The sequence below is a fragment of the Bacillus sp. FJAT-27245 genome (assembly GCF_001273955.1).
Classification (GTDB): Bacteria; Bacillota; Bacilli; order Bacillales; family Cytobacillaceae; genus Bacillus_D.
The window spans coordinates 652984-710267 of record NZ_LIGI01000001.1 but is presented as its reverse complement, the minus strand read 5'-3'; the positions used below and the strand labels follow the sequence as shown (position 1 = coordinate 710267).

Annotated in this window: 60 protein-coding genes, 1 pseudogene and 1 riboswitch (2 of these 62 only partly in view); of the genes and pseudogenes, 13 read left to right on the top strand and 48 right to left on the bottom strand. The window is 47.1% G+C overall.

Going from position 1 to position 57284, the window contains the following annotated elements; all coding sequences use genetic code 11:
- The 13 genes and pseudogenes from ADU24_RS03395 to ADU24_RS03335 all read right to left on the bottom strand — a co-directional run.
- Positions 1-712, bottom strand: the 5' portion of a protein-coding gene (locus ADU24_RS03395) for a FliH/SctL family protein (protein ID WP_053365312.1). Its footprint begins 41 nt before the window's first position; 712 of the gene's 753 nt are visible here — the first part of the coding sequence; the start codon lies at positions 710-712; the stop codon falls past the left edge of the window.
- On the bottom strand, positions 702-1703 hold the full coding sequence (gene fliG / locus ADU24_RS03390) for a flagellar motor switch protein FliG (RefSeq protein WP_053365311.1): 1002 nt from the start codon (positions 1701-1703) through the stop codon (positions 702-704). The genes ADU24_RS03395 and fliG overlap by 11 nt, the downstream gene beginning before the upstream one ends.
- Positions 1704-1714: 11 nt before the next feature.
- Entirely contained in the window at positions 1715-3301 is a 1587-nt protein-coding gene (gene fliF / locus ADU24_RS03385) for a flagellar basal-body MS-ring/collar protein FliF (protein WP_053365310.1), read from the bottom strand.
- Positions 3302-3332: 31 nt separating this feature from the next.
- On the bottom strand, positions 3333-3626 hold the full coding sequence (fliE, locus tag ADU24_RS03380; RefSeq protein ID WP_053365309.1) for a flagellar hook-basal body complex protein FliE: 294 nt from the start codon (positions 3624-3626) through the stop codon (positions 3333-3335).
- A gap of 15 nt (positions 3627-3641) precedes the next feature.
- Positions 3642-4076 (bottom strand): flagellar basal body rod protein FlgC, encoded by a 435-nt coding sequence (flgC, locus tag ADU24_RS03375; RefSeq protein ID WP_053365308.1) that lies wholly within the window; start codon positions 4074-4076, stop codon positions 3642-3644.
- Between the two features lie 7 nt (positions 4077-4083).
- On the bottom strand, positions 4084-4476 hold the full coding sequence (gene flgB / locus ADU24_RS03370; protein WP_231689555.1) for a flagellar basal body rod protein FlgB: 393 nt from the start codon (positions 4474-4476) through the stop codon (positions 4084-4086).
- 33 nt (positions 4477-4509) lie between these two features.
- Positions 4510-4881 (bottom strand): flagellar export chaperone FliS, encoded by a 372-nt coding sequence (fliS, locus tag ADU24_RS03365; protein ID WP_053365307.1) that lies wholly within the window; start codon positions 4879-4881, stop codon positions 4510-4512.
- A 12-nt stretch (positions 4882-4893) separates the two neighbouring features.
- Positions 4894-5262: a flagellar protein FlgN gene (locus ADU24_RS03360; RefSeq protein ID WP_053365306.1), complete on the bottom strand. Its 369-nt coding sequence runs from the start codon at positions 5260-5262 to the stop codon at positions 4894-4896.
- A pseudogene (gene fliN, locus ADU24_RS03355) lies at positions 5259-5513 on the bottom strand (flagellar motor switch protein FliN); the annotation flags it as partial. The gene ADU24_RS03360 and the pseudogene fliN, both read right to left, overlap by 4 nt.
- A 94-nt stretch (positions 5514-5607) precedes the next feature.
- On the bottom strand, positions 5608-6576 hold the full coding sequence (gene fliM / locus ADU24_RS03350; RefSeq protein WP_053365304.1) for a flagellar motor switch protein FliM: 969 nt from the start codon (positions 6574-6576) through the stop codon (positions 5608-5610).
- Positions 6577-6682: 106 nt separating this feature from the next.
- A riboswitch (cyclic di-GMP riboswitch) is annotated at positions 6683-6772 on the bottom strand.
- Positions 6773-7011: 239 nt separating this feature from the next.
- Positions 7012-7824 carry a flagellar hook-basal body complex protein gene (locus ADU24_RS03345; RefSeq protein WP_053365303.1) on the bottom strand — a complete coding sequence of 271 codons (813 nt, stop codon included), beginning with the start codon at positions 7822-7824 and terminating at the stop codon, positions 7012-7014.
- Positions 7825-7839: 15 nt separating this feature from the next.
- Positions 7840-8253, bottom strand: a complete 414-nt coding sequence (locus tag ADU24_RS03340) for a flagellar hook capping FlgD N-terminal domain-containing protein (RefSeq protein WP_053365302.1) — start codon at positions 8251-8253, stop codon at positions 7840-7842.
- A gap of 13 nt (positions 8254-8266) precedes the next feature.
- Positions 8267-9541, bottom strand: a complete 1275-nt coding sequence (locus ADU24_RS03335; RefSeq protein ID WP_053365301.1) for a flagellar hook-length control protein FliK — start codon at positions 9539-9541, stop codon at positions 8267-8269.
- A gap of 164 nt (positions 9542-9705) precedes the next feature.
- Here ADU24_RS03335 and ADU24_RS03330 point away from each other — a divergent pair, with 164 nt between their 5' ends.
- Positions 9706-10407 (top strand): glucosaminidase domain-containing protein, encoded by a 702-nt coding sequence (locus tag ADU24_RS03330; protein ID WP_053365300.1) that lies wholly within the window; start codon positions 9706-9708, stop codon positions 10405-10407.
- 20 nt (positions 10408-10427) lie between these two features.
- Here the strand turns inward: ADU24_RS03330 and fliD are convergent, their stop codons facing one another.
- The 11 genes from fliD to ADU24_RS03275 form a co-directional block, all read right to left on the bottom strand.
- On the bottom strand, positions 10428-11951 hold the full coding sequence (gene fliD, locus ADU24_RS03325) for a flagellar filament capping protein FliD (RefSeq protein ID WP_053365299.1): 1524 nt from the start codon (positions 11949-11951) through the stop codon (positions 10428-10430).
- Between the two features lie 142 nt (positions 11952-12093).
- The gene (locus ADU24_RS03320) at positions 12094-16923 is read right to left on the bottom strand and encodes an OmpL47-type beta-barrel domain-containing protein (RefSeq protein WP_053365298.1); all 4830 of its coding nucleotides are present in this window, start codon (positions 16921-16923) and stop codon (positions 12094-12096) included.
- A 131-nt stretch (positions 16924-17054) separates the two neighbouring features.
- Positions 17055-17882, bottom strand: a complete 828-nt coding sequence (locus tag ADU24_RS03315; RefSeq protein ID WP_053365297.1) for a flagellin N-terminal helical domain-containing protein — start codon at positions 17880-17882, stop codon at positions 17055-17057.
- Between the two features lie 96 nt (positions 17883-17978).
- The gene (locus ADU24_RS03310) at positions 17979-18476 is read right to left on the bottom strand and encodes a PilZ domain-containing protein (protein ID WP_053365296.1); all 498 of its coding nucleotides are present in this window, start codon (positions 18474-18476) and stop codon (positions 17979-17981) included.
- 125 nt (positions 18477-18601) lie between these two features.
- The gene (gene flgL / locus ADU24_RS03305; protein WP_053365295.1) at positions 18602-19480 is read right to left on the bottom strand and encodes a flagellar hook-associated protein FlgL; all 879 of its coding nucleotides are present in this window, start codon (positions 19478-19480) and stop codon (positions 18602-18604) included.
- 25 nt (positions 19481-19505) lie between these two features.
- Positions 19506-20969, bottom strand: a complete 1464-nt coding sequence (gene flgK / locus ADU24_RS03300) for a flagellar hook-associated protein FlgK (RefSeq protein WP_053365294.1) — start codon at positions 20967-20969, stop codon at positions 19506-19508.
- An 11-nt stretch (positions 20970-20980) separates the two neighbouring features.
- The gene (locus tag ADU24_RS03295; RefSeq protein ID WP_053365293.1) at positions 20981-21448 is read right to left on the bottom strand and encodes a flagellar protein FlgN; all 468 of its coding nucleotides are present in this window, start codon (positions 21446-21448) and stop codon (positions 20981-20983) included.
- Positions 21441-21707, bottom strand: a complete 267-nt coding sequence (flgM, locus tag ADU24_RS03290; RefSeq protein ID WP_053365292.1) for a flagellar biosynthesis anti-sigma factor FlgM — start codon at positions 21705-21707, stop codon at positions 21441-21443. Before flgM ends, ADU24_RS03295 begins: the two co-directional genes overlap by 8 nt.
- A gap of 144 nt (positions 21708-21851) precedes the next feature.
- A complete protein-coding gene (locus ADU24_RS03285; protein ID WP_053365291.1) occupies positions 21852-22631 on the bottom strand; it encodes a flagellar hook-basal body protein in 780 nt (259 codons plus the stop codon).
- A 5-nt stretch (positions 22632-22636) separates the two neighbouring features.
- On the bottom strand, positions 22637-23476 hold the full coding sequence (locus ADU24_RS03280) for a flagellar hook-basal body protein (RefSeq protein WP_053365290.1): 840 nt from the start codon (positions 23474-23476) through the stop codon (positions 22637-22639).
- Positions 23477-23492: 16 nt separating this feature from the next.
- Positions 23493-23930: a YaaR family protein gene (locus ADU24_RS03275; protein ID WP_053365289.1), complete on the bottom strand. Its 438-nt coding sequence runs from the start codon at positions 23928-23930 to the stop codon at positions 23493-23495.
- Between the two features lie 123 nt (positions 23931-24053).
- On the opposite strand from ADU24_RS03275, the gene motA reads away from it, so the two are divergent.
- Positions 24054-24854: a flagellar motor stator protein MotA gene (gene motA / locus ADU24_RS03270; RefSeq protein WP_053365288.1), complete on the top strand. Its 801-nt coding sequence runs from the start codon at positions 24054-24056 to the stop codon at positions 24852-24854.
- Positions 24851-25576: an OmpA family protein gene (locus tag ADU24_RS03265; RefSeq protein ID WP_053365287.1), complete on the top strand. Its 726-nt coding sequence runs from the start codon at positions 24851-24853 to the stop codon at positions 25574-25576. Before motA ends, ADU24_RS03265 begins: the two co-directional genes overlap by 4 nt.
- Positions 25577-25665: 89 nt before the next feature.
- Here ADU24_RS03265 and ADU24_RS03260 read toward each other — a convergent pair whose 3' ends face one another.
- Genes ADU24_RS03260 through ADU24_RS03250 form a run of 3 tightly spaced genes read right to left on the bottom strand, consistent with a single transcriptional unit; the run spans position 25666 to position 28261 of the window.
- Positions 25666-26451 (bottom strand): ABC transporter permease, encoded by a 786-nt coding sequence (locus tag ADU24_RS03260; protein WP_053365286.1) that lies wholly within the window; start codon positions 26449-26451, stop codon positions 25666-25668.
- Positions 26452-26453: 2 nt separating this feature from the next.
- The gene (locus tag ADU24_RS03255) at positions 26454-27245 is read right to left on the bottom strand and encodes an ABC transporter permease (RefSeq protein ID WP_053365285.1); all 792 of its coding nucleotides are present in this window, start codon (positions 27243-27245) and stop codon (positions 26454-26456) included.
- 11 nt (positions 27246-27256) lie between these two features.
- Entirely contained in the window at positions 27257-28261 is a 1005-nt protein-coding gene (locus tag ADU24_RS03250) for an ABC transporter ATP-binding protein (protein ID WP_442853750.1), read from the bottom strand.
- A gap of 215 nt (positions 28262-28476) precedes the next feature.
- Here ADU24_RS03250 and ADU24_RS03245 point away from each other — a divergent pair, with 215 nt between their 5' ends.
- Together ADU24_RS03245 and ADU24_RS03240 are read left to right on the top strand one after the other, a co-directional pair.
- On the top strand, positions 28477-29772 hold the full coding sequence (locus ADU24_RS03245; protein WP_053365283.1) for a glutamate-1-semialdehyde 2,1-aminomutase: 1296 nt from the start codon (positions 28477-28479) through the stop codon (positions 29770-29772).
- A 222-nt stretch (positions 29773-29994) separates the two neighbouring features.
- Complete coding sequence (locus ADU24_RS03240; RefSeq protein WP_053365282.1) at positions 29995-31077, top strand: aromatic acid exporter family protein; 1083 nt, start codon at positions 29995-29997, stop codon at positions 31075-31077.
- 294 nt (positions 31078-31371) lie between these two features.
- Here the strand turns inward: ADU24_RS03240 and ADU24_RS03235 are convergent, their stop codons facing one another.
- The 5 genes from ADU24_RS03235 to fabL all read right to left on the bottom strand — a co-directional run bounded on the left by ADU24_RS03235 (position 31372) and on the right by fabL (position 36059).
- Entirely contained in the window at positions 31372-33132 is a 1761-nt protein-coding gene (locus tag ADU24_RS03235) for an ABC transporter ATP-binding protein (RefSeq protein WP_053365281.1), read from the bottom strand.
- 241 nt (positions 33133-33373) lie between these two features.
- Entirely contained in the window at positions 33374-33904 is a 531-nt protein-coding gene (ntdP, locus tag ADU24_RS03230) for a nucleoside tri-diphosphate phosphatase (RefSeq protein WP_053365280.1), read from the bottom strand.
- 178 nt (positions 33905-34082) lie between these two features.
- Positions 34083-34349: a YgaB family protein gene (locus tag ADU24_RS03225; RefSeq protein WP_053365279.1), complete on the bottom strand. Its 267-nt coding sequence runs from the start codon at positions 34347-34349 to the stop codon at positions 34083-34085.
- A 574-nt stretch (positions 34350-34923) separates the two neighbouring features.
- Positions 34924-35199 (bottom strand): gamma-type small acid-soluble spore protein, encoded by a 276-nt coding sequence (locus ADU24_RS03220; protein WP_053365278.1) that lies wholly within the window; start codon positions 35197-35199, stop codon positions 34924-34926.
- A gap of 110 nt (positions 35200-35309) precedes the next feature.
- Positions 35310-36059 carry an enoyl-[acyl-carrier-protein] reductase FabL gene (gene fabL / locus ADU24_RS03215; protein WP_053365277.1) on the bottom strand — a complete coding sequence of 250 codons (750 nt, stop codon included), beginning with the start codon at positions 36057-36059 and terminating at the stop codon, positions 35310-35312.
- Between the two features lie 111 nt (positions 36060-36170).
- Here fabL and ADU24_RS03210 point away from each other — a divergent pair, with 111 nt between their 5' ends.
- A complete protein-coding gene (locus tag ADU24_RS03210; RefSeq protein WP_053365276.1) occupies positions 36171-36395 on the top strand; it encodes a hypothetical protein in 225 nt (74 codons plus the stop codon).
- Positions 36396-36442: 47 nt separating this feature from the next.
- Here ADU24_RS03210 and mutY read toward each other — a convergent pair whose 3' ends face one another.
- The gene (gene mutY / locus ADU24_RS03205; RefSeq protein ID WP_053365275.1) at positions 36443-37540 is read right to left on the bottom strand and encodes an A/G-specific adenine glycosylase; all 1098 of its coding nucleotides are present in this window, start codon (positions 37538-37540) and stop codon (positions 36443-36445) included.
- A 168-nt stretch (positions 37541-37708) separates the two neighbouring features.
- Here mutY and ADU24_RS03200 point away from each other — a divergent pair, with 168 nt between their 5' ends.
- Positions 37709-38689, top strand: coding sequence for a metal-dependent hydrolase (locus tag ADU24_RS03200; protein WP_053365274.1), 981 nt, complete (start codon positions 37709-37711; stop codon positions 38687-38689).
- Positions 38690-38737: 48 nt separating this feature from the next.
- Here the strand turns inward: ADU24_RS03200 and ADU24_RS03195 are convergent, their stop codons facing one another.
- Positions 38738-39007 carry a YfhJ family protein gene (locus ADU24_RS03195; RefSeq protein WP_053365273.1) on the bottom strand — a complete coding sequence of 90 codons (270 nt, stop codon included), beginning with the start codon at positions 39005-39007 and terminating at the stop codon, positions 38738-38740.
- A 116-nt stretch (positions 39008-39123) separates the two neighbouring features.
- Between ADU24_RS03195 and ADU24_RS03190 the strand changes: the two genes are divergently transcribed.
- The gene (locus tag ADU24_RS03190) at positions 39124-39297 is read left to right on the top strand and encodes a small, acid-soluble spore protein K (protein WP_053365272.1); all 174 of its coding nucleotides are present in this window, start codon (positions 39124-39126) and stop codon (positions 39295-39297) included.
- A 51-nt stretch (positions 39298-39348) separates the two neighbouring features.
- On the opposite strand, the gene ADU24_RS03185 is transcribed toward ADU24_RS03190, so the two are convergent.
- Complete coding sequence (locus ADU24_RS03185; protein WP_156324506.1) at positions 39349-39672, bottom strand: YfhH family protein; 324 nt, start codon at positions 39670-39672, stop codon at positions 39349-39351.
- A gap of 96 nt (positions 39673-39768) precedes the next feature.
- On the opposite strand from ADU24_RS03185, the gene ADU24_RS03180 reads away from it, so the two are divergent.
- A complete protein-coding gene (locus ADU24_RS03180; protein WP_053365270.1) occupies positions 39769-40443 on the top strand; it encodes an SDR family NAD(P)-dependent oxidoreductase in 675 nt (224 codons plus the stop codon).
- Positions 40444-40454: 11 nt separating this feature from the next.
- On the opposite strand, the gene recX is transcribed toward ADU24_RS03180, so the two are convergent.
- Entirely contained in the window at positions 40455-41264 is an 810-nt protein-coding gene (gene recX, locus ADU24_RS03175) for a recombination regulator RecX (RefSeq protein WP_053365269.1), read from the bottom strand.
- Between the two features lie 101 nt (positions 41265-41365).
- Between recX and ADU24_RS03170 the strand changes: the two genes are divergently transcribed.
- The 3 genes from ADU24_RS03170 (at position 41366) to ADU24_RS03165 (ending at position 42793) form a co-directional block, all read left to right on the top strand.
- Entirely contained in the window at positions 41366-42268 is a 903-nt protein-coding gene (locus ADU24_RS03170; protein WP_053365268.1) for a TIGR01777 family oxidoreductase, read from the top strand.
- Positions 42269-42335: 67 nt separating this feature from the next.
- Positions 42336-42464 (top strand): YfhE family protein, encoded by a 129-nt coding sequence (locus tag ADU24_RS22465; protein ID WP_082306795.1) that lies wholly within the window; start codon positions 42336-42338, stop codon positions 42462-42464.
- Positions 42465-42604: 140 nt separating this feature from the next.
- Positions 42605-42793 carry a YfhD family protein gene (locus tag ADU24_RS03165; RefSeq protein ID WP_053365267.1) on the top strand — a complete coding sequence of 63 codons (189 nt, stop codon included), beginning with the start codon at positions 42605-42607 and terminating at the stop codon, positions 42791-42793.
- 116 nt (positions 42794-42909) lie between these two features.
- Here the strand turns inward: ADU24_RS03165 and ADU24_RS03160 are convergent, their stop codons facing one another.
- Positions 42910-43401 (bottom strand): DoxX family membrane protein, encoded by a 492-nt coding sequence (locus ADU24_RS03160; RefSeq protein WP_053365266.1) that lies wholly within the window; start codon positions 43399-43401, stop codon positions 42910-42912.
- A 502-nt stretch (positions 43402-43903) separates the two neighbouring features.
- Here ADU24_RS03160 and ADU24_RS03155 point away from each other — a divergent pair.
- Complete coding sequence (locus ADU24_RS03155; protein WP_053365265.1) at positions 43904-45001, top strand: M20 family metallopeptidase; 1098 nt, start codon at positions 43904-43906, stop codon at positions 44999-45001.
- Between the two features lie 274 nt (positions 45002-45275).
- Here the strand turns inward: ADU24_RS03155 and ADU24_RS03150 are convergent, their stop codons facing one another.
- The 11 genes from ADU24_RS03150 to ADU24_RS03100 all read right to left on the bottom strand — a co-directional run.
- Complete coding sequence (locus ADU24_RS03150) at positions 45276-45950, bottom strand: hypothetical protein (RefSeq protein ID WP_053365264.1); 675 nt, start codon at positions 45948-45950, stop codon at positions 45276-45278.
- Entirely contained in the window at positions 45940-46629 is a 690-nt protein-coding gene (locus ADU24_RS03145) for a GNAT family N-acetyltransferase (protein WP_053365263.1), read from the bottom strand. Before ADU24_RS03145 ends, ADU24_RS03150 begins: the two co-directional genes overlap by 11 nt.
- 5 nt (positions 46630-46634) lie before the next feature.
- Positions 46635-47510 (bottom strand): carbon-nitrogen hydrolase family protein, encoded by an 876-nt coding sequence (locus ADU24_RS03140; RefSeq protein WP_053365262.1) that lies wholly within the window; start codon positions 47508-47510, stop codon positions 46635-46637.
- A 160-nt stretch (positions 47511-47670) separates the two neighbouring features.
- Positions 47671-49044 (bottom strand): argininosuccinate lyase, encoded by a 1374-nt coding sequence (gene argH, locus ADU24_RS03135; RefSeq protein WP_053365261.1) that lies wholly within the window; start codon positions 49042-49044, stop codon positions 47671-47673.
- 104 nt (positions 49045-49148) lie between these two features.
- Positions 49149-50360, bottom strand: coding sequence for an argininosuccinate synthase (locus tag ADU24_RS03130; protein ID WP_053365260.1), 1212 nt, complete (start codon positions 50358-50360; stop codon positions 49149-49151).
- Positions 50361-50440: 80 nt separating this feature from the next.
- Complete coding sequence (gene argF / locus ADU24_RS03125) at positions 50441-51412, bottom strand: ornithine carbamoyltransferase (protein WP_053365259.1); 972 nt, start codon at positions 51410-51412, stop codon at positions 50441-50443.
- A gap of 112 nt (positions 51413-51524) precedes the next feature.
- Positions 51525-52712 carry an acetylornithine transaminase gene (locus ADU24_RS03120; RefSeq protein WP_053365258.1) on the bottom strand — a complete coding sequence of 396 codons (1188 nt, stop codon included), beginning with the start codon at positions 52710-52712 and terminating at the stop codon, positions 51525-51527.
- Complete coding sequence (gene argB, locus ADU24_RS03115) at positions 52699-53508, bottom strand: acetylglutamate kinase (protein ID WP_053365257.1); 810 nt, start codon at positions 53506-53508, stop codon at positions 52699-52701. The genes ADU24_RS03120 and argB overlap by 14 nt, the downstream gene beginning before the upstream one ends.
- A gap of 41 nt (positions 53509-53549) precedes the next feature.
- Positions 53550-54776, bottom strand: a complete 1227-nt coding sequence (gene argJ, locus ADU24_RS03110) for a bifunctional ornithine acetyltransferase/N-acetylglutamate synthase (protein ID WP_442853735.1) — start codon at positions 54774-54776, stop codon at positions 53550-53552.
- A gap of 56 nt (positions 54777-54832) precedes the next feature.
- Positions 54833-55870, bottom strand: a complete 1038-nt coding sequence (gene argC, locus ADU24_RS03105) for an N-acetyl-gamma-glutamyl-phosphate reductase (RefSeq protein ID WP_053365256.1) — start codon at positions 55868-55870, stop codon at positions 54833-54835.
- 503 nt (positions 55871-56373) lie between these two features.
- Positions 56374-57284: the 3' portion of a glycerophosphodiester phosphodiesterase family protein gene (locus tag ADU24_RS03100; protein ID WP_053368757.1), read on the bottom strand. Its footprint extends 64 nt past the window's final position; 911 of the gene's 975 nt are visible here — the last part of the coding sequence; its start codon lies off the right edge, out of view; its stop codon occupies positions 56374-56376.

The window sequence follows — 57284 nt, the reverse complement described above, 5'->3', positions numbered from 1 at the left end:
CTTTCTTTATCTCGCTCAGCTGCATATCAAGGCGGGCGTCAATGCTTCCGGATGATGTCCGGATGATGCAGCCCCCTTGCTCGACCGAGTAATCGGGAAAGATTTTAACTTCAACCTGCCCATTGTCGACAGCCAAAAGCTGCTTTCTTTGTTTTTGGACGAAGGGGAAGTCCTCCGGCGAAACCCCAATGGAAAGGGAATCTGTTTCGTAAACATCAGATAGCGTTTGTTTGATAAGCGTGATCAGCGCATCTGGAGCTGTTTGGAGTTCCTGCTGCAGCACCTTTTTCGCTATAGCAATCGCCAGTTCGAGTACGAATGGCTCCGCTTCCCGGATCAATTCCGCTTTCTCCTGATAGGCAAGTTCCAAAATCGAAGCCGCCTTTTGAAGTTCGGATGCGTACTGCGCCTTCGCATCATTCCTTCCATCCTCTATTCCAAGCAGGTAGCCTTCCTGATAGCCGCGCCTTTTCTCTTCCTCAAGCTGAATTAGGAACTGTTCCTGCTCCCTGTTCCGCCAATCTTCCAATTCAATCCGGGCGGCTTCCCTCTGCTTTTCAAGTTCATGCTCGATATCATTAGAAACGGGGTCAAGAATTACCGGCGAATCCATTTCCAAAGCATCCCGTACAGGTGCCGGTACCGGAACACCAACTACAACCCGGCCGGTTTCCGTTTTGACATTGAATGATTTAAGAAGTCTAGAAGACAAGGTCTTTTGCCCCATTTCGAGAAATGATGATTGTTCCTTCCTCTTCCAGTTTCCTTATGACAGACACAACCCGGCCCTGCGCATCTTCAACATCTTTCACGCGCACCGGTTCGGTCGAAGAAAGTTCTTCCTGGAGGCTCTCTTCGCGGCGTTTGGAAATATTCCGGAAGATGGCATCTTTGACTCCCTGCGACGCAGTACGGAGCGCGAGCGGAAGATCCTGGTTCTGGACATCCATAAGGATACGCTGGATCGAACGGTTATCAAGATAGGCAATATCTTCAAACACAAACATCCGTTGCTTAATCTCATTTGCAAGCTCGGGTTCTTCCTCCTGCAATGTGTCAAGAATGTTCTTCTCCGTGCCACGGTCAACGCTGCTTAGAATGCTCACAATGGAGTCGATTCCATTTTGCGCGTCATGCTTTTGCGAACTGGTCATGTTCAGCTTCTCCTCCAGAACCCGTTCGACTTGCTGGACAATATTCGGGGAAGCCGTGTCCATCATCGCAATCCGCATTGCAATTTCAATCTGGCGCTCGGACGGGAAAGCCGAAAGCGTCGCAGCGGCTTTTTCCGGATCCAGATAAGACAGGACGAGCGCAATTGTCTGCGGATTTTCATATTGCAGCAAATTGAAAATCTGCGTTTGTTCGACATTTTGGATGAATTTGAATGGCTTATCATCAGCGCTGCCGTCCATCCGCTTCAAGAATCCGGCCGCCTTATCAGGCCCAAACGTTCGTTTGAGCAAGTCCGTCGCAATATCGATTCCTCCGTAGGACACAAGATTCGCATCTACTGCAAGCTGGTGGAATTCTTTTATAATCTCGTCCTTTACGTTGGATGTCACCTTGCGTAGGCTCGTAATTTCCTTTGTAATCGCCTCTATCTCTTTTTCATCGAGGTTTTTCATAATTCCGGCCGAGACATCCGGCCCTACAGAAAGCAGTAAGATGGCTGCCTTCTGTGTATTTGTGTACTTTTCCATCTTATCGCCCCTTAGTCACCGGAAAGCCAATTCCTTAGCAGGCCGACAAATTCATCCGGCTGCTTCTTGGCCATCTCCTCGATTTGTCTCCTAATGACAACTTTTTCATCTTCAACGGCAACGGCTGCTTCCAATCTGGCCGCTTCAATTTCAGGAAATGGATCATTTTCTTCAAAATCATGTTTATTCTTTCTCCTGGCGAGGTATATAACAAGGAGGACCATCAATACGACCACGCCGACAAGGGCGTAAATTGCCCAGGATGGGAATGGGCTTCCTGTTTCTTCGGTTTGCGGCAATTCCGCTTTTCCGCTGAATTCCCTTGCGAAGACAGTAATCCTGGACTCAACATCCTCCTCCAGCAAGGTAGGATTATCGCTTAATGCCGTCCGGACAACGTTACCGAGAATTTGCTGGATGCTCCGTTGCGTGACAAGCGTCAGTGAATCAGGATTTTTCGGATCCGGCGGTTCAACGCCGACATTGATTGTAATATCTTCAATTTTATAAGGGCTTTGGACGATTTCATTGGAAATCCTGTTCACTTCATAGTTGACACGCTTTTCCAATTCTTCGGAACTGTTTTCCTGCCCGCCGCCGGGTGTGGCGTATCCCGGAATGTCTGTCTGTCCGGTTCCGGTTGTTGCCGGTGCAGCGTCTCTTCCGTTATATTTTTTCGAAATTTCTTCAACGCTGATGGCTATGCCTTCACTGGATGCGGCATTGGCTGGCTGGACAAGATCTTCCTTTGTCTTTACCTGGTCAAAATTTAAACGTACATATGTCTGGATCAAAACTTTATTATGGCCGATAATCGTGCCAAGCATTTGCTGCAGGCTTGATTGGATATCCGTTTCAATATCCTTTTGGATTTTTCTTTGCATTTCATAATTGTCGAGAACTTTTGTTGATTCATTCTGGACATTCAAACCCCGGCCATCCTGGTCAGTCATGACGATATTTTCTTTCGTAAGGTTGGGTACGCTTTTTGAAACAAGGTGGTAAAGCACCTGGATTTGCTGCTGTTCAAGCTGATAGCCCGGTTCCATTTCAATGACAACTGATGCCGATGCGGCCTTTTTATTGTCTTCTCGGACGAACAGGCTGTCCTGTGGCGTGGAAATGACAACAGCCGCGTTTTTGACGCCTTCAACATGCCTTAGTAAATCAGCAACTTCGCTTTGGAGCGCCTCGCGTTCCATTGCATCAAGCTGGCGGTCGGTTGCACCAAACTGCAGGTCTTTGGTCATGTCGAAAAAACTGATTGACCCTGTCTTCGGAAGGCCTTTTGCGGCCATCGACACCTGGAGGTCCGGTGCTTTTTCCCGCGGGACCATGATCCGTGTGCCGCTGGAGTCTAGTTTGTAATCAGTGAAGCCTTCCTTATCAAGGGCGGCTTTTATATCGCCGATTTCTTTTTGGCTCATTTCATTGCTGTATAAAGGTACATAATCCGTCCTTGTCAGAAAGTAAATCGTCAAGGAAAGGACCGCAATAATTCCAATAAAAGAACCGATAAATAAATATTTTTGTTTTTTGCCGATCGAATTCCAATATCCCTGATATTTTGTTTTAAATTGCAGTAATTGTTGATTCATGGCCGCTCCACTATACTACATATTCCCATGATTAGATTTGCATCCTCATGATTTCCTGATATGCTTCAACGGCCCTGTCGCGAACCTGGGTTGTCAGGGTTACCGCGATGTTCGCCTTTTGGGCAGCAATCGTTACATCATGGAGATTCACGGCCTCGCCCCTTGCAAGAGCAGCGGTTTTCCCTTCAAAATCCTTGACCGCCAGATTGGCATCCTGGATATATTGGTTCAGCATCGTCCCGAATGAGCTATCATTGGAGGCACCTTGCTGTTTGTTTATCGTCAGGAAATTGGAATTGTATGGTTGGATGCTGGAAATATTCATTGGTTAAAATCCTCCTTATCGGCCTATCTCAAGCGCTTTGACAAGCATTGCCTTGCCGGCATTGAATGCTGTCACGTTCGCCTCGTATGCACGTGAGGCGGACATCATGTCCACCATTTCTTTTGTGATGTCCACATTCGGCATGAATACATAACCTTGCTCATTGCTGTCTGGATTGGTTGGGTCGTATACGGCCTTGAATGGGGTCTGGTCCTCGACAATCCTCGTTGCCCGGACGCCCGTAAGTTCTTTTTGCAAAACGTTGGCAAAAGAAGGGGGATTCCCCTGGCTTACCTCGACCATTTTCCTGCGGTAGGGTACCCATTCCCCGTTGATGAACTCACCTCTGGTTGTATTCGCGTTCGCAATATTGGAGGAAATCACATCGAGCCTTAAACGCTGGGTTGTCAGTGCCGATCCGCTAATGGACAAAGATTGGAAAATAGACATTTACAGATTAGCTCCTTCCCCTGATTGCGGTTTTAATGAGATTGAACTCTTCATTGATGCCGTATGTCAGTGATTGATACCAGATGGTGTTTTGGCTAAGCTGCGACATTTCGTAGTCGATGTCGACACCATTGCCGCTATTCTGGAAAACATTGTTTTCCTGTTTCAGCTTCGCCGCTGGGATACCGCCCTGAGCGCCAATCGCGAAATGCCTTTCGTCTGTACGCTTTCCGGTGAATCTGCTGTTCATTTCCTTCTGAAGAATTTCTTCAAAGGCGACCCTTGAAGCCCGATAATTTGGGGTATCCACGTTGGCAATGTTATTGGATATCGCCTTTTGCCTTAAGGCGGAAGCATCAAGCGCGCTTGTTAGAAGGCCTATCGTATTCAACTCTTTCACCTGCCATCCTTTTTATGGGTTGCCGATACCGGCTTATACCGATTTTGCCTGCTTCATTGCCTGCGCCCAAGTGGTGCGGAGCTCTTGAAACATGCCTTCTACCTCGGTGAGCATCTCAGAATCTTTTCCGATGTTTGCTTCAATTAGCCTGCGTTTCATATATTCGTATAAAGGTAGTAGAGTTTTTGAGATTTCATAATCCATGTTCAGCGTCACCATCAGTTCAGTTACGATATCCTGCACCCTGGTGATATGGGAATGCGCTTGGGCGACGTCCTTTTTTTCAATCGCGGCCTTCGCCTGCTGAAGGAATTTTATCCCCCCGTTATAAAGCATAAGTGTCAGTTCCTCCGCCCGCGCGGTAGTAACCTGATTCCGCTGGTAAATCTCGCTTGGGTTCAACAATGTAGTGCCTCCTCAACTTTTCTTATCGTAAAAATAGCCTTCGGTTACAGGCAACCAATCATCGTATTGCCGTGTAACATATTGCTCCCGTCTAACATCCCTGATGCTTTTGGTCATCTTTTGCAAGATTTCTTTGAATCTATCATCCAATTGTTTTTCCTTTGCCGCCAACTCAGACAAGAGTGCTTTGATCCGGTAATCTATGAGCGGCGAGCCAGCTTCTTTTTCGACTAGGCCGATTGAAGAAATGCACGTTTCCCTTTCTTCGAGCAATGAATCTATCTCTTCATTTCTGCCATTTTGCAGCGCGTCGAGCAGTTTATCCGAAATCGCGCCAAACCGCTTTAACTGCGCGAGCTTTTCCTCAAGTGCGCCAATCACCTGGTACCAACTTCTTTTACGGGTGAGCGCATGATTTCCTTGATCCGTACCCCAAAGTGTTCATCAATAACGACAACCTCGCCGATGGCAATCAATTTATTGTTCACATAAACGTCAACCGGCTCGCCGGCCATTTTTTCAAGTTCAACTATCGAGCCGCTTGTCAGCTCCAGTACTTCGCTTATTTTTTTCTTCGTCCTTCCCAATTCGACAACGACTTCGAGCGGAATATCGAGAAGAAGGTCCATATTCATGCTGTCTTCGTAAGCACGGCCAACTACATCTGGTTCAAGCTCGCTAAAATGGAACACCTCCCCGCTCGTCTCTCCCAGAAGGGCATCTATTTCATCTTGTGTCAATTTCCCATTTTCCATTTTGCGTATCTCCTTCTATCACCTTCTCAATTTTCGCGGCGACACGTGATTTCCTAATTCCTGGATGAGCGAGGAATTTCGTTTCCTCATTCACCTTTACATGGAGGGGCTCATCGACCGGCTGGTTCAGCTGGAGAACATCATTTTCCGAAAGTCCCAAAAGCTCTTCCATCGTAATGGTTGCCCTTCCCAATTCAACAATGAGCGGTACTGCCAAATGCTCAATCCGTTCCTGTAAAAACTCGCTCTCTTCCTTGTTTTTCACCCATTTGTTGTGCCCATACCAGTTATGGGATGACAGCTTTGGGATAAACGGCTCCAGCAATATGTATGGAATGCAAAGCCGCATTGATTCAATCCTGTTTCCAATGGTTATTTGAAAAGTGACAACAATAACTGTCTCTGTAGGTATCGCTAGTTGTAAAAATTGCGGGTTCGTTTCGAGGTTCAATAATCTTAGCTGCAAGGTGATGATGTCGTTCCATGCTTTCTGGAGGGTTTTGACAACCCCTTCCAAAAGGTGTTTTAAAACATTTGTTTCAATCGGCGTCAAGGCGGCTCTTTCAATTTCCTTTACAGCGCCCTTTCCTCCCAGCATCCGGTCAATCATTCCGTATGCCATTTCCGGATTCATGTTAAGGACCATGCGGATTTCCTGTTCCTTCGCTTCAAACACACTCATAATCGTTGTGTCAGGCAATTCATTAATAAATTCCTCATAAAGCATTTGTTCAACCGCGCCCACTTCGACCTGGACAATGGAACGAAGCTCAGCCGAAATGAAAGATGCAAGCTGATAGGCAAAATTTTCGTGGATTCTCGTTAACACTCTTACCTGCTCCATGGAAAAGCGCAAAGCTTTTTTGAAGTCGTATACTTTAATGGATGCTGTTTTATCCATGTTGACGCCTTCGTGCGACTTGGAAGTTCTAACCCCCACTTGATCAACCTCCTAACTTCAAAAAATACAAATTTTCGCATCAAAAAAGGCAAGGCTATCCCGAAGAATAGTCTCGCCCTTCTAATTTTTCAGGACTAACCTAATTTTCGGCAACTGGCTGGCATATTGTTATTTACACAATTTAGCCCCTGTAGCTTTGCGTCGCTGGATTTCCCCAGGTTTGCTATTTTCGAATTTTTTTTGAACTTTTTAGAACTTTTTAGAACTTTTTTGAACTTTTTACAACTTTTTTTATTGTAATTTAACTGAAATATAACACCTGGAAAAAAATATTTCAATGGCGATTTTAAAAAAACGGTCATAAAAACACGAAATGAATCGAATAGTATACATATTTTTGACTTTTTTTGAGTAAATACTCACAAAAAGGGTGAATACCAGTTTTTAGGTATCCACCCTTTTACTCAGAAACTATTAACGTTTGAGATTAACCAATTCTTCAAGAACCGAATCCGAAACGGTAATGATTTTTGCATTTGCCTGGAAGCCGCGTTGGGCTGTGATCATATCCGTCATTTCTTCTGAAAGGTCAACGTTGGACATTTCGAGGGCGCCGGAGACAATTTGATTATTATTGGCAGTGCCTAGCAGTGCGGGAATAGTCCTATTGTCCGCATTTTGGGTTAAAGAATAGAGTGAACCTCCTTCTTTTTTCAAACCTGCAGGGTTGTTTACTGTAACAGTCCCGATTTTTCCGATTGTCGCACTAGTGCCATCCGGCTTAACCCCCTTTATTGAGCCATCAGAATCAACAGATATAGAAACATAAGTTCCAGGCGTTACCGTAATATTGTTCCCAGTAGTATCTGTTACAAACATCCCGTTTTGATTCACCAGTTGGTTTTTTTGGTCAAAAGTAAAGTTCCCTGCTTTAGTTAAAAAATAATTTTTAGTACCCGTATTGTCCACACTATGAACGACAAAAAATCCATCGCCATCCAAATATAAATCTGTCCCTACATTTGTTGTGGTTGGGCTTCCCGGCGTGTGCATTGTATCAATGCTTCCCACTTTCGTTCCGAGACCGACTTGGATTGGGTTTGTGCCACCAGTATTGGCATTAGGGCCGGAAGCGTTTTTGACTGTCTGGCTAAAAATGTCCTCGAATACGACTCTGCTTTTTTTGAAACCGACTGTGTTGACGTTTGCGATATTGTTACCAATGACATCTAGCTTGGTTTGGAAGGCTTTGAGACCTGAAACTCCCGAGTTTAGTGAGCGTAGCATAATGTTTTCCCCCTGTTATTTTTCCAATTCCATGGAAGTGATGGCACTTGACAAGATCTCCTGATCCCCGACTTTGAAATAGACAAGATTGTCTCTATAGTGAACTCCTGTGACAACTCCACTTTCCTGCGCGTTCGTTTCCGGGTTTGTCCAGGTTACTTTATTTCCCATGACGTATGAGTATTGGCTAATGTTATTCGATGATTCCAGATAGGCTGTAAGTGACTTGTTTAAATTTGATAGCTGCTCAAGGACGCTCAGCTGGGCCATTTGCCCGATGAACTCGCCGTCATTCTGCGGCTGGGTCGGGTCCTGGTGCTGAAGCTGGGTAACCAATATTTTCAGGAAAGCCTCTTTACCAAGCTCCTGTTTAGTTGTGTTTCCCGCTTGTGGCGCTGAGTAGGAGTTAATCGATTGAATTGACGACAAGCTTTTCCCTCCCTTAGGCTGTAGTATTTATTTGCGAATGAGTTGCTGTATCAAATCCGTAATCGTGGTAATTTTCTTCAGCGGAAATTTTGTCTTCGCCGCGCTTTCTTGATTCCTGATTTCCTTGCCTAGGATTTGTATCCCCTCTTTGGGAGAAGGCTCCCATGAAGCTGTTGCTTGATTGGAGCGTAATATCAATTTTTCCAACCTGAAGCCCTTGTACTTCGAGGGCGGAACGCAAAGCATGCAACTGGGTTTCAAGGAGGTCTTTCCCTTGATGGGTGCTGGCCAGAAATTCTGCTTTAACCTGTCCATCCTGGATTTTCACCTTTACTTCAACATCCCCAAGATGCTCAGGCGAAAGTTTGATAATTGCTTCAGTTCCATCCACAAATCTTTGGAAACTGACTACCGGCTTCATTCCTTCCTTTCCTTCCATTGCGGGTTGCGGCTGGAGGACGGATTGGAAAAACTGCTTAATGTCCTGCTCGAAGTTATTAGCCCTTAGGACAGGAACATCGCCAGCGATAACTGGCTGCAGCGGATGGGCCGGGCGGGATTCATTGGTTGGTATCTTGGTATCAGCATCGGCAGCAACTTTAGTATCCGTTGGCTTGAAAGTTGTTTCACTATCCGTTAGCTTTAAAGCCGATTCAGTATCTGGTGTTGTAAGAGCTGTTTCTTTTCCGGTTCCGCCAGAATCATGAAGGCTGCTCGGCACCAGTACCGATTTAAGCGGATTTCCTGAGTTATGGGCTGCCTCTCTTGGCAGGTCACCTAGAATAATCGGATTCTGCTCTCCCTCTTTCATACCTAACGTGATTGGTGAGTCATCTGATATCTGAACGCCATCTAAGCCCTCATCCACTTTTTCACCCAGCATTTTTTGCAGCTCCTGCATTAAGGGGCTATTGTTGTTTAGCCCAGTTGCGTTTGTGAGTTTGTGCAAAATCGATAGGTTCCACTGTTTTCCAATTTGCGGGGCCATATCCTCTTTTTGACGGAGCCTTAGATGATCGGGTTCTATTCCATCCTGCCCTTGGGTCTCCGATTGAATTGGCGATGGACCTTCCTGTTCCGTCAAATTCGCTAACTGGTTTGTCAGGAGAAATGGGTTTTGTTGAACTTCCATACCGTCTGGTTCTTCAGAAGCTTTTTGTTCACCATTCGCTTCCCCGCTTGCCATCTGAAGAAGGAGATCGAAGGACGTCACGGTGGATGATTCGGTCCCCTGCCCCTTCCCGGGAGCAGCTTTATTTACATTTCCCAACATAGTTGGCTGTATCATTCTTTTCACCTACTAATTGAAATTCCAAAGGCTGCAACAAGGATACTAGAAATAGTAATCGACTTCACAAAATATTACAATACAGTATTTTTTTCTTAGGGTCTGTTGATTTTGGAAGAAAACAAGTTAAAATAATAGCAGACTTACATGAAGGAGCGTAGATCATGACTGTTGGACCTATATCCAGCAATTGGTTTTTATATAAAACACTTATGGACACAGCCCTTTTGGGACAAAGCAGCCGCCTTGGCCCATTCGGATTATCAAACAGCTCGTTCCAGCTCCTTTTGGAACAGGCTCTTCTCAAAGCCGAAAACGGCCAACAAGCCTTGGAAATTTCAGATAAACCAACTTCTTTTGTGGACAACTTTGCTTCTATAGCGCCTTCCACTCAAGAGGCATTATCAGCTTTAACCACGTCAACCGGCCAACAAACCAGTATTACAAGTACAAATATTGATTCCTCCACTTTGAATCAAAGGCTCGGAGGGGTACTCGGAAATTCAGGCGAATTCTTTGTTGAAGCCGGCCGAAAATATCAGATAAGCCCTGCATTGCTAGCCGCCATTTCCATCCATGAAACCGGGAATGGAACTTCGAATGCTGCCCGGTTTAAATTTAATGTGGCCGGGATGATGGGCAAGGATGGCTTAAAAACCTACCCTTCCATCAAAGACAGCATTTTCGATATGGCGAGGAACCTTCGTCAAAATTATCTTGATAAAGGAAAATTGACGATTTCGCAAATTGGCGCGAAATATGCCCCAATCGGAGCTGCCAATGATCCAACAAACCTGAATAATCACTGGGTGAAAGGCGTTAACAAGCAGTTTGCCACTCTTACAGCAGAGACCGATTTTGCATAAAATCGGTCTTTTTTTTGTTCTTACATACCGCCTGATTGTTGGTACAGCCAGGAGCTTTGCGAGTTAAATTTGGCCATTGCTTTTTCCATTTCGGTAAACTGCCTGTAGTATTGGTCTTCTTTCCTGAACAGCCTGTCGGTCTGTCGGTTAATATCGTTTTGGATTCTGGCCAACAGCCTGCCGACATTACTCTGGTCCATTTGCGAATTTCCCGTCACTCCCGCTTTTTTTGTCAGTTGGGAAATGGCCGTTTGCATCTCATCTGATAGTTGGTTGACTAGCCCGTTTTTGCCTGCCCCTGTATCGCCTACCTGTGAAAAAAGCTTTTGAACTGCATCCGGGTCCGCCTGGATGGCGGCGGTTAATTTCGCTTCGTCGATATAAAGCTTGCCTCTGTCCTGATAGCTTTTGGAACCAATCCCGATGGAACTCAATGAATTATTGGAACTTCCCGTGCTGACAGTTGAGTTCATAATCCCGCGCATTTTGTTGAGGATGCCAGTCAGGATGCTGTCATTCCGCAAAAGCCCGCTCTTCGCTTTTTCTTCCCATTTCTCAATTTGCTTTTCCGACATGTCTGTCTTTTGGTCGTCGAGAAGCGGTTGATAATCTCTATAAACGGGTTCGGTTACAAGCTTGTTCAGGCGATCAATCAGGGAATTATATTTTTCTACAAAATCTTTTATATTCTTTACTTCTGCTTCTACGCTGCGGGTAACAGTAACCGTACTGCTGCCGACGGTCGTGCTCTTGAAACTGAAGTTTATGCCCATAATCGTCGCATTGTTCGTTGACAGATTATCTATAACTTTTCCGTCAAAAATGATCCGCGCATTCTTCCCTTCTGCAACAGGAGTTGAAGTATCTAATCCAAAGGTATCTTTCAGGAAATCAAGCCTATCCTGTGTATTTTTGCTAAGATCAATTTTTGCCTTATCTCCGGTCGCTTTTGTCCGAATAGTGAACTGCTGTAGATTAGCATCGTAAAAAGCTTGGAGACCGAGGCTTTTTTTAGAGGTTGGATCGATAGCGCTATTAATCTTCGAAACGACATCACCTATTTTATCAGTAGGTAAAACTTCTATAGAAGCCATTCCTTCAGTTAAAGTGGCCGGGTCGGTAACGCTTATGGAAAAGGTAGTTGCCTCTGTAATCCTACCTAGTTCCTCAAGTGTTTTTGTTGGATCCAGATTGACATTACCCGTGAAAGCCGCCTGGCTGGCCAATCGTTCTACTCCGATTGAGTAAGTTCCCTGGATGGCACTTCCAGTCCCCGTACCGGTAATGGCATTCGATAGGCTGGAGGCCACTTCAAATGTATTGTAGGAGCTTGAGAGTTTCATATTGAACAGTGTTGAATTTCGGAAGGCAAGAAAATCTGAATTCAATTGGCGGTAGGAGTCAAGTAGCCATGTCTGCTTCTGCTGTTTCTGCTTTAGCTGGTTAAGCGGAATCCTTTCTACATCCATCAGTTTTTTCACAATTGATTCCGTATCCAATCCGGATGCAAGCCCTGTAATTCTCGTAACAGAGGATGTATACATCCACCTTCACCTCGCACAAAGTGTCTTTTAACTACCTGTATCGGCATAATTCAACAAAAAGTAGAGAGGAAAATTGAAAATAATTTCGATGGGGATTTTTTAACAAAAGAAGAGTCCCGGAATGTTTCCCGGGACCCAAAGATTATTTAACTTTTATAGTGGTTTTTGCTACGACCAAATAGTTATTTTCGAGATACCCGCGTATTTCCACGGTTGAATCGCCCTTTTCCCACTTGAAATCTTCCCGTTCAAACTTGAAGTGGCCTTTTTCTGCTTGTTTCTGCAAACCGTTGTTATCCGCTTTGGCAAAAACGCCATTCAAGGTGACCGTTTTGACATCAAAGGAGAGAGACTGGAACTCTTTCGGCAAGTCAGCTTTCACTGTAAAGACTCCTTTATTCCCTGTGATTACTTTCGGAAGTACTTCAATGGAAACCGGAATAAACACTGTGAATGTTTTTTCCTGGGTGGTTGTCCATCCGGCGGCATCGGTCACCGAAAGCTGGATTTTATTTTCCCCAGGCTGTTCAAGAACTAGGCGGTCACCCTTGGAATAAGTTTTCCCGTTAACCTTCAGCTCGTTTGAGGCTACTTTCGAAATTCTATCAAAAGCCTTAAAATCCAGCGTTAGTACAGAACCAAGTTCGTATTCAGTTTCTGCGATAATCGCCGCTTCTGGAGCGGATTTATCAATTTTCACTTCTGCTGTTTTGATTTCTTCCGCATTTTTGGCTTCATCAACAGAGTAATAAGCTACTTTCGTAATTCCTTCTTTGCTAATTTTAAAAGAATTCCCTTCCACAAAATCGGAACCGTCGATTGAGTAGTACGTCTTCACATCTTTGCTGTTGTTGTCATCGGAAGATAATGTCACTAGGACATCTTCTTTAACCCAGCCGGAAGGAAGAGTTGCTGTAGTAACAGGCGGCGTTTTATCGATTTTGACTTCCGCAGTTTTTGCTTCTTCCCTGTTCCCTGCTTGGTCGACTGAGTAATACTCAATCTTATTGACTCCCTCTTTCTCTACTGTAAAAGAAGTACCTTCCATGAAATCAGAACCGTTAACGGAATAGAAAGTCGCTTTAATGCCGCTCGCTTCGTCAACCGGTTTTAGGATAACAGTGACAGGCTCATTCATCCAGGAACCTGGGATGGAAGTTTCAGTTGTTGGCGCGGTTCTATCAATTTTTACTTCAGTAGTTTTTGCCTCTTCCCTATTCCCCGCCTGATCGACTGAGAAGTACTTAATCTTATTGACTCCCTCTTTCTCTACTGTAAAAGAAGTTCCTTCGATGAAATCGGAACCGTTAAATGAATAGAAAGTATGGCCGATTTTGCTGAGGCGGTCAAATCCTTTTAACTCAATTGTTACGCTTTGAGAATAGTCTGGAATCGAATTGATCGCTGTTTCGGGAGCAGTTTTATCAATCCAGACATACGCCGTCTTTACCTTTTCCATATTCCCGGCATTGTCCACAGAGTGATAGGAAATTTTATTGTAGCCTTCCATTGTGACTAAAATTGACTTTCCTTCCGTAATCGGCCCGTCATTCAAGGAGTAGAAAGTGTTTTTTACGCCAGTTTCATCATCGTCTGGATGAAGTGTTACCGTTACGCTTTCGGTTGACCAGCCATCTGGCCCATCAAAAACAGTTACCGGAGGAGTTGTGTCAACGATAAGCTTTGCAAGCAAAATTTCCGACGGCTCCGATTCTCCAAACGAATTGCTGTACGACGTCACAACGTATTCATGGTTGGCATATGTCAGGTTTTGCAGCGTATAGCTCAGATTGTTTATTTTTCCGGCAACAAGCACTCGTTCTTCTCCAATTAACTCATAAATATTGTAGCCGTTTGCGTAAGTTACGAAATCCCAAGAAATTTGTGCGCTTGTTTGACTTAGCAGCTTAAGGGATGCGGTTGGAACGCCCATGATCGGATACACAATTTTCTGCTCAAAGCGGTTAGAAGGAACCGATTCCCCAAATCGCGTGCTGTAAGCCGTTACTTCAAAGAAATGTGTTTCCTCTTTCAGGTTATAAACCTTATAAGTTAGCGCTGGCCCTTTGTAAATAAGCTCTTTGTTATCGCCATTTACCTTATAGACCCTGTATTCGTTCGCCCATGTAGCAGCTGGCCACGAAAGGGTGATGTTGTTCGCATCAAACACAGTTCCATTCAATTTAGGGGCTTGGACTACCGGCCAAGTCAAGTTAAACGCGATGGAACTTCCTATCGGAGACTCACCGAAACGGTCACTGTATGAATGGACGACGTAGGTATAATCGCCCTCAGGCATATTTGTGAAGCTCGTAGACGTCCCAGTCACGGTTCGAACTAAACTCTTTTCGCCGTTTTGTACTTGGTAAATTCTATAATCCTTCGCATAAGTCGATGAATTCCAGCGGAGCACTATATCATTTCCATTTGAAATTGATTGGGTGAAATTCGCCGGTGCTTGCATGACCGGGAAAATGATTTTACTATTTACCGCGCTACCTTCCAGGGACTCGCCGAAGCGATCACTAACAGAGTGAACAACATAGCTATACTCCCCCTCAGGCAGGTTTGTCAGTGTCAGAGTGTTTCCAGTAACTGTCCGGATCAAAACCTTTCCACCATCCGCAACCTGGTAAACTTTATAAGAATTCGCGTAAGTGGCTGAATTCCACTTAATTGTAATATCGTTGCCGTTTGATAGTGACGCTGTAACATTTGACGGCTTTTCCATTACCGGAAAGATAATTGTACCTTTAGCTTCCGCGCTATACGGAGAATCACCGAGCAGTGTCGAATACGCCCTGACAAGGTAAGTGAATTCTCCTTCAGGCAGATTCGTCAGACTGACTGATGTCCCGGTTAGCGTGCGAATCAAGGTTTCTTTTCCACCCGCAACCTGGTAGACCTTATAGCCGGTCGCATATGGGACGGACGACCATTTAATCGTAATATCATTTCCGTTTATTACCGAAAAAGAAATCGTTTCTGGTGCCGGAAGTGCCTGATCTTCCACTTTGACTTGATACGAAGTACCGGTCTTCGATTCTCCGAACCTTGTAGAATACGAATAAACTTCATAGCTGTATGTTCCCGGAGCCATGTTGCTAAATGAAACAGTTTTACCCGTTACAGTACTTTTCAGCACTTTCTGTCCATTTGCGATTTGATAAACTTTATAGCTCGTCGCATAGTCGACTAGATCCCAACCCAATGTAAATGAAGTAGGGCTTGTCATTGTTACAACCGGGTTCACGGGAGACGCCATTACAGGGTAATTAATTGGAACGGAGGCAGATGCCCCTTCACCCGAGTCACCAAAACGGGGGCTGTACGCATAAATCCTGTAATCATGCACTCCTTCAGGCAAGTTTGCCAGAGTGGCGGAAGTGCTTGAAACCGTCGATTTTAAAATTTTCTGGCCATCGATAATTTGGTAGACCTTATAGTTCGTAGCAAACTCCACTGAAGTCCAAGTGAAATAAACATCATTCACATTCCGGATTTCATAGGTCAAGTTCTGCGGCGCTTGAAGATTTATCTGATCCAATGTAAAGGAAGTGGTTGTTCCTTCAGCAGATTCGCCGAAACGGCTGCTGCTCGCAGTTACAGTTATGACATACTCACCTGCCGGCTGGTTTGAAAGGGTAGTGGTAATTCCAGTAACCGTCCGCAGTAAAGTCCTTTTTTCATCGGCAATCTTATAGACATTGTAAGTTTCAGCATTGGCGGATGCAGTCCAATTCAGCACAATATCATTGCCGTTTTGTACTTTATAGGCTAGTTCTGCCGGAGGCTGGATTTGGACCGCATCAATTGTGAACGATACTGAGGCTCCTGTTTCCGACTCGCCAAATTTGTCGCTAAAAGAGTAGACTTCGTACTGGTAGCTGCCGGCCGGAAGCTTGGTATACGTAACAGCAGTTCCCGTCACGGTACTTTTCAGGATCCTTTCTCCATCAACAATTTGGTACACTTTATAAGCTGTCGCATATGCCGCCGATGGCCAGCTGATGGCTGCGTCATTTAAGTTTTGGATTTTTACTGACGGACTGCCCGGAGCCTGCATCACGATTGTGCTGACCGTCAGTGCTACCTGGCTGCCTTCAGCTGATTCCCCGAATCTGTCGCTATAGGAATGAACAAAATAGCTATGATCCCCTGAAGCGACGTTTTTTAGTGTAACCGAAGTCCCGGTAACGGTATTAACCAATTGTTTTTGTCCATCAAGAACTTCGTAGACCCTGTAGTTCACCGCATAAGTTGAAGCCTGCCATTTTAGTGTAACGTCAGTTCCATTGCTTATCGTAAATGACAAATTGGTAGGAGCCTCCATTACAGGATATGCAAGATCAACATTAACAGGATCAGATATCGGTGATTCCCCGTAAAGGTTATGGGATGCTGAAACAGCAAAAACATATTTGCCCTCTTCTGCCTTTGCTATTGTATAAGTCCTGGCAGACGTAGTAGTAAGTAAGTTTTTCTCGCCTGCTTCATCAAACCGATAAACATTATAACTAGTTGCATATTGGGATACATCCCAGCTAATGAGAATATCATTGCCATTCCGGATGGTAGTGGTCACCTTGGCCGGCGCCGCCATATTCGGGTATACAATCTCGACACTTACCGGCGCGGAAGGACCCGATTCCCCTTCACTCGTTAACGTTGAAACGACATATCGGTATAACCCTTCCGCCTGGTCGTTCAAGCTGTAGCTTGTTGAAGACGTTGTGCCAAGAGAAACGATTTGGCCATCCTTAATTTCATAGACTTTGTAGCCAGTCGCGCTAAATACTGGATTCCAGGTAAGTTTTCCGTCATCTGGAGTAATAGATTGATATGCCAGATTGCTTGGCGGAAGCATGCTGGCTGAAGCAAAAGCAGAGGCATTCCCAAACGGCAAAACAAGTTGGTAGAGTAGTATCAATGTTAGTAAAAATGCCGGGATTTTGGATCTTTTTTTTCCCATGGCCATGGCCTGCCTTTCGTAAAAAAACTTGGTTTATTTTCGTGTTTTTTATACACCTAATTCTAAATTTATGTAAAAAAGAGTATAAAAAACGGCCATCGGTATAATCCAATGGCCATTTTAAATTAAAATTAACGAAGCAACTGAAGAACGCTCTGTGGCTGTTGGTTAGCTTGAGCAAGCATCGCTTGAGAAGCTTGAGCAAGGATACCGTTCTTGCTGTTCTCAACAACTTCCTTCGCCATATCAACGTCACGGATACGGGATTCAGCAGCTGTGAGGTTGTTGGAAGTTGATGCTAGGTTATTAGATGTGAATTCCAAACGGTTTTGTTGTGCACCAAGTGTAGCACGGGTTGTAGAAACCATTGAAATTGCCCCATCTATTGCTGCTAAACTTTTTGTGAAGTCATTGCTACCAGCTTTTGCAGCAGCTACGAAATCCGTACCATCTCCAAGTGTCGATGAATCCAACTGTGCAATAGTTATTGTTAGAGTTTCACCATTATTGGCCCCAACTTGCAAAGTTTTACCAGTACTAAAAGTTCCGTCAAGTAATTTAGAACCATTAAAATCAGTTCGATTAGCTATATCATCCAACTGTGAATTAAGTTCAGTTAGTTCTGCATCAATCGCATCCAGATCATTTTGGTCTAAAGTATCGCTTCCCCCTTGTACAATTAGTTCCCTCATACGTTGAAGTACTGCATGAGATTCATTCAATGCACCATCCGCAGTCTGGATAAGTGAGATACCGTCTTGAGCGTTACGTTGTGCTTGGTCCAAACCGCGGATTTGAGCGCGCATTTTTTCAGAGATTGAAAGGCCAGCTGCATCATCAGCTGCACGGTTAATCCTTAGACCGGAAGAAAGTTTCTCCATGCTTTTTGCCTGGTTTGCACTGTTAAGAGACAGTTGGCGATGAGTGTTCAGAGCTCCAATGTTATTGTTGATAATCATTTATATACCCTCCTTTTATTGAGGAAATATTTTCCCTCTGTACTTCTATGTATCGACACTGTTTTTAAAAGTGTAGAGGGTTTTCGATAATTTTTTTTATTTTATTGATATTTTTCTTCTGTTGTTTTCGATGGCGATGATTTCTTTTATGAGCCTGTTTTCATCCGCTACGGGCATGTCGAGAAACTGGATCCCGTAGAGTGAGTGTTTCCTGCCAAGGTTTTCGATTTTCCGGACAATCCTGCCATTGAAGGTGAACTGTTCCTTGTTCATGCAAAAATGGATTGTAACAAATATTTTATCCTTAAGGGTAAAATCCTCCTCACACATGACGCCCGCCCCGCCGGCGCTGATATCCACCATTTTGCACGTATATGCCTGATCCATGTCGACTGTACCAATTTTTTTAACCTGCAAAACCGTTTCATCGATATCGACATGGACTCTAAAATTCTCTCTCTTATTGTCGGCCTTTTCCTCGTTCTTTCTCTGGTTTTGGCTAGCATTCTTTTTATTTTTTGAAAAGAAAAAAATTGCCGAAATGAGGAATATAACTACTAAAGCTCCTAGTATGATTAGCTGTTGATCCTGCATGCCCCCGCACTCTCCCTATTAGGTAACCTTAACATAAAACATCCCCATCTCCTGTTGGCTGGATGGGGATGCTCAAACTATTAAACCGTATTCCCTGTACCTGCCCGCTCTGCCGATTGATTAGTCTAACGAAGGAAATCAGCAAGGCTTAGCTGCATCATTTTCGCACCGGCTGAAAGCGAGGCTTTGATGGCCGATTCCTGTAAAGATAGCTCAGTGAACGCTTTGGCGATATCTGTTCCTTCCAATTCCGTCAGCATTTTTTCTGTTAAAAAATGAGTCTGTTCCAGCCGGTTTGAGGCTTGCTCCAGAAGTTTTTGGCTGGAGCCGACGACTGCCCGCTGAGCCAGGACATTATCCATATGCCCATCAATTTCTGCCAGGAAGCCACTTGGGTTTTCTCCATCCTCCAACTTTTCAGCCAACGCGGTAAGAGTTTGGAAAAGGTCCCTACCGCTTTCCGTATGGCCGAAAACCGATCCGGCGCTTACCTTCACTTCAGCATGCATTCCTTTGCCAATCTGCCATTTCATGCCGTCTTGGCTTACAGGCTGCAAAGCACCACTCGAAAATGGCTGGCTTTCAATATCAGTCCCCGAAAACAAATAGCCGTCTCCAAACCGGGTGTTCGCAATTGTTCCCGCTTGATTGAGAAATGAACGCATTTCGATTGCGATGTTCTTCCGGTCCGTCGGGCTGAATGAATCATTGCTTCCCTGGACGGCAAGTTCTCGGACACGCTGCATGACTCCGGTCACATCATCAAGCGCATCGTCCATTGCAAGGCTCCAGTCGATTCCGTCCTGTGCATTTTTCTGATATTGTTCGAGTTTCGCCAAATCGGATTTGTGCGAAAGGCTTTTTAAAGCGGCTCCAGGGTTTGAAGAAATCTTATCAAATACTTTCCCTGATGCTATTTGCCCTTGCAACGACTCGACCGCGCGGTTATTTTTATGAATATTTTTCATGAATTGATTGTTAATCATTATTTGTGTTACGCGCATCATGATCCTCCTTTCCGTCCAGCTTTTACTTCATCCCGTTTATTAGCACATTCAGCATTTCGTTGACCGCGGAAACATAGCGGGCCGCGGCATTGTATGCCTGCTGGAACCGGACCATATTCGTCAATTCTTCGTCAATGGAAACCCCGGAGACAGACTGCCTCTGGTTCTCGACCTGCTGCACCATAGCATTGGCATTATCGCTCCAATTGTTGGCCGCCTGTATGTCGGTACCAAGTTCGCCAATAATTGTTTTATAAAAATCTCCAACTGAAGCGGTAGTCCCGCCAATTGATAGTTTTCCTTGCAGAACTTCGCTCATCTTCCTTGCATTCGAGCCATCACCAATACTTTCTATGGCTGCCGCGGCAATCTTCGCCGGGGAATCCTTGAGAAGCGGGTTCACCATGATGCTAGCCGCGCTTGATGGTGGCTGTGTCGGATAGTTTTTATCAACAAAGAACAACAGCTTGTCTGGCTGTACTGTTGGGTCGGTTTTCTTTTTCTCAAAATACTCAAGGCTCCGCGCGTCATCACTCGCATGGATTCCGTTAATGTTGTCCGCAATTGCCTTCGCTAGCGTATCCAGTTTTGCCTTTAAATCTGGAATTGTGCCGGTTGTCGTTCCACCCGTTGTATAACCCTTGGTTTCAAGAAGACCCTGGACTTCGCCGCCTTTCAAAGTAACGGAAACCCCATCAACGGCTGCTTCCCCTGTGAGAGGACTGATGGTAAAATCCTTTGCGCTAGAGCCTTTAATGAGCTCTTCCCCACCGACCTTCACTTCAATCTTGCCACTCTGCCCAAGTGAAGTTTCAATATCAACAAGCCTTGAAAGCCTATCCAAAAGCATGTCACGCCTGTCTAGCAAATCATTCGGCTGATTTCCTCCCGCGACAACTTGCGCGATTTTCAGATTAAGCGAGGCAATTTCATTCGCCGTTGAGTTGATTTCGTTTGCCTTCACATTAAGCTGGTCGGCAATGCTTGTTTCAATCATCCCGATATCCGAATGGATTTGGTTTAACCGGTCGGCAACTTCCTTCCCGGATGCTACCGCGACAACTCTTACCGATATATCATCCGGCCGTTTCGCCAGCTCCTGGAGACTTTGCCAAAAACGCTGGATGGAACCGTCCAATCCTCCGTCCGACAAATCATCGAAAATGCTTTCGAGTGCGGAGAGGCTTCCCGCCTTTGCATCCCAGCGGCCAGCCTCCTGCTGTACGTTTTGAAATTGCTTATCCAGGAAACCTTCCCTGATCCTCCGAAACTCAGAAACTTCAACTCCTGTTCCAAGCTGCATCGGAAGCTTGCCATTTTGCATGGCTGGCGAGGAAAGCGGCGGCGTTGCATTAAGGACTGCTTCCTGCCTTGTGTACCCTTTTGTATTCGCGTTAGCGATATTGTGACCTGTGACACTAAGGGCCGTTTGCTGTGAAAGGATGGCCCTTTTCCCTATTTCCAAACCGTGAAAGGTAGAATACATATCGTTCTCCCCTATGCTTTTGCGTCAAACAGCCGAACGGATTCATTCATTTCCTTCGGGTTTGCCCCTGCGCTGTAAAGGCCTGGCCCTTCAGATGCTGGCAGGATTTGATTAATCATGAATTGGGTGTATGTGAGCGATTGTTCGAGGAGCTGCTGGTTCAGATGGTTGACCCGGCCGATTTCCTCGAAACGCTGCTGAAGAATGTTCAAAATTGATTTTAATTTTTCCTTCAGGTCGCCCTCGGGCTGCTGCTCGATCAGCCTTGAAAATGACAGGTTTACATCCTCGCCAAGCGCTTTTGTGCGCTCTTCCTCTGCCTGTTTGATTCGCTTGAGAAGCTTGGACTCCTCGGAAATCAATGGGAGAAGCTGCTGTACGTCCCCTGAAATCAAAATTTCCTGTTTCTTTTTCGCTGTTTCCAGTAGCTTGTTGTGCAAATCCGCCAATAGCTGAAGTACTTCAAGGAGCTTATTCATCGAACTTTGCTCCGGACTTCCACAGTGAAATCAGCTTGTCGGCGATTTTCTCGCTGTCCACTTTGTATGTGCCATTTTCAATTTGCGATTTTAATTGCTGTATTCTTAATTCTTTATCTTTTTGAATTTGAAGTTGTGCTTCGCTTGATAATTCTACTGTATCAACCTTCTCTTTCTTCGTTCCTTCAGAACGGCTGGGCTGATTTTTCCGATAAGCCTGATAGGCAGCATCGATTCGATTAATTGGATTGATTTTCATAACGGCCCGCTCCTTTCAAACTTCTCTTACTTCATGTATCGGCCGGGATGCATCAACCGACTAGGGGAAAATCACTATTTTTTGTGATAAAAATAATAAAATACGGCGGGCACTAATCTTTAGTGCGACGCCGTATCGTTGATGCTATGTCCTCATGATTCCATTCGCGATGCCCATCATCTGGTCCGCGTAGCTAAGTGCCCTGGAATTTGCCTGGAAACCGCGCTGCGCCTTGATCATGTCAGTCATTTCCTGGTTAAGGCTGACATTCGAGCTTTCCAGGAAACCCTGCCTAATTTGATAAGAGTCACCAGGAGCCGTGAACACATTTCCGCCGGTCAATCGGTAAACTCCACCCTCGTCCTTAAGGAGCTGCGCATTTGTAAAACCAACGAGACCGATTTGCTGGCCGGTCCCTTCAATGGTGCCGTCACCCGTTACAGTGAAGGTGCCATTTTCATTCAGTTCAATCGGGTTGCCGTTACGGCCGAGCAAGACATCTCCCTGGGCGTTGACAAGCTGGAACCGCCCCGGCCCTACAGGCGATTTTTGAAAGGCCCCGTTCCTTGTGTAGAGAATTTCCGTACCTGTCCCGGTAGCACGCCGAACCAGGAAATAGCCCTCGCCCTCAATCATGAAATCGAATGGCTGGTCCGTTTGCTTCGGGGCCCCCTGGGTCAAATCCAAAGGGGTTGCCGCAATCCGCGAACCATACGAAACCCTAAGCCCGTCCGGCGAGAGGCGCCCAACTTCTTTTTCCGCTTCCGGCTGCTGCCGGATCGATGCGGCAAGATTTTCGGAAAAAGCCGCTTCCCTGCGTTTATAACCAGCTGATTCAACATTCGCGATGTTGTTGGCAATCGTATCAAGTTTCCCCTGGTATGCCTTAATTCCCGTCGTTGCGATAAAAAGAGATGAACTCATAGTCTTTAAACCCTTCCAATCGTATTCAATTGCTCTAAAGATTTGTCATAGGCCTGAAGAACTTTCTGGTTCGCCTCATACAGGCGGATGTTGGCCATCATGTCGGTAATCGTCTGAGATAGATCAACATTCGACTGCTCCAGCGTTTTATGGTGCAGCTGCAGCCCGGCAGGCAGATCTCCGGTGACCATCGCCATTCCCGGCCTTTCAAGCTCGAACTGTCCATTGTCCCTTTTGATCAGCCCGTTTGGATTTTCAACAATCACCATCCCAATTGACCCGACAGTCCTTGTCCGTTGCGGATCATTTGGAAAAGCAATGAGTTCGCCGTTCCCGGAAATCGTGACATCTTTTAAGAGCGGGTCCAGCCCGGTAATCCTGTTTCCGTTTTTCCCTAGAACAAAATCCCCTGTTGCAGTTACAAGCTCGCCGTTTTCGTTAACCGAAAAACGTCCGTTCCGGGTCAGCCGCATAGCGCCATCCGCTATCTGGACCGCAAAGAATGCTGCCGGCTTCACAGTGCGGCCGTTCACCTGGATCGGTGCCAATCCCTGGTCGCTTATCGCGAAATCAAACGGCATGTTCGTTTCCGTAAGCGTCCCCTGTAAAAACAATGGCAGCGTTTCCTGGTTGTAAACGCCCATCGATAACGTCCCCATCCTTGCCTGGGCCCCGCTTTCCTTGCCGCGGATTTGCTCAAGCAATACCTCTGGAAATGAGCGGAGCGGGCTCGCATCCTGTTTGAAGCCAGGCGTTTCCGCATTAGCCAGGTTATTCGTCAGCGCATCCTGCTTTCGCTGCAGCGCAATCATTCCCGATGCCGCCGAATGAATGCCTCTAAGCATATCGTCTCCCCCTTTTCTACATGTACAGATTTACCAATAGTCCTTTAATCTCGCCAAGTTTGTCAAGCAAGCTAACAGTTGTCGTTTGCTTGTCAAAAACCTGATCGGATAATTCGAGCAAGTGGCTGTCCACCTGTTTTATTAAAATTAATTTCTTCTCGCGGCCGTTATGCTGGAAGCTGCGGTGTTCCTCAAGGGAAAAACCATTTTGAACAACTTCCTGAAGAAATTCCCTGATCGTCTGCTTGTACGCCAATAAATCCTGAATCGTCCTGGAAACGGCAAGTCGGTTACCATTTCTGTCCAATTGGGTCAACAGTGACTGAAGCCGTTCCTGGCTCAATCCAACCTGGCTGTCTTGGAAAATTTGCTGGAAGGAGTGCGTTTCCTTGCCCCTTTCCCTTACCGCCAAAAAGCGTTCGTGGCCGATTCCGTGGCTTTGTTGTATCTTCAATTCGGGCCTCCTCCGTCACGCCGGTGTCGAATATTTTTAAAAAAATTCAATTGTCGAATTTTGCCTTGTCCTTTACAATGGCAAGTATCAAGCTAAATTAAAGATAAACCAAAGGAGAAATTCATGTCTAGTATTTTTGGAATATTATTGGCATTGCTGGCTATTGGTTTCGGGATGATTTTAAAGGGCGCGCCACTGGCATCGCTGAATAATCCCGCCGCATATTTGATTATTTTCGGAGGGACGGCGGCAGCACTGTTTGTCGCATTTCCATTCAGGGAAATGAATAAGTTCCCTAAATTATTAAAAATTGCGTTGTTCGAACCAAAGCTCCCTTCCAATGCGGAAACAATAGCGAAATTGATCGCTTGCGCTGAGATCGCCAAAAAAGAAGGTTTTCTCGCGCTGGAGGGAATTGCCGAATCGACAACGGATCCTTTTTTCAAAAAAGGGCTGGAAATGATCATCGACGGATACGAAGCTGAATTTATCGAGGAAGTTTTGTTCGAGGAAGTGGAGGCAATCCAAAAACGCCACCAGGCGGGAGCTCTTATTTTTACCCAGGCTGGAACATACGCCCCGACCCTCGGAGTACTTGGGGCGGTAGTCGGCCTAATCGCGGCGCTTGGCTCCCTGTCGGAAATTGAAAAAATCGGCCATTCCATCGCAGCAGCATTCATTGCGACACTCCTTGGTATTTTTTCAGGGTATGTCCTTTGGCACCCGCTCGCAAACAAATTGAAGCGCATTTCCAAGCGCGAACAGGATTCAAAGCTGATCATCATCGAAGGCCTGCTTGCCATTTACGAAGGAATTGTTCCAGGGGCATTGGAGAAAAAGCTGACGGTCCATCTTCCTATGGCGGAACGGAAAGAGTATGAAAACCTGGACAAGGGAGCACTCCTTGAGGAGAAATCAGCATGAAGAAGCGCAGAAGGAATTTTGATCATGGCGATGACGGGCATATCGATGAAACATGGCTGATCCCGTATGCCGACCTCTTGACGTTGTTGCTCGCTTTGTTTATCGTCCTATATGCGGCAAGTACGATTGATGCCGCCAAGTACCAGTACCTTATGGAATCGTTCAAGTCGGAACTGACCGGGACGAAGATTCCTGATAAGAACGCGGGGCTTTCACCTCACTTGCCAAAGCCGGAAACTCCGGTTGTGGAACCGCCGAAGGAAGACAAAAAAGATACAGAGCTTGATGGTTTGAAAATAAAGCTCGAAAATTATATAAAGAATAATAAATTGGAGGCCGTCGTCTCCCTCCAGGAGTCAAAAAAAGGAATTGAAGTGTCCCTGAAGGATGTCATCCTTTTCGACTCGGGCAGAGCTGAATTAAAGCCGCGTTCCTTTAACACTTTGGATGGGATGGTTGGCCTAATCAACACCGTTCCGAATCCGGTCAGCATTGAAGGGCATACTGACAATGTACCGGCCACCAATACGATTTACAGGACGAACTGGGAGCTTTCCGCTGCGAGGGCGGCCAGCGTGCTCCATTATTTCGAATCGAAAAACGTAAAGCCGAGCCGGCTCCAGTTTTCCGGATTTGGCGAATACCATCCGATATATCCAAACGATACGGATGTACACCGCCAGGCCAACCGCAGGGTGACAATCGTCATCCTGAGGCAATAGATTTACTTTTTTAAAATAAGAAAACCGCCTTCCGAATTTTGAGATCGGAAGGCGGTTTTTTCATGAAAAATTCATCCAACTTGTCAATTCTAGTTCCCCGCTCCCCTATATTGCTTGACTCCCTGGTTCCACAGGAACACGGAAGCCGTAAAGAAAAGAATGCCCATGATCGGTGTGAGGAATGCGAAGCCGTACCACTCTTCCCTTCCGAGGAAAAAGGCGGCGGGGTAGACGCCGACGAATGCGAATGGCAAAATCCAGGTTAGTACAAATCGGATCACCTTGTTGTAGATGTCGACTGGATAGCGCCCGTAATTCCCGATGTTGTACATCATCGGCATAATCGACGTCCGGGCGTCGGCCCAAAAGCTGATGCAGGCGAGCATGACAAACACACCGCCGTAAATGAGCGAGCCGCCTGCGACAAACAGCAGGAAGATGAGCGGGTCGGCCCATGACCATTGAAGGCCGAGGTTATGGCCCGCGTAAAGCATGACCGCAATTCCTGTGACCGCTCCAAAAAGCCCTTCAAGTTCAAGCCGCTCAAGGATAATTTGAAAAAGGCTATGGATTGGCCTTGTCAAAATCCTGTCCATTTCCCCTTTGACAATATAGCGTTCATTGAAATCCCAAATATTGAAGAATGCCGAAAAAACTGCGTAAGGCACAAGGAAAAATCCATAAATAAAGATAATTTCATCCCTGCTCCAGCCGTTAAGCAACGATGTGTGCCCGAAGACGACAAGGATGAAGATGAAGTTGACAGCCTGGGACAGCAGGTCGGAGAAAATCTCAACGAGGAGGTCGGCCCTGTACTGGAGCCTTGTTTTCATATACTGCCCGGCATATTGGAAAAACATCGATGCATAAAACACGGTCAGCCCCCCTGAATAACAAGCTGTTTCTTGGCCAGCTGCCAAAGAATAAAGATTGGAACAAGCAGGATGAGCACCCAGACAGCCTGCTGGAGAATCGCCTCAAGCGCCTGCCCGTGGGAAAAACCTTTTGTGACAATCATGCTCGGGATATAGCTGATGCCCTGAAACGGCAAATACTTCATAATTTCCTGCGCCCAGCCAGGAAAAAAGCTCATCGGCAAAAGCAGTCCCGAAAACAAATCAATGACGACCCGTTTCGCCCGAATCAGCCCCGCATTATTATACAGGAAAAATGTTGTAATCCCTGTCAATAGATTGATCTGCGTGTTGATCAGGAAGCTGAAGAAGATTGAGATTGCAAACAGCCCCCATACAGCAGGGTCCCAAATCAGTTTTACAGGAAAGATGAGCGAAACGATTACCATTCCCGGAACAGAGAAAAACAGCAGCCGGAAAATCCCTTCCCCAAGCCCCTGCATTGTTTTCATTCCGAGGTAGCTGTAGGGACGGATCAATTCGATTGCCACTTTCCCTTCCATGATTTCAAGCGCCATTTCACGGTCCAGGTTGTTAAAATAAAACGCCCTCGCCATCCAGGCAATCGCCACATAGGTTGTCATCTGGGTTACGGATAACCCCTGAATGCTTTCCTTTCCACTATAAATGGCACTCCAAAGGAAATAATAGGCGCCAATGTTAATGCTGTAAATAAGTATTCCAGTATAATAATTTGTCCGGTAGGCGAGCATCATCAAAAACCGGATCCGGACCATTTCCAGATACTTGTCCATCTGCAGCCTCCCTATGCCGAACCTTTTTCGTAAATATTACGGATGATTTCTTCCGTGGATGTTTCATTGATTTTAATGTCCCTTATTTTAAAAGAAGAAACGACCCTCGAGATGACTTGCGAAATCACTTCTTCAATGTCTTCGATGTGGGCGGTGAACACCTGGCCTTTCTCATCCGTTTCCCACTTCACCGGCATCCCCAAGGTTGCATGCTGTAGTGCCGCCAAATCGACTTTTTCGAGAAATTCGAATTGAAGCTGCTTTCCTTCCGCCCATTTTTCTTTCAGATCGTTTAGCGGACCGTCATAAATAATGCTCCCTTCATCAAGCATGATGACCCGCTCGCAAAGCGCTTCAATATCCGAAAGGTCATGTGTCGTCAGCAAAATTGTCGTGTTGTATTTTTCATTGATTTCTTTCAAAAAGTCGCGGATGCGAAGCTTGACGAGCACATCAAGGCCAATCGTCGGCTCGTCCAAAAACAATAGCGGCGGATTATGAATCAATGCCGCGGCCAGCTCGCAGCGCATCCTTTGTCCGAGAGAAAGCTTCCGGACCGGCTTGTCGAGCAGCGGCTCAATATCAAGCGTTTTGATGACGTGGTCCATATGCGAATTGTAATCCGCATCGGAGACTTTATAGACCTTTTTTAAAAGCCGGAACGATTCCTGGACGGCGATATCCCACCAGAGCTGGGAGCGCTGACCGAAAACGACGCCGATTGTCTGAACAAACCGCTCCCGTTCCTTATGCGGGTCCATACCATTGACGATGATTTTTCCTGAAGTAGGCGTCAGGATGCCTGTAAGCATCTTGATTGTCGTCGATTTTCCCGCGCCATTTTCGCCGATGTAGCCGACCATTTCCCCCTGCTTCACATTAAAGTTTATATCATTAACAGCGGGAACGATTTTATAATTTCGCGTAAACAGATCACGGAATGCACCCGAAAGGCCTGGCCGGCTCATGTGCGATTTGAATTCCTTCCGCAATCCCTTAACCTCGATAGCGTTCAGTTGGTTCATGTTTCATCCTCCAAAATGCTGCACTCTAACAAAACAGTTTATCCAATCCTGGTCCCCAGTACAACTTTCCCGCATTATTTCGTCCAATAGGGTTATAGAATGAATATAGGGAGCTATATGTTGCCTAAATAAAATCCGGTTGAAAATTCAGCGATGCGAAACAAACAATGCTATTATAGGAAAGAAATAATGAGGAGGCTTTTACAATGAACTTTTCCAATTCCGAAAAATTACATAAGGAAGCACTTGAACATATTGTCGGCGGGGTGAACAGCCCTTCCCGTTCCTACAAGGCGGTTGGCGGCGGCTCGCCGGTTGTGATGGAACGCGCGGCGGGAGCGTACTTCTGGGATGTTGATGGAAACCAGTACATCGATTATCTTGCCGCATACGGGCCAATCATCACGGGGCACGCCCACCCGCATATTACGAAAGCGATCAAAAAAGCGGCTGAGAGCGGCGTCCTGTACGGAACGCCTACGCCCCATGAAATTACGCTTGCAAAAATGCTGAAGGAAGCGATGCCGGGAATGGACAAGGTCCGCTTCGTCAATTCGGGAACGGAAGCGGTCATGACGACGATCCGGGTCGCTCGAGCCTATACCGGCCGGGATAAAATCATTAAGTTTGCGGGCTGCTACCACGGGCATTCCGACCTTGTTCTTGTCGCAGCAGGATCCGGCCCAGCCACTCTTGGGACTCCTGATTCCGCTGGCGTTCCAAAGAGCATCGCCCAGGAAGTGATCACAGTTCCATTTAACGAAATCGAACCTTTAAAGGATGCGCTTAAAAAATGGGGAAGCCAGGTCGCAGCCGTCATGATTGAACCAATTGTCGGCAACTTCGGCATTGTCGAACCGAAGCCCGGATTCCTCGAGCAGGTAAAAGAGCTTACACACGATGCGGGCGCGCTGCTTATTTTTGATGAAGTAATCACCGCATTCCGGTTTATGTACGGAGGCGCGCAGGACCTTCTTGGCATCACGCCTGATTTGACCGCGCTCGGAAAAATTATCGGCGGCGGATTGCCGATCGGCGCCTACGGCGGCAAACAGGAAATCATGGAAAAGGTTGCCCCGCTCGGGCCGGCATACCAGGCCGGGACGATGGCAGGAAACCCGGCTTCAATGCTCTCCGGGATTGCTTGTTTGGAAGTACTTAAACAGGATGGCGTGTATGAAAACCTTGACCGACTGGGCGAAATGCTTGAAAAAGGCATACTCGAATCGGCAGGCAAGCATGGCGTGCCAATTACGATTAATCGCCTCAAGGGTGCGTTGACGATTTATTTTACAAAAGAAAAGGTTGAAAACTACGAGCAGGCGGAAAATACGGACGGCGAAATGTTCGCTCGGTTCTTTAAGCTGATGCTCCACCAGGGCATCAATCTGGCTCCTTCGAAATATGAAGCATGGTTTGTCACCATCGCCCATTCGGAAGAGGATATCGAGGCAACACTCCATGCGGTTGACAATGCGTTTTATTCACTTATGAATGAATAGTCCCCAATTAAAATCCAGGGCCAACAGCTGCCCTGGATTTTTTCACAAAAAATACCCTTGCTTTGCTTTGTTATTCATTGTATAGTACTGAATTGTTTAACCGTGGCCGGAAATGAGTAAAAAGTAATGAAAAGCCTTTGGATTTTTGCACAGTGCTGGACAGTTATTTATTTTGGGCTATACTTGCTTTATTAGAGAAATGAATTGAAGGGAATTTTTTCAATGAAGTTAGGTGCGCGAATTTTAAAGACGGGAATCGCCATTATGCTGGCGCTTTTGCTTTGCAAGCTGCTGAATGTGCCGTCGCCGGTCATGGCCGGGATTGCCGCTATTTTCGCTGTACAGCCAACCATTTATAGGTCTTACCAGTCCATTCTTGAGCAGGTACAGGGAAATTTGATTGGAGCTATATTCGCGACAACCTTTGTCATGCTTCTAGGTAACCATATTGTTGTAATTGGGATTGCTGTCATTATCGTCATTACAATTAATCTTCGGTTAAAGCTTGAAAATACGATCGGCCTTTCGCTTGTGACGCTTATATCGATTATGGAATCGCCTGGCGACCAGTTCCTTGAATTTGCGGCTATCCGGTTTTCGACGATTATGCTCGGCGTTTTTTCGGCATTCGTTGTGAACCTTGTTTTCCTTCCACCCCGGTATGAGAACAGGTTGTATCATAAAATATCCGGTACGACCGAGGATATTATCCGCTGGATCAGGCTGACTGCCCGGAATGCATCCGACCATAATCTGATTAAGAACGAAATTGAAAAATTGCGGGATATCCTTTCCAAGGCAGATGTCACTTATACGATGTATAAAGAAGAGAGAAAGTACTTCAAACGGGAAGACGCGGTAAAAGCTCGCAAGCTTGTTATCTACAGGCATATGCTTTCCACCTCGGGAAAGGCTCTGGAGACGTTGAACCGCCTGCATCGTTTCGAGAATGAATACAATTTTCTTCCGGAACATTACAGGCAATCGATTCAGGAACAGCTTGACTGCCTGATTACCGTCCATGAGCAAATCATGCTGAAATATATCGGGAAAGTGCGCCAGGAAGCATCGCAGGAAAACCCTGTCCAATGCCTTGATAAGCGCGAAGTTTTCCGGCTTTTCATTGCCAGGCAAAAGGAATACGAGGAAGAGGATGATAACCACCTTTACCATACGATGCAAATCATCTCGGCCATCCTTGACTACGGCGAGCATGTCGAGCATCTTGATACACTTGTCACAAGCTTCCTGTCCTACCATCAAGGCGAGAACGAAGTCGAGATTGAGGAACAGGCTTTGGAATAGGTTTAGTGAGGCACCAGGTTAAACTGGTGCTTTTTGTTTAGAAATTTATCGGGTAGGAAGTGTAAATTATTTTTGCAAATATCCTCATTCGGACGGCTAAACATCCTTTTGCTGTCCGAATCCCAGCTTCAATTGGACACCGTTTTTCATCATAGAATAACTTTGCCTAAGCAGGAAACACCTTGAATGATTTGAAATTCATGAACTATTTTGGTTAATTTGCACCACTCACAATATTGAACCAATTAAATTCGATTGATTTTCCCGCCACGCAAAAAAACCGGTTCGAAGCAATTACTCCGTCCCGGTTTTTTGTTCGAGTTGCTGGACTTGGAAAAGACGGTAGTAGCCGCCTTGCTTTTCCATCAATTCCTCATGCGTGCCGATTTCGACAATCCGGCCATGTTCGATGAGGACGATTTTATCGGAATGGGTAATCGTAGACAGGCGGTGGGCGACGATGAACGTTGTTCGGTCCTTCGCGAGCATTTCAAGCGCTTCCTGAATCTGATGCTCACTTTCAAGGTCGAGTGCCGACGTTGCTTCATCTAGTATTAGGATTGGCGGATTTTTCAGGAAGACGCGGGCAATCGCCACCCGCTGCTTCTGGCCGCCGGAAAGCTTGACCCCGCGCTCGCCGACCTTCGTTTCATATCCTTCCGGCAAATTCGCGATAAATTCCGTCGCGTTGGCTGCCTGAGCCGCCGCTTCGACTTCCTCGTCACTCGCACCCGGCTTCCCAAGAAGGATATTCGACCGGACCGAGTCGCTGAAAAGGATATTGTCCTGAAATACGACCCCGATCTTATCACGGAGGGTCTGAACCTTGAATTTCCGGATATCCGTTCCATCGAGCAAAATTCGGCCTTCCGTTACGTCATAAAACCTTGGAATCAGGCTGACGAGCGAGGATTTCCCTCCTCCACTCATCCCGACGAGGGCAATCGTTTCGCCTTTGTTCGCTTCAAGGTTGATATTCTTAAGGACCATCTCTTCGCTCTCGCCATATGAAAAGCTGACGTTTTCAAAAGAAATATGCCCTTTCACGGATGTGCAGTCAATGGCCCCGGGTTCATCGACGATATCGTATTTTTCATCGGCGAATTCAAACACTCGGTCCATGGAAGCGAATGACTGGGTAATCGTCGTCGATGAGTTGACGAGCCTCCTGAGCGGATTGTAAAGCCTGTCAATATAGGCGATAAAGGCAATCATCGTCCCGACAGTCAGCTGGCCCTCAATTACGAGATAGCCTGAGTAACCGATAACGAGAAGCGGGGCGATGTCCGTAATCGTATTGACCACCGCGAATGCTTTGGCGTTCCAGCTCGTATGTTCAAGCGCTCTTTTCAAAAAATTCTTGTTTGTCCTATCAAATTGCTTCTGCTCATGTTCTTCGATTGCGAAACTTTTAATCACGGCCATTCCCTGGACACGTTCATGCAGGTAGCTTTGGACTTCCGCAAGTGCCTGTGAGCGGTTCCGGGTAAGGCTCCTTAAATTCCCGAAGAAAAACTTTACCGAAATGGCATAAAGCGGGAACAGGATAAGCGACACGATTGTCAGCTTCACATTCATCGTAAACATAACGGCAATAGCAATCAGGATGGTCGCGACATCAAGCCACAGGTTCATTAGACCTGAAATGACGAATGCCTTCGTCTGCTCGACATCATTGATAACCCGGGAAATAACTTCGCCGGCTTTTGTATTGGAGTAATATTTGAAGCTCAGTTTTTGCATGTGGGTATACAGTTTATCCCTAATATCGTACAGGATTTTGCTGGAGGTCCATTGGGCGAAATACTGCCGGTAATACTCGACAGGCGGCCGCAAAACAACAAAAATGACAAGCATGATTCCCATGATCCAAAATAGCTTGTCCAGCTTTTCGGCTTTTGGCATGGTACCGCCAACGATATCATCGACGACGTATTTTATAAGCATCGGGATAATAAGCGGAATGGCAAACTTGATAATTCCGATAAGGATGGTCCCGATGATTTGCCATTTATATGGTTTAACATAATGAAGGTATCTCCTGATGCTGCCCAAACTGTTTCCTCCCCCTTTTTGAACAAAATGCGTAAGCGCCTTGGGCAGCCCCGACCAGCATAAGATGGGTCCCGCAGGACGGGCCTGCCCTCCGGAGGGAACCGGCTTATGACCTCGAGGGGCTAGGCGCTGGAGCTGGATTACAATAACTTATTTCGAGTTATACCACAAGGATTACTTTTATGATAATCTAGACGGCAAACAAAAACCTGTTGATGTAATCAACAGGGCTCATGACTGCCTATTTCCTCAATGAGAGATAGCGTTCATACCATGTATCAATGAAATCAGGCGCGAACGGCCCTTTGCGCTGGCGGATCCACCTGATCAGCTTCTCAACGTTCCTCTTCAGGATTTGGTCGATGACATCCGGATAATTCATTTCCCGGCGGTGCCGCTCATATTCGTCCTCATCAAGCAAATTGAAAGTCATATCCGGAAACACTTTGATATCAAGGTCATAATCGATATACTTCAATGATTCCCCGTCAAAAATAAACGGCGAACTAATATTACAGTAATAATGGATCCCGTCCTCGCGAATCATCCCAATCACATTGAACCAGCATTCCGAATGGAAATAGCAAATGGCCGGCTCCCGCGTTACCCATGTCCGTCCGTCGGATTCCGTGACAACTGTCCTGTCGTTGCCGCCAATCACAAGGTTTTGAGTTCCCTTCAGAATGGTGGTTTCTTCCCATATGCGATGGATATGCCCATTATGTTTATAGCTGTGTATTTGCATTGGTTCTCCTTCAATGGGTAAACCCATGAATCTCCCCTACTTTCATTTCCCGAACGCTTTGCAACCTATAATAAATCAAAAAAACGACAAAAGGCAACAAAAGGCTATTCCTGTTTTCTCCTATTATAACGGTTAGATAGCTATTTTAAAACAAAAGAGCCATTATCAGAAGCAAAATGGCCCTTAAAAAAATTCAATTTCTTCATTAACCGGTTACCTCTTTCATATCATTATTCCCAAGTTGGTACGACCGAATGACTTCCTCGGTTTGTTCCTCGAATTTTTTTTGAATATCCCTCAGTTCAGCCTTCATCCCTCTGATTTCATTCTGGATGGATTCAAGCTCGGTTTCATTTTGGAGCATTTGCAGCTCGCCCTCTATCTCCTGGCACCGTTCTAGTTCAGCCTGCAAATAAAGGAGTTTCTCCATCGTTTTCATTTGTTCGGAAACCATTTGGCTAAATGTTTTCATTCTACCACCGCCCCGCTTTAGTTGTTCCCTTATGTATTCTTGAAAATCACTTTATCTCCTTTGACTAGTTCTGTTGCATCGCAGGAAGTTTTGTCGAAGGGGAATGGGGTTTATAAAAAAACTCTTTATTATTAGAAGTAGATTATCCATTAAACGCCTAAATAAGTAAAATAATGAAAGGTCTGACCTCCTTTAATGTTTAGTTACTGCAAAATATTTACAGGGAGGATTCTGCTTGCCCCAATTTAATGCTTGATTTGATTGGTCTGCCAGGCTTGCACACCTGCCAAAATGATGCCCTTCTACTGCTGTTCGGGCTCTAAGTCATCCTTTAGAGCCCGAATGACCTACAGCCTGCTGCTGTTCGGGCTCTAAGTCATCCTTTAGGGCCCGAATGAACCACGGCCAACTGCTGTTCAGGCTCTAAGTCATCCTTTAGAGCCCGAATGAACCACGGCCAACTGCTGTTCGGGCTCTTAGTCAATTTTCCCGAATGAACGGCTGTCCACTGCTGTGAAAAACCAAATTAAAAAGGAAAAGGCACCCCGTTAAGGGCGCCTTATCGTACATTCAATTAGCTGTTTTGGTTTTTACGGCTTTCAGCTTGCTGGTTTTGGCGTCTTACTTCCTGAGCGTTCGTTTCGCTCGCGAATTCAGTGCCAAATTGTCCTTGTTGGCCTTGTTGGCCTTGTGCAGCTTGCTGGTTTTGGCGCCTTACTTCTTGAGCGTTTGTTTCGCTCGCGAATTCAGTGCCGAATTGGCCTTGGCCAGCTTGAGCATTTTGCTGCCTTACTTCCTGGATGTTTGTTCCAGAAGAAGTCCTGCCAGCTTGTTGGTTGAATTTTGCCATTGTAATCACCTCCACGGTTATTAATTTGTCCATGAAGGTGAGGGTCTATCCTAAATATTTCGCAGGTAAAATTTTTAAAACATTTTTCCAATTAGGGCACATGCTTTTTGTTAAACGAGCAATGAGATCCCACCATCGACGATGATGGTCTGTCCGCAAATCATTTTCGATTGTTCGGAGACTAGGAACATGATGGTATCGACGAGGTCATCAATTTCAACCATCCTGCCCGCTGGCGTTTTTTTCCTTGCTTCCTCTAAAAGCTCCTCCCTGTTCGGGAAATGCTTTAGTGCTTCTGTATCGACCGCTCCTCCGGAAACGGCATTTACGACAATGTTTTTCGGTGCGAGTTCAACCGCCAAATAGCGGGTAAGCGCCTCAAGGGCGGCTTTCGATACCCCAACTGTTGTGTAATTTTCCAAGTAGCGGATCGATCCAATGGAGCTGATGCTGACGATTTTTCCGCCTTCATTCTTCTCCATCAGCCTTGCAGCTTCCTGCGCGCAAAACAGGAGCGCCTTGCTATTGATATTCATTGTCCAGTCCCAGTGTGACTCTTCAAGCTCCATAACAGGACGGAGCACACCCGACGCGGCATTATTGACGAATACATCAAGCCGGCCGAATTCTTCTTCAACCGTGGCAAACATCGTACGAATTTTTTCAACATCCCCGACATTGGCCCGAATGATGACTGCTTTCCGGCCAAGAGCCTCAATTTCGGCGGCCGTTTCAAGCGCGGCGCTTTTGCTACGCGCATAATTAATCGCAATATCGTATCCTTCTTTCGCAAGCCGGATTGCGGCAGCCTTGCCGATTCCCCTGCTGCTTCCTGTAACAAGTGCAACTTTTTGTGACATTGACGTAATTCCTTTCCTGCTCGATTTGTTTTTATTTTAGCGTTTCCGGGTATAGAAGACAATTGAATCCAAACACTAACCATGACTGATCCTTTGGAAAGGAGAATTGCCATGTATGTCGGACGGGACATGACCGAACTGACAATGAAACCGAAAAGTGAATGGGAAAACAGCGAACTCGCGTTTTTCCACCATTCCCTTCAGCAGGTAGTTCCTTATCTAAATGAAGAAGGCGTGGCCATCCACCGGGAAATCGTTGAAGAAATCGAACGGCGCGGCGGCCTGAACCGGGGCGAAGCCGATTATACCCATGGAACAAAAGTGAACTATGATTAATTGCTAGAATCCATTCGGCCGGTTTTCCGGCTGTTTTTTTATTTCATCTACCCCTCACTGCGTGCCGCATAAAGCGCGAGCATTTTTTGATGCGGTACTGGAAACGCGAAATCAGACAGCCCTGCCAAAGGGACGAGGCGCAGATTTTCATTTTCAGCGACTGGGCCCTCCAGCCGCGCCACATAGACTGTGACGTCCCAGACAAGATGGGAAAATACATGCTGGACCTGGCCAATGGCCTCGCCAGTCATTATTTTCACATCAAGGGCATCCTTGTAAAAACGCTCCAATTCCTCGGGGGCATTTCCAATCGGAGGGTGAACCTCAACTGATGGAAGCTCCCACAAATTAGCCAGAAGCCCTTCCGCCGGGCGCTTCCTGATCAGGATTCTCCCGTTTCCGTCCACAGCAACGGCGGCTGCAAGGCGTACTTGTTTCGGCTTTTTCTTTTTCGCCTTGATGGGAAGGGCATTTTGTTCACCTTCATGAAAAGCCTGGCAATGCTCCCGGACCGGGCATAACAAGCATGACGGCGAGGTTGGGGTGCAAATGAGGGCGCCAAGCTCCATCAGCGCCTGGTTGAAGTCGGATGGCGCCTCGTGGGAAATCAACTTTCTGACCGCTTCCTCAAAAATCTTCCGCGCGGACGGCTTTGCGATATCTTCACGGATGAGCAAAATCCGCGACAAGACCCTCATGACGTTCCCATCGACAGCTGGCTCGGGAATGCCGTATGCAATACTTAAAATTGCCCCCGCTGTATACGGGCCGACCCCTTTCAGAGTGGCGATCTCCTTAGGGGAATCAGGGACAACGCCATTGTATTTTTCCTTCACTTCGCGGACCGCCGCCTGGAGATTCCTTGCCCTCGAGTAATATCCTAGGCCCTCCCACGCCTTTAAAACTTTATCCTCTTCTGCATCGGCCAAGGCTTCAATCGACGGAAATTGCTCCATGAACCTTCGGAAATAAGGGATGACAGTGTCGACCCGCGTCTGCTGAAGCATAATTTCCGATACCCACACTTTGTAAGGATCCTTGTCTTCCCGCCATGGAAGGTTCCGTTGCTCCGAGCGGAACCAGGAAATAAGGTCTGATTGAAATTGCTTTATATCTATCTTTTCAATATTTTCCAAATGATTCATCTTGAGATTTATCCTCCCCTATGTTAAAAAACAGAGTAAAGTGGGAATATAATAGTATTATTTCAACAAGGGCAAACTTGCCGCCATATACTAACGTAAAATACGAATTAGCCATTGGCAAGAAATTTTAAAAGGGAAATCGTTCCCGAAAAAGGAGGAACCGGCACCTTGGATACTGGCACACATGTCGTAATGGGGCTTGCCCTGGGAGGCTTGGCCACTCTTGACCCGGCCGTTGCACCACATACAGCAACAGCCAGCAGTGTTATGATCGGGACAATTATCGGATCGCAAATCCCGGATATAGATACGGTTTTAAAGCTTAGAAGCAACGCGGTATATATACGGAACCACCGGGGAATCACCCATTCAGTTCCGGCAGTATTCCTGTGGCCGCTTTTAATTACAGGCATCATCTTTTTCTTTACCCCGGATGTGAATCTATTCCATCTGTGGTTATGGACGCAAATCGCGGTATTCCTGCACGTATTTGTCGATATTTTCAACGCCTACGGAACCCAGGCACTAAGGCCGTTTTCATGCAAATGGGTGGCACTAGGCGTTATTAATACGTTCGACCCATTCATATTTGGCGTCCATGTCGCCGGCCTTGTCGTCTGGATCATGGGCGCGGATCCCGGATATACATTCCTCGTCGTGTACGGAATCCTCATTGTGTATTATTTGCTGAGGTTTTCCGTTAAACGTGAGGTAGTGAACGCCGTCAAACAGATGGTGCCGGACGCGACCCAGATTGTCGTCGCCCCAACAATGAAATTCAACCACTGGAAGGTAGCTGTCATGAACGAAAACGAATTTTTCGTCGGGAGAGCCCAGGGAGCAAACGTACGAATCCTCGATAAATTCAAGCGCGTTCCCGTGCCGGACACGCCTGTTATCAATGCGGCGAAAAAAGACACGAACATTTCCGCATTCCTATCCTTCTCCCCCGTCTACAGATGGGAGGTAAAGGAATTCGACGATTACTACGAGGTCAGGTTCATCGACCTCCGCTACCGAAGCAACGGCCACTACCCATTCGTCGCCGTCGCCCACCTCGATCCCGACCTGAATGTACTCAATTCCTATACAGGCTGGATTTTCAGCGAGGAGAAATTGCGAAAGAAACTGGCCATCCTGCCAGGATAAAAAAACAAAACATAACGGCAGCCATCAGCGGGCTGCCGTTTTTCTTTATCAATGCAATTTATTTTTATCCTGTTTCAAATAATGCGCGTATTTCGGATTCTGCGCGGCAAATTCATGGAGGCTCTCACCATAATTCTCAATCCACTGGCGGACCACTTTTTCAGTCATTTCACTGCCCTGATACTCCCTGCCCGCCTTCGCATAGGTCGTTTCGAAATCCTCCCACAGAAGCTCAACCCAGGTCCGCGCCTGCCCATAGGACAAATAATCATTTTTATCGAGCAAAACCTTCGTCAGCCTTTCATGATAGTCGTTCATCTTGTCACCCCCTGGTAGAAAATCAGCTACATATTGATAAAAAATGAACAAATACTATTCATACGCAGAACATTTCCGCTCTGCGGCAAAAAATGTGACGGATGGAGGCAGGAGCAATGAGAAACAAGGCAAAGGGCTTCCCGTACGGAAATGACAACAAGTTCGAAGGAGAACCGCGCGCAAAAGCAGAATATGCTTCAACGAGGGCGGATGGCACAATCAATACCCATCCTCAGGAACGAATGAAAGCCTCTTCGCAAAGAGACCCGGACGAAATTAAATCATATTAACTTTCTGTCCCCACCCGGCCGAAACCAGGCATCACCAAGCGGTGCCTGGCTTCAGCCCTTCTGGATCAACATTGAAATTGGCAATGCCTCTTCCTGTCCTGTACCGCCAAGCCGGTACCCCCAAGCAAAAACCCCATTCAGGTAATCAATTTTAAAATAAGAACCAGGGTCGCCTTCTATTTCGTACATTTCCCCAGGCTTAAAGATTTTCGGGTCAAGCAAATATGCTTTTGCCATCATAGCCTTCCGCTCAAGGACGGCAAATTCATTCACCATCCCCATCTGTTCAGCCTTCCTCGCCTTTTCATTGAGAGCGGCAATCTCACTCCTCAATTCGTACTCGGTCATGGCACTGTACCGTTTTTCCCGTTCCATCCATAAAGCCACCTTCATTGTTATTATAGCTTCAGTATAGTAAATTATAGGGAGTTTTAAAAGGATAGTGCTTATTGGGAATAGGAGGAATACACCATGAATTCGTTTATTGTAACAGGCGCGGGTTCGGGGCTCGGCCGTGAAATCGCCCTGCTATTGGCGAAAGAAGGATGGCATGTTTTGCTCGCAGGAAGAACGCTGGACAAGCTCCTCCGCATGAAAGAAGAAATCGAGGCTTCCGGCGGATCCGCAACTGCCCTCGAACTTGATGTAGCCGAGCCGGAAAGCCTGCCGGAAAAGCTCGCCACTGCACTCGAAGGCAAAACCGTCCGCGGCCTCGTCAACAACGCCGGAATCGGGCATTTCGGGCCTTTTGGAAAAATGGACAACGCACAAATTTCCGAACTATTCAATGCGAACGCACTCGGGACCATCTTTATGACAAAAGCGGTCCTCCCCTATCTTGAACAGGCGGGCTCCGGCCAGGTCGTAAACATCATTTCAACCGCCGGCCTGCGCGGCAAAGTGAATGAAGCTGTATATGCAGCTAGCAAATTTGCGGTCCGCGGCTTTACCGAAAGCCTTCAAAAAGAATATGAAGGAAGCAGAATAACCTTTAGCGCCGTTTATATGGGCGGGATGGATACGCCTTTTTGGGAAGGGAGCACACATGTGGCCGACCCTTCAAACCTCATGCCGCCGCTTGATGTTGCCCGGAAAATAGTTGAAGGCTTGGGTGAGAAGGAAATCATCATCGAACGGAAAAAATAGCACGCGGGACATTAATCTTCACCGCGTGCTTCAAGATAGCGTTCAATCAGCTCGATCGGAAACCCTTTGCGAAATAGGGTTTCTTTCATTTTTCGCTCATAGGCGTAGCCCGTCAGCTTGGCGTGCTTCCGGTGGGCCTTTTCGCCCTGCAGGCGGATTGCTTCAAGTTCATCCCTTTCTTCCCTGCCAAAATCGGCTTCATTCAATGCGAATTGGATAGCATCGGTCTGGTACCCCTTCCGGCGAAGCATCGCATCAAGCTTTTGTTTGAGTACCCGCTCTGACTCTGAGGAGTACTTGCGCGCATATTTTTCGGCAAGCGCCTTTGCTTTTTCAAATTGGTCCTCGGGAGTGTATTGCTTTAGCGCTTCCTCAATCAGCGGGTCGGCGATGCCTCTTTCCTTCAGTTCCATCCTGACAACGTAAGCCCCTTTATCGGTTGTGCTGATTTGCGTCCTTACATATGCGTCGGCATATTCGGCGTCATTCAGGTACCCTTGTTCAAGCAGCCTATGAATGACTTCATTGATGGCCGCTTCTTCCAGCTTCTTCTCCTTAAGGTGCTGGCGGACTTCTTTTTCCGACCTCATTTTATGGGACAGGTAGTTGATGGCATTGTTGTACGCTTTGCGGATTTCATCATGGTAGCCGACTTCCGCAAGCGCAAACCCATCGAGCTCCATACCCTTTTTCAATTTAAACTTAATAACTACGGCTTCATCGGCACTGAAAGCGAATTCTTCCCCTTTGCCGAAATCCATATAAATATTGTATCTTCCTGTATCACGCTTCTGAGTGGTGATTTTCGTAATGGTTGCCATTTTCCTCACCTCTTCTCCACTTTACCATACTCTAAGAGTGCCTTTCATATGGGAAGAAGCTAGAATGGAGGTAACAGATTTTTCAGAAGGGAGGATTTGGTATGAAGATCGCAATTGCTGGGGGCAGCGGCTTTTTGGGCAGCGCCCTTGCAGAAGCTTTGCTCGAGAAGGGACATGAGGTGTTTATTTTAACGAGAAAGAAAAAAGAAAGCGGCAGGGCTGGGCTTTCATATGTACAATGGCTTTCTGAGGGAAGCCGCCCGGAGCATGAACTAGCAGGAGTGGATGCCCTTGTTAACCTCGCCGGCGAATCGCTGAACAGCGGACGCTGGACGCCGGAGAGGAAAAAACGGCTGTTGACGAGCAGGCTTTCTGCGGCCAACGAAGCCGTCCGGATCATGGCCGCGATGGCAGAAAAGCCGAAAGTCCATATTGCCGCAAGCGCGGTTGGATTTTACGGCACTTCGGAAAGTAAAACGTTTGTTGAAGGCAGCCCTCCCGGGAACGATTTTCTTGCGGATGTGGTCAAACGCTGGGAAGATGCGAGCATGCAAGCCATGGATTTTGGCATCCGGACCGTACTGTGCAGGTTCGGAATCATCCTTGATAGCAAAGAAGGCGCGTTGCCAAGGATTGCTCTCCCCTACAAATTGTTCGGCGGCGGCACGGTCGGCTCGGGGCGGCAGTGGGTGTCGTGGATCCACCTCGATGATGCCGTCTCCGGAATTCTTTTTGCCATTGAAAATGAAGGCGTTAAAGGCCCGGTGAATTTCACGGCGCCCGAACCTGTTCCAATGAAGGATTTTGGAAAGACGGTTGGGAAAGTGCTCGGGCGCCCGCACTGGCTGCCTGTTCCAGGTTTCGCGCTGAAGCTTTTGCTTGGTGAAATGAGCTCGCTCGTACTCGAAGGACAAAGGGTCATGCCGAAAAAATTGCTCGATGCCGGTTACAACTTCCGCTTTCCGGAACTCGGATCGGCACTTAAAAATATATACAAAAGTTGAATCATTCCCCCTCGTTAAGGAAAGGATTGGAATAGCAGCATACTTTTCTTGAAGGAAGGGATCACATATGGAAAAACCCAAAAAGGATAAGGCGAGGGTTACGCTGACGGCCACGCAGGAAGTCCTTTATCAGCGGGAATTTAAAGCGGCTGACAGAGCGGCGGGGTTTGAAGGGCCGAAACGGAGGAAACGGTAAGGCAAGGATAACGGTTTTTTCTTGTAATTTTAACATGATGAGGCTTTCTGAAAAATTTCCCACTTATGGCTGGGGCTGCGTCGGAAACGATAATACTGCGGGTTACTCCGCAATTTTATTTCCGAAAGGGGTTTTTCGTGATGGCCCGTTCACGCGGACACAGGAATCGTGACAAAAACACAGCTTCCCTGCCACAAACTCCAAAGAACCTGAAAATTACCGATGGGCGCGACGTCGAATTTGACCGCGACCTTGCCGACCACGACGACCTCGAGGCAATGGCCAGGTCAAAAGCCGCCGACCAAAGGGCGAAAAGCAGGCGGAAATAATCATTAGGAAAACGAGCATTCGCCTGGAAGAGTTAAGGCGAATGCTCGTTTTTTAATTATTCCATTTCACCAAAACAGCCGAAAAAAGAAGCAGGGCGACCCTGCTCCTTTTTAAGTTACGCTTTATTTGCAACAGCCTTTTTATTGATTGCCGCTTTTAGATAAGGCACCGCGAATCGGTCAACGCCCCAGTAGGTTGCGCCGCTGCCAGCGAACAGGAGGACGAATGTTACTGTGTAAAGAATTGGGTTAGTGCTTGTCGTACCTGCAAGCAAGAAATTCAAGTTCATGAAGGCACCCGCAATTAAAGCAGGGATTGTTGCTGCTCCGAGAATCAGTCCCAGGCCAACAAGTGTTTCACCCAAAGGAATTAGGACGTTAAAGAGGTCGACATTCGGAACTGCTACGCTTTGAAGGAAATCAGCATACCAGCCTTGGACGGCCGGGTGGTCTCCGCCTGCCTTTGCAATGGCGCCTTTAAGGAATCCGCCAGCATCGAATCCACCTGTAATCTTGTGCCAGCCTGCTTCGAGCCATTGAATGCCTAGCCAAATCCTGACGATTGTCCATACTGTTGCAGCCTGAGGTGTCTGATACCACTTTTTCATTTTAACCAACTCCTATTTTTGTTTTGTTGTAACTTGTGAAATTATTCACATACTTAATGAAAAAAATTTATTTGGATAAGTTCTTTTATTTAGGATTTAAGTTTGTGAATGTTTTCACTTATTGTCTACATCCTTACTTTACTCCCCCGATTAAGAACTATCAATATGTATTTCACTATATTTATAGTATAAAATGTGAACAAATGTGGATATCGGGGATATTGTGGATAATATTTATGAATATAACAAAATAAAAGGTGTGTAGAAACCAACCTTTGTGCATAACTTTTGGGGGTATTTCTGTGGATAAAGTGGATAAGTCTGTGGATGATTGTTAAAATAACGATTTTATTGTGGATATCTTACTGAATAACTGAATGTTTCGCTAAAATGGGTTTAAATGGGGATGAGTACGGGAATGTGATACTTTCTCTCTACATTCCCTGTTCTGTTCACCTTAAACTGGGATGGGTCACTTTTACTGCGAAGGGAGATGGCTTGTTTGGTACTAAAATTGCTTAACGATTTAATTTCCATAGACAGCAGCTCGGTTGACGGTGCAAATGAAGCAGTACGATTTTGTGGCGACTGGCTGCGCGAAAACGGGCTTCCGGTTTCTTTTTTTGAAAACAATGGCTACAGGATGCTTGTTTCCGAGATTGGAAGTGGTGATTTTACCCTTGTCCTGAATGGCCATGTCGATGTGGTTGCCGCCAAGGCGGCCCAATTCATCCCTTATGAGCGGGACGGAAAGATTTTCGGAAGGGGCTCGGCTGATATGAAGGCCGGAGTCGCAGCGATGATGTCCGCTCTTGCCCGTTTAAATGGCAGGGAGCTCAGAATTAAGGTCCAGTTGCAGATTGTTTCAGACGAAGAAATTGGCGGATTCAATTGCACTGGCTACCTAGTTGAAAACGGCTATCGAGGTGATTTCGCCATTTGCGGCGAGCCGACGGGGCTTGGTATCGCCAACCAGGCGAAGGGCGTTTTACGCACGGATATACTTGCAACCGGAAAGCCGGCACATGGAAGCCGCCCATGGGAAGGGGTTAATGCGATAGAAAAGGCTTACGGTGTTTATCGTGAAATTCTCAACCTTCCTTTTGCTTGCGAAAGCAGCGATTATTATGAAAAACCATCGATCAATTTGGCAAAAATAAATGCAGGCGGCGCCTATAACGTTGTGCCAGATCAATGCATGATGGGGTTCGATATCCGCTATCTCCCTGGCCAGGACAAGGATGAAATTCTCCGCCAAATTAGCGGGATTGACGATGTCCAGCTTATTCCAGGGATGTTTTCGAAACCGATTGATACAGACCGAAACCATCCTTTCCTGCAATTGCTGGGCGATGTTGTTCAACGTTATACTGCTCTGCCTGCCCATTACTTCGGCCAGCATGGCAGTGCGGATACTGTCTTCTTTGCTAAATACGGAATACCGGCCATCGAATTCGGCCCCGCTGGCGGGGATTGGCACGGTGATGAGGAATACGTGGAAATTGAATCTGTGCTGGCTTTTCGGAACATCCTTGTCGAACTGGCTTTATCTGATAGATTGGTGGCGTTTAAGAGGCGGACTGAGGAAGAACATGGTTAAAATGAAACCTATGTTTATTGTTATGTTTGGCATTAATGCCGGATTGGGCAATAATAATGCTGAATCAGGACTTATTAATGCCAAACGAATCATTATTAATGCCAAATGACGCATCATTAATGCCAAAAAAGAGATTAATTCTGCCTAACAGGGATTAGCAGCCAATCCGCTGGCCTTTATGTTAACTGAATCCAGTTAATTCAAATTCCACGTACGCACAAAACAAAAAACGCGCCGCCCATCAACGAAAGAGGGCGGCGCGGTTCGTTTATGCCTACAATGGCAGTAAGGCAATCGTTTCTTTTGACCGGAGTGATTCAATCATATCCAGCCATTCCTTTGGCTTGTTTGACAAGACGGAGTAATAGGTTGTCAGGAAATCAACGACGAGTGAGGCTTCGATCGTATCCTGGCCCTCATCTCCCGGCATGAAGCCCAGGTCCAATCCGGAAACGGCTTCCCCATTGTTCTCCCATGATGGATGGACGTACTCAAGGTCAAGGCGCTTGTAGCCGAGATGGGAAAGCACTTCGCGGCGTACGTAGGGGTCCATTACTTTGACACCGCCAAACTCGTAATCTGCTACACGGTAAGGGTCATAGATTTCAGCAAACATGCCGTACAGCTGCTCCTTGCCGTTTTTGCCGGCAAGCTCCTTCAGGTCCTTCATCCGGTTAACAGCGAGGAAACGGCCGATGCCTTTTCCAGGCTGGCCGATTATCGTGAAATCGGTCATGGCGATGTTCCAATTTTCATAATAGCGGTATTCGGTCGCGCCGACCACATCGTCTCCATCCACAGCGACAAACACACGGATGCCCGGGTCTTCGAGCGGTTCCTTCCATAAATCATATTCAAGCACTTCCTCCGGAGGGAAAATTTCGCCCATTAGATTGTGCAGTTTTCTAAAATTCGGGTCTTCAATGCTTGTTATGCGCTTATATTCCATTTCCAGGCACTCCTTCGTTCTTAAACGGGTTTTTCCATTCCATAATAACGGCATGGTTCTTTGATTCTTCATCGTCAAGGTAATTTTCCGCGACAGCAACCGGCACCCGGCCGCATCGGAGCAGGAAGGTTATGACCGGGTCCTTCAGTTCGCCCGCCATTACCTTTTCAAGATATTGCTGAGGGGCCATCGACGAAGCAACCTTGTGGTAGCCCGGCATCCTGCTTCCGCCAACCAGCCTGTCGATTCCTTGTTCTATGACAACATGGTACATTGCCTGCATCATCAATTTTCCAAGCCCGAGCTTCCGGTACTTCGGCCTGACACTGATGTCGACAATATATAGCGAGTTCCCGTCTGGCAAGTGGTTACGGATATAGCCATTATCCGTTATTTCTTCCCAAGTGTGGTCAGGCTGCGCCGGATCAAAGTTGACGCGGAGCCCGGTAAGCGATCCGGCCAGGTTCCCATCAACCGACACGCAGAGCGCTCCTTCAGGAAAAAGTTCTACGTGGTTAGCGAGCTGCTCCTTGTTCCACCATAGGTCTGAAGGGAATGGCGGCGGGAAACATTCGGACTGGATTTCAATAAGCCCGTCAAAATCATCTTGCGTATAATTCCTTATGCAAACGGAATACGGCTTCCCTTGCTCGTATACAAAAAACTCGCTTTTGTACATGCTCCTCATCCTTCCGATTCATTTTTTTCCCAATCCACGTACAAATCGGTCCTCCGGTCACGCCATGTTGTTACAGATCCGCGTTCGCGGACCTCATATAATAGTTCAAGATCCAAGTCGGCCGTCACAATCATATCGTCATTGATTTCACCTTCAACCATTAGCCCTTTAGGAGGGAATGGAATGTCGTTTGGCGTAATGACGGCAGCCTGGCCAAAATTCAGGCGCATGAAATCGACTGTCGGAAGTGCGCCGACTGTCCCCGTCAAGACAACGTACACCTGGTTTTCAATTGCCCTTGCGTGGCTTGTGTAACGGACGCGATGGAAGCCGTGGCGATCATCGGTGCACGATGGGCAGAAAATCACATCGGCTCCTTTTGCCTTGGCCATTCGGACGATTTCAGGGAATTCGATATCATAGCAGGTAAGAATCGCAATCTTGCCTTTTTCCGTGTCAAAAATACGGAAGCTGTCGCCCTTCTCCATATTCCATTCGTGAACCTCGGTTGGGGTGATGTGCAGTTTGGCCTGCTCCTCTATTCTTCCATCCGGGTAAAATAAATGGGCTGTATTATAGAGCTTGCCTCCCCTTTCAATGACATGGGTGCCGCCAATAATGTGCATCCCTGTTTGTTTCGCGAATGAAGCAAACAGCTCTCGGTATTGTTCAGTGAAACCCGGCAGGTCGTTGATTGTCAGCGCCTTACCCGTACCGTCGCCGATTGAAAGCAGCTGGGTGGTGAAAAATTCCGGAAAAAGAACAAACTCCGACCCAAACTCCTCAGCCGTTTTTATGTAATGCTCGCACTGAGCCGCAAACTCCTCAAAAGACGAAATCGTATGAAGATGATACTGAACCGCAGAAACCCTTAACTTCATAGGACCACTTCCCCCTATCCAAAAATTGATTTCCTATATTATCCCTTATTACGAGCAAAACCGATACCGTTTTGCTCCAAAAAGAACCAAAAGGGTGCCAGGCACCATAGTGGGACAAAAAATGTCCCACAGCGGTGCCTGGCACCCACAAGTCTGTATACTAGGCGAGAAGGGTTTTGGCAAGCTGGATTTGTTTTTGGACTTGGTCCGGTGCGGTTCCTCCGTAGCTGTTGCGCGCTCCGGCGACGTGTTCTGGTGTGAGGATTTTGTAGATGTCACCCTGGAAGTGTTCGCTGAAGGACCTGTATTCGTCCATAGTCAGTTCAAGCAGGTATTTGTTGTTTTGGATGCAGTAAAGGACGATTTTGCCGATCACCTCGTGCGCTTCGCGGAACGGCATTCCTTTTGCTGCGAGATAATCCGCAATATCAGTCGCATTCGAGAAGTCCTCGTTCAGTGCCTGGCGCATGACTTCGCCGTTCACCTTCATCGTTTCGATCATTGGTGCGAGCAGCTTTAACGAGCCTTCGAGCGTTTCAACCGTATCAAACATGCCTTCCTTGTCTTCCTGCAGGTCCTTGTTATACGCAAGCGGCAAGCCTTTCAAGACGGTCAAGAGGCCGATAAGGTTCCCGTATACCCTGCCTGTTTTTCCGCGTAAAAGCTCCGGGACATCCGGATTCTTCTTTTGCGGCATGATGCTTGAGCCAGTGCAGAAAGAGTCATCGAGTTCAATAAATCGGAATTCCTGGCTCGACCAGATAATCAGCTCTTCGGAAAGCCTGGATATATGGGTAATAATAATTGATCCAATCGATAGAAACTCAAGAATGAAATCCCTSTCGCTTACCGCATCCATGCTGTTCGGGTAAATTGTTTCAAAATCAAGCAGTCCGGCCGTCAGTTCCCTGTCGATTGGGAAGGTTGTCCCGGCCAGGGCCCCTGCGCCAAGCGGCATCCAGTTCACACGTTTCAGGCTGTCCTTGAGCCTTTCCTTGTCCCGCTCAAACATCCAGAAGTACGCCATTAAATGATGCGCGAACGAAACTGGCTGGGCGCGCTGGAGATGGGTATAGCCGGGAATCAGCGTATCGATATGCTGATTCGCCTTTTCAACAATCGCTTCCTGGACATTTTCAACCAGGCCAATCAGTTCATTGGTCTTAGTCCTGAGATACAGATGCATATCGGTTGCCACCTGGTCGTTCCTGCTTCTGCCCGTATGCAGCTTCCCGCCAACCGGGCCGATTAGTTCAATAAGCTTTTTTTCAATATTCATATGGATATCTTCATCTTCTATTAAAAACTCAATCTCGTTTTTTTCGGCCATCTCACTGATTTTCTGGAGCCCGCCAATGATTTTCTCGACGTCCTCCATTGGGATGATTCCGCACTCGCCCAGCATTTTTGCGTGGGCCAGGCTTCCTTCGATGTCTTCCTTGACCAGCTTTTTATCAAAAGAAATTGAAGCGGTAAACTCTTCAACCAATTTATTTGTTTCTTTTGTAAAGCGGCCGCCCCATAATTTTGACATAAGCCTGCCTCCTGATGATTCATGCAGGCTTCCCCATTTTTCAGAGGAAGCCGCATGTTAGTTTGGATTGTTGTTTATTTGGAATCGTCCAGCCTGCACAAAGCCTATTTCAGGACGGACTGCTTGTTATTCACCTGGGAATAAACCTTTGTCGGCAAACCCCAGATTTTGATGAAGCCTTCTGCCGCAAGATGGTCGAACGCGTCGCCCTTCGAATAAGTTGCAAGCTCTTCGTTATAAAGGCTGTATGGAGATTTGCGGCCAACAGTCATATGCGTCCCCTTGTGGAGCTTGACGCGGATTGTTCCGGTCACGACTTCCTGTGTCTGGTCAACAAACGCATCCAGCGCGGCTTTCAGCGGCGAGTACCATAGGCCTTCATAAACGATTTTCGCCATCTGCTGGTCAACCTGCGTCTTGAACTGGGTTACCTCACGCGGAAGTGTCAGGAATTCAAGCTCCTTGTGCGCCTGGATCAGGATTAGAGCGGCAGGGTTTTCGTACACTTCCCTCGACTTGATGCCGACAAGTCGGTTTTCGATATGGTCAATACGGCCGATGCCATGCTTTCCGCCAAGTTCATTCAATTTTTCAATTAGCTCGACAAGCGGCAGCTGCTCACCATTAAGCCCGGTTGGCACGCCCTTTACAAAATCGATTTCAATATATTCCGGGTCATCCGGAGTGAGTTCAATTGGATTCGTCCAGTCGAATGCAGCTTCTGGCGCCTCAGCCCATGGATCTTCAAGGACCCCGGCCTCACAGGCGCGCCCCCAAATATTCGCATCAATCGAGAACGGGTTGTCGAGGCCTACTGGAATAGGAATCCCTTTTTCCTGGGCATACTCAATTTCCTCATCCCTTGTCATGCCCCACTCACGTACAGGAGCGACTACCTTCAAATCAGGATTGAGCGCCTGGATGGACACCTCGAAACGCACCTGGTCGTTCCCTTTTCCGGTACAGCCATGGGCCACCGCGGTCGCGCCTTCTTTTTCCGCAACCTCAACGAGCAGTTTTGAGATTAGCGGTCTCGACAATGCCGAAGATAATGGATATTTCCCTTCATACAGGCAGTTCGCCTTCAGGGCAGGGACAATATATTCTTTTGCTAAAAGCTCTTTCGCGTCGATCATGTAAGCCTTGATTGCGCCAACATTCAGCGCTTTCGTGCGGATGGCTTCCAAATCCTTGCCTTCCCCGACATCGAGCCCGAGCGCAATTACATCGTACCCGTATTTCTCCTGAATCCATTTAACGGAGACGGACGTGTCCAATCCACCCGAATATGCCAAAACAATTTTTTCTTTCGCCATTTCTGCACCTCTTTAGTTGTTTTTTTTGAGTATTTATTTTCAATTCTTTTTTAAAAAAATAACTTGTAGCTAACGCACTGTTATCCCACGAGCAACGCCTTAAGAATCGCTTTCTGGGCGTGGAGCCTGTTTTCGGCTTCGTCGAACACAACGGAGTGAGGACCGTCGATGATTTCAGTTGTGACTTCCTCGCCGCGATGGGCGGGCAGGCAGTGCAGGAAGAGATAATCCTTGTTTGCGAGGCTGCACAGTTCCTCATTCACCTGGAAAGGGGCGAATGTTGACAGGCGTTCCTTTGCTTCCTCTTCCTGTCCCATGCTCGTCCAAACGTCCGTGACGACCACATCGGCGCCGGTAATCGCTTCGCGGGGATCACCGGTCAACAAAACACTGCTTCCCGTCAAGTTTGCCTCTTTTTCCACCTGGCTCACAATGGAGCTGTTCGGCTCATAGCCTGCTGGGCTGGCAATGCTAATATTCATACCCATTTTTACGGCTCCCTCAAGGAGGGAATGGGCCATATTGTTATTGCCGTCACCGATGTAGCAGAGTTTCAGGCCTTCAAGATAGCCTTTGTTTTCGTAAATCGTTAAAAGGTCGGCCATTACCTGGGCTGGATGGTGGAGGTCGGTCAGCCCGTTGATGACCGGAACGGACGCATGCTCGGCAAATTCTTCAATCCGCCCATGCCCAAAAGTACGGATCATCACCGCATCGACATAACGGGAAAGGACTTTTGCGGTATCGGCAATCGTTTCGCCGCGTCCGAGCTGAAGGTCCTTTGTGCTTAAAAAGATGGCCTGGCCCCCAAGCTGCATCATTCCCACTTCGAATGATACGCGCGTCCGGGTCGAGGACTTTTCAAAAATCATTCCGAGCACCTTTCCGCTCAGGAATGGCTGCGGTTTCCCCTGCTTTTGCGCTTTTTTAAGCTGGACAGCCGTCTCAAGCAGCCAGCCGATTTCTTCCTGCGAAAAGTCCGCCAGCCGCAAGAAATCCTTCCCTTTTAAATTTGGTACGAATGATTCTCCCTTTCTGATTGCATTGAGCATGTTGTTCCCCTCCGTTTTAAAAACCCTCCCGGTCATTTCGGCGTGAATAGCTTTAACCGGTCGATTTCGTCTATATCCATACCTCTTTGGCAAAATTACTTTTGCAAAACGCTTAGAACTTGTTTAAAACTCTATCTAAAGTTGCCAGGAACTGGTCCGTTTCTTCCTTTGAAGCAGTGAGCGGCGGGAGGATCCTGACTACATCAGGTCCGGCCGTCAGAATAAGCAGCCTCTCTTCAATTGCCTTTTTCACAATATCGAGGGCATTCGATTCAACCTTTATTCCTATAAGAAGTCCCAGCCCGCGGATTTCCTTTACAACCGAATTCCGGGCTTTCAGTTCCTCCAGGCCTTTTTCCAGGTAGCTTGCCAGTCCAGCTGCTTTCTCCAAAACGCCGCCATCAAGCAATGCCTTTACCGTTGCCAGGCCTGCTGTTGCCGCAAGTGGATTGCCGCCGAATGTACTGCCGTGGCTTCCCGGTTCAAATCCCTTCGCGGCTTCACTTCCGGCGATAATCGCCCCGATTGGGAAACCGGAGCCCAGCCCTTTTGCAATCGAGATGACATCGGGCACGATTCCATATTGTTCGTAAGCGAACAATGTCCCTGTCCGCCCAATCCCCGTCTGGACTTCATCAATCATGAGCAGGATCCCCTTTTCCCGGCAAATCGCTTCAAGTTCCTTCACCCAGGCCGGGTCTGCAGGAATGACTCCTCCCTCACCCTGGACAAGCTCCAGCAAAACCGCGCAGGCATTGCTCCCCTTAATTTCGCCGAGTGAAGCCATGTCATTGAATTGCAGGTAGCGGAAGCCAGAGAGAAGCGGGCTGAATCCATCTTGAATTTTTTCCTGTCCGGTTGCGGTCAGCGTCGCCATCGTCCTCCCATGGAAAGACTGTTTGAATGTAATAATTTCAGGTGAATTGTTCCCTTTTACTTTCCGAGCGTACCTTCTTGCCAATTTGATCGCAGCTTCATTCGCTTCAGCCCCGCTGTTGCAAAAAAACACCTGGTTCCCAAAGCTATTTTCAACAAGAAGCGCGGCCAGCTCTTCCTGGGCTGGAATATGGTAAAGGTTCGAGCAATGCCATAATTCATCCAGCTGCTTTTGAACCTCGTTTTTTACCTGGTCGGGGACATGGCCGAGATTGCATACTGCAATTCCCGATGTGAAATCAAGGTATTCGTTCCCGTCTGTATCCCAAACATGGCTACCCTTCCCTTTGGCAAGGGAAATCGGGAATCGGCTATATGTTTGCATGAGCGCCGAAACTTGTTCGGCTGTACTATGAGTTGCCATGGATGGCCTCCTGTTCAAGGATAATTTTCGTTCCCGCCGTTTCCCCGCTGGCGTATGAAAGCAGGCTACCCGGCTCGAGGCCATTAATGATTGCCGCTTCTTTGACTCCGAGGGTCAACGCATTTACCGCCGCCCGCACTTTTGGAATCATCCCGCCCCAAATCTGGCCTGATTCAATCAATCCATCAATTTCGGCTGGGGTGGCAGCATCCAGTTTAGTTTTTTGCCCTTCTTTTTCAACAAGGATGCCAGGGATGTCGCTGATAAAACAAAGCTTTCCTCCAAGGGAGGCTGCAACCGCCGCTGCGGCTGTATCACCATTAATGTTGTATCTCTGCCCGGTTCCATCCATTCCGATTGGGGAAATGACCGGGATGAAGCCGCCGTCGACAAGGTGCTCGATAATCGATGTTTTTACGGTGGATACCTCACCGACAAAGCCGAGCATTCCCGCATTTTCTGCCGGCCTTGCTTCCAGGAGCCCTCCGTCCGTACCGCTGATTCCGATTGCCCTGCCGCCTGCGATTCCAAGGTTCCTCACCAATTGTTTATTGGCCAATCCGCTCAGCGCCATTTCGGCTACATCCAGCACTTCGTGGTTCGTAATCCTTAAGCCCCCGGCAAATTCAGTTTTGATATCCAATTTTGCAAGAAGAGACGTAATCAGCGGGCCGCCGCCATGCACAATAATTGGCGACCATTCACCCGACTGCTTTAATGCGACAATATCCTCATATAATGAATGCGGCATTTCATCCATAATGCTTCCGCCACACTTGATTACCAAGAAGCCCATCCTTTTTCCCCCACTCGTTTTGGCAAAGTCCCGTTTGAAAATCAGGTCCGGTATGATGCGTTAATTTTCACATAATCATACGTGAGGTCGCATCCCCACGCCGACGCTTCCGCATCCCCCTCGTTCAGATCAACCAAAATATCGACTTCGGTTCCGGCGAGATATTCCTTTGCCTCATCTTCAGAAAAAGGAAGCGGCAAGCCGTTCGCAAAAACAGGACAGGAACCGATTGAGACTGCAACTTTTTCCGGGACGACAGGAACGCCGCTATAGCCGATTGCCGCGACAATCCGGCCCCAGTTTGCATCCTGGCCGTAAATCGCCGTCTTTACAAGGTTCGAAGAGATGATTGTTTTGCCCACTGCCCTGGCATCTTCAAGGCTCTTTGCGCCAACCACTTTTACCTCGACAAGCTTTGTCGCACCCTCGCCATCGCGGGCGATTTGTTTTGCGAGAGATTCACAAACCTCTTTAAGGCCGTCCGCAAATGCCTGCCAGTCTGGGTGTTCTGCATTAAGGGTTTCGTTCCCGGCAAGACCGTTTGCCATGACGAGGACCATGTCATTCGTGCTTGAGTCCCCATCGACCGTAATCATATTAAAGGTTTTATTCGTTGTATCCTTCAAAGCTAAAAGCAAAGCTGCCTGTTCAATGTTGGCATCCGTTGTGACAAAGGCGAGCATTGTGGCCATATTCGGATGAACCATCCCCGAGCCCTTTCCCGCCCCGCTGATTGTAACGGTTTTTCCGTTTATATTGATTTCGACAGCAGCGCTTTTCACGCAAGTGTCTGTCGTTAAAATTGCTTTTTGAAACTCCTCCGGTCCCTCAAATTCAGGATTAAGAATTGTGGATATACCCTTGCGGATGCAATCCATCGGTAGCAGTTCCCCGATGACGCCTGTTGAGGTAACAGCGACGAGGTGGCTGCCGATTCCGAGCATCCCCGCGAACAGCTGTTGCATTTCATAAGCATCCTGGATTCCCTGATCGCCTGTGCAGGCATTGGCGTTGCCGGAATTAACAACCAGAGCCTGAATTTTATTTTCAACTGCAATGCTCTTTTGAGTAACTACCAGAGGCGCAGCCTGAAAGCTGTTCGTTGTATATACGCCGGCCGCAACAGCAGGAACCTCCGATACGATATAGCCTAAATCATGGCGCTTCCTCTTGATGCCGCAGTGCAGCCCTCCTGCCTTAAATCCCTTCGGCAAAATAAAAACGCTCTTCCCTTCCGAATCAACTTTCCCACTCACTATTGCCTGCACGTGCTGTTCCTCCTCTTTCCATTCGGAATGAATTTTTATAAAAATTTACTTTTCAATTAAGGATAAACCGGAATATTTTCAAGGCCTGCCCGGACATCCCAGCCATTCATCAGGTTTGCATTTTGAATGGCCTGGCCGGCCGCCCCTTTCATGAGATTGTCGATTGCGGATACAATCGTCAGCCTGTTTGTCCTTTCATCTACATAAAGCCCGACATCACAGTAATTGCTCCCGGCCACTTCCTTTGTCGCCGGAAGATTCCCTTCAGGCCTTATTCTTACAAAAGGATGGCCGCCGTAGTACTCGCGATAAAGCTTCCTGACTTCTTCCAATGAGATTGATTCCGTCAAGTTAACATATATAGTAGCAAGGATGCCTCTCGTCATCGGGGCGAGGTGGGCGGTGAATGTTACCAGTACCGGCTTGCCTGCCTCTTTCGAAAGAATTTGCTCAATTTCAGGAATATGCTGGTGGGAACCCAGCTTGTAAGCTTTAAAATTTTCGTTCACCTCGGAGAAGTGTGTACCAAGGGATACGCCCCGTCCCGCTCCTGAAACACCCGATTTGGCATCAATAATGATAGATTGCAAGTCCGCAAGCCCACTTTTTATAATAGGCAGCAGCCCCAAGATGGAAGCCGTCGGATAACAGCCCGGGTTTGCTATGATTCTCGAATTCTTTATATTGTCAGCATAGATTTCGCTTAATCCATAAACCGCCTGGCTGATAATTTGCTCATCTGCTGGTGAGTGGCCGTACCACTTTTCATAGGCTTCCGGTGAAGTAAGCCTGAGGTCCCCAGATAAATCAATGCACCGGACGCCGTATTCCGCAAGTTCGGGAACGAGTGTTTTGCTGATGCCTGATGGGACGGCAAGAAAGACAATTTCTGCTTCCTTGCTAATCTTTTCCGCATCAAAACTTACCATTTCGTTGTCAATTGTTCCTGCCGCATGCGGAAAAACTTCGCTGAACACAGTTCCTGCAGTTGAACTGGATATGATTGGCCCCAATTCCAGGTGCGGATGTTTATTTATGAGCCGAATCAATTCAAGTGCACTGTATCCCGTTCCACCAATAATCGCTGCTTTCACACTTCATCCCTCCAATATTGAATTATTATAGATACATATTAATAATTATGCAAGTAATCTTTTGAAAAAATTTAAATCTTTCTGATAAACGCTCATTTAACCCTAAAAATCTGTTATGAAGGATAAGTACTATGCACTTTACTGTATAAAAATTTATATAAGTTGAAGAATACAAGTGTATTCAAATTGAACCTTGCGGTTGATTTCCGCTACGGGCACACGCTTTCCGCGGGGCGTCAGTGGAGTCTCCTCGGCGCAAGCGCCTGTGGGGTCTCCACCTTGCCGCTGCATCCCGCAGGACACTGAAGATCATCCTCGAACTTGCCCACGCACGAAGGAAACGCGGTAGCGTTTTCGAGGAGTCGGTGCCCTCCGCTCCAATCAACTTTCATACCAACTAATTGTGTAAAAAAATTATTCAATCAATATCATTTAACTTTTAGCCAGTAAGCCGACACCAAAAAACAGGCCGCAATCCGTAGCCTGTTCCTTTTAAAATTTCGCTATTTCAAAAACTTTGTAACCGTATCAACCCTGTTTGTCCACACCCAGCCCGAAAAATTTTCTGGAAGCCTTTGTATATCCTCTTTGGAATCAAATCCCTCTGAAAAACCCCCATCGCCGGCTACAAGGACTACCCTCGTTCCGGCATCTTCCATTCGGCCCGCAAATTTCCCGGGCCAGCCCCATAGCCACGGCGCTATTTTTTCCGGGACGTGGACCTGTGTCTGCTCGCATGTCTTTGGCACATAGCCCGTCCATCCAACAGCCATATAGGGGAGGAGACAGCTTTTCAGAGTCGCCTTTGACATGGCCCTTAAATCCGGCAGCTCCTCTTTAAGGGAAGCAATCGGCTCGTCCCCTCCATATACCGTAAGCTGTCCAAGCCTCTCCTTTGAAAAACCTCGTAGATAGTCCGCTAGCATTTTCCCTTCCTCGGGATCGTTGCTCTTTATATGAATCAGCAAATCTTTATCAGGAAACCGTTTTAACACTTCATCGAGCGTGGGCATCAGCCCAATGCCCTTCCCTCTGAGTGGAAAATTTTTTCCGTTGTCAGCCGTATAGCCATAGCCAATATCCAGCTTCTTTAAGTCCGCCATCGTATAATCCCTTGTAACGCCCGACCCGTTCGTCCTGCAGTTCAGTTCCCAGTCATGGAACACTGCAAACTGCCCATCCTTCGTTGGATGGATATCCAATTCAACAACATCCGCCCCGGCTTTAAAGGCAGCTTCCATCGACGGAATTGTGTTTTCCAGGTAGCCATGCTCCGGCGGATAAATCCGTTCTGCCGTGCACGTTTCATTCGTGATGCTTGACATGTTAAACGTCTGGGCTACTCCCCTGTGGGCAAGAATCTTAGGGTGCCCGGAATCTTTGCCGAAGATGGATGTATTGTTCAAAAAAATAA

Excerpts from the sequence above, each read along its gene's own strand:
- fliG (WP_053365311.1), bottom strand. The coding sequence starts at position 1,703 with ATGGAAAAGTACACAAATACACAGAAGGCAGCCATCTTACTGCTTTCT.
- fliF (WP_053365310.1), bottom strand. The coding sequence starts at position 3,301 with ATGAATCAACAATTACTGCAATTTAAAACAAAATATCAGGGATATTGG.
- fliE (WP_053365309.1), bottom strand. The coding sequence starts at position 3,626 with ATGAATATTTCCAGCATCCAACCATACAATTCCAATTTCCTGACGATA.
- flgC (WP_053365308.1), bottom strand. The coding sequence starts at position 4,076 with ATGTCTATTTTCCAATCTTTGTCCATTAGCGGATCGGCACTGACAACC.
- ADU24_RS03345 (WP_053365303.1), bottom strand. The coding sequence starts at position 7,824 with ATGCTACGCTCACTAAACTCGGGAGTTTCAGGTCTCAAAGCCTTCCAA.
- ADU24_RS03335 (WP_053365301.1), bottom strand. The coding sequence starts at position 9,541 with ATGATACAGCCAACTATGTTGGGAAATGTAAATAAAGCTGCTCCCGGG.
- ADU24_RS03330 (WP_053365300.1), top strand. The coding sequence starts at position 9,706 with ATGACTGTTGGACCTATATCCAGCAATTGGTTTTTATATAAAACACTT.
- fliD (WP_053365299.1), bottom strand. The coding sequence starts at position 11,951 with ATGTATACATCCTCTGTTACGAGAATTACAGGGCTTGCATCCGGATTG.
- ADU24_RS03320 (WP_053365298.1), bottom strand. The coding sequence starts at position 16,923 with ATGGGAAAAAAAAGATCCAAAATCCCGGCATTTTTACTAACATTGATA.
- ADU24_RS03315 (WP_053365297.1), bottom strand. The coding sequence starts at position 17,882 with ATGATTATCAACAATAACATTGGAGCTCTGAACACTCATCGCCAACTG.
- ADU24_RS03310 (WP_053365296.1), bottom strand. The coding sequence starts at position 18,476 with ATGCAGGATCAACAGCTAATCATACTAGGAGCTTTAGTAGTTATATTC.
- flgL (WP_053365295.1), bottom strand. The coding sequence starts at position 19,480 with ATGCGCGTAACACAAATAATGATTAACAATCAATTCATGAAAAATATT.
- flgK (WP_053365294.1), bottom strand. The coding sequence starts at position 20,969 with ATGTATTCTACCTTTCACGGTTTGGAAATAGGGAAAAGGGCCATCCTT.
- ADU24_RS03295 (WP_053365293.1), bottom strand. The coding sequence starts at position 21,448 with ATGAATAAGCTCCTTGAAGTACTTCAGCTATTGGCGGATTTGCACAAC.
- flgM (WP_053365292.1), bottom strand. The coding sequence starts at position 21,707 with ATGAAAATCAATCCAATTAATCGAATCGATGCTGCCTATCAGGCTTAT.
- ADU24_RS03285 (WP_053365291.1), bottom strand. The coding sequence starts at position 22,631 with ATGAGTTCATCTCTTTTTATCGCAACGACGGGAATTAAGGCATACCAG.
- ADU24_RS03280 (WP_053365290.1), bottom strand. The coding sequence starts at position 23,476 with ATGCTTAGAGGCATTCATTCGGCGGCATCGGGAATGATTGCGCTGCAG.
- motA (WP_053365288.1), top strand. The coding sequence starts at position 24,054 with ATGTCTAGTATTTTTGGAATATTATTGGCATTGCTGGCTATTGGTTTC.
- ADU24_RS03265 (WP_053365287.1), top strand. The coding sequence starts at position 24,851 with ATGAAGAAGCGCAGAAGGAATTTTGATCATGGCGATGACGGGCATATC.
- ADU24_RS03255 (WP_053365285.1), bottom strand. The coding sequence starts at position 27,245 with ATGGACAAGTATCTGGAAATGGTCCGGATCCGGTTTTTGATGATGCTC.
- ADU24_RS03245 (WP_053365283.1), top strand. The coding sequence starts at position 28,477 with ATGAACTTTTCCAATTCCGAAAAATTACATAAGGAAGCACTTGAACAT.
- ADU24_RS03240 (WP_053365282.1), top strand. The coding sequence starts at position 29,995 with ATGAAGTTAGGTGCGCGAATTTTAAAGACGGGAATCGCCATTATGCTG.
- ntdP (WP_053365280.1), bottom strand. The coding sequence starts at position 33,904 with ATGGGTTTACCCATTGAAGGAGAACCAATGCAAATACACAGCTATAAA.
- ADU24_RS03225 (WP_053365279.1), bottom strand. The coding sequence starts at position 34,349 with ATGAAAACATTTAGCCAAATGGTTTCCGAACAAATGAAAACGATGGAG.
- ADU24_RS03220 (WP_053365278.1), bottom strand. The coding sequence starts at position 35,199 with ATGGCAAAATTCAACCAACAAGCTGGCAGGACTTCTTCTGGAACAAAC.
- fabL (WP_053365277.1), bottom strand. The coding sequence starts at position 36,059 with ATGTCACAAAAAGTTGCACTTGTTACAGGAAGCAGCAGGGGAATCGGC.
- ADU24_RS03210 (WP_053365276.1), top strand. The coding sequence starts at position 36,171 with ATGTATGTCGGACGGGACATGACCGAACTGACAATGAAACCGAAAAGT.
- mutY (WP_053365275.1), bottom strand. The coding sequence starts at position 37,540 with ATGAATCATTTGGAAAATATTGAAAAGATAGATATAAAGCAATTTCAA.
- ADU24_RS03195 (WP_053365273.1), bottom strand. The coding sequence starts at position 39,007 with ATGAACGACTATCATGAAAGGCTGACGAAGGTTTTGCTCGATAAAAAT.
- ADU24_RS03190 (WP_053365272.1), top strand. The coding sequence starts at position 39,124 with ATGAGAAACAAGGCAAAGGGCTTCCCGTACGGAAATGACAACAAGTTC.
- ADU24_RS03185 (WP_156324506.1), bottom strand. The coding sequence starts at position 39,672 with ATGGAACGGGAAAAACGGTACAGTGCCATGACCGAGTACGAATTGAGG.
- ADU24_RS03180 (WP_053365270.1), top strand. The coding sequence starts at position 39,769 with ATGAATTCGTTTATTGTAACAGGCGCGGGTTCGGGGCTCGGCCGTGAA.
- recX (WP_053365269.1), bottom strand. The coding sequence starts at position 41,264 with ATGGCAACCATTACGAAAATCACCACTCAGAAGCGTGATACAGGAAGA.
- ADU24_RS03170 (WP_053365268.1), top strand. The coding sequence starts at position 41,366 with ATGAAGATCGCAATTGCTGGGGGCAGCGGCTTTTTGGGCAGCGCCCTT.
- ADU24_RS22465 (WP_082306795.1), top strand. The coding sequence starts at position 42,336 with ATGGAAAAACCCAAAAAGGATAAGGCGAGGGTTACGCTGACGGCCACG.
- ADU24_RS03165 (WP_053365267.1), top strand. The coding sequence starts at position 42,605 with ATGGCCCGTTCACGCGGACACAGGAATCGTGACAAAAACACAGCTTCC.
- ADU24_RS03160 (WP_053365266.1), bottom strand. The coding sequence starts at position 43,401 with ATGAAAAAGTGGTATCAGACACCTCAGGCTGCAACAGTATGGACAATC.
- ADU24_RS03150 (WP_053365264.1), bottom strand. The coding sequence starts at position 45,950 with ATGGAATATAAGCGCATAACAAGCATTGAAGACCCGAATTTTAGAAAA.
- ADU24_RS03145 (WP_053365263.1), bottom strand. The coding sequence starts at position 46,629 with ATGTACAAAAGCGAGTTTTTTGTATACGAGCAAGGGAAGCCGTATTCC.
- ADU24_RS03140 (WP_053365262.1), bottom strand. The coding sequence starts at position 47,510 with ATGAAGTTAAGGGTTTCTGCGGTTCAGTATCATCTTCATACGATTTCG.
- ADU24_RS03130 (WP_053365260.1), bottom strand. The coding sequence starts at position 50,360 with ATGGCGAAAGAAAAAATTGTTTTGGCATATTCGGGTGGATTGGACACG.
- argF (WP_053365259.1), bottom strand. The coding sequence starts at position 51,412 with ATGCTCAATGCAATCAGAAAGGGAGAATCATTCGTACCAAATTTAAAA.
- ADU24_RS03120 (WP_053365258.1), bottom strand. The coding sequence starts at position 52,712 with ATGGCAACTCATAGTACAGCCGAACAAGTTTCGGCGCTCATGCAAACA.
- argB (WP_053365257.1), bottom strand. The coding sequence starts at position 53,508 with ATGGGCTTCTTGGTAATCAAGTGTGGCGGAAGCATTATGGATGAAATG.